A 47,034-nucleotide genomic window follows, 5' to 3' on the forward strand; every position below is an offset into this window, starting at 1 on the left:
AGAGATTTTGCGCGGATGACTCACTTAAATTTTATAGCGGCCGGGCTTGCTGCTCTGGGAATTGCGGCGAATTTACTGCAAGTTTTTATTAATATCCCGTTTATAAATTATGCTGCTTTGATAGATATTATAAATTTAATTCTTAATGGCGAAATGCTTTCACAGTTGACGGGAGATTTTGACATGATAGCGGGATTTATTTTCCTTGTGAGCATTCCCGTTATTGCTTTAGCCGGGCTTATAATGTCATTAATCAAGAAAAAAGGTTATATATTTCTCGCAGTAAGTGCGATTTTGAGCGCGTCATTTGCTTTGTATCTAAAATTTGTCGTGTCAGGCCTTGAAATAAAACTAGCGACTGAAGCTGAAATTATCCCGAATACTATAATAATTTATTGGCTGGCTCCGTGTTTATGGGCAGTGATTTATTTTCTTGCTTGTGTGTGCAGTTATGTATCATGCAAAAATTTAAATATTATTCCCGGTAAAATTTTTAATAGACATTCAAGAATTCCCGAAAAGAAGACGCAAAATATACAGCCTGTTACGCAAAAGAGTCAAGCAAGTACTATAAATTATGAAGCTCTCTCACTTAAAGAAATGCTCACAGAAGGATTTAACGCCCTGAAACTTTCAGATTTTAACAAGGCAGACGAATATTTTACACACGCACTTATACGCAAGCCAAATAGCTCGAATGCTTTAATCGGGAAGTTAATGGCAAAATATAAAGCTCGCACGGCAAATGAATTAGTTAGTGCTCCTGTATTGCTTGAGACTGAAGAGTTTTTCCAGAAGGCTTTATTATCAGCAAGTCCCATGATGAAAGATGCTCTAAATAAATATATTCGCGTTAATAGAGCTAAAAGGGGTTAATTTATGGCAGAAAATAGCGTAAACTTGCAAGATCTATTAATGAACGCTCAAAGGGGAGATCCAAGCTCACAATACCGGCTGGGAGTTATATTCAATGACGGGAAATTTTTAGAGCGCGATTACACTCAGGCCGCGAAATGGTACGCACTCGCAGCAAATCAGGGACATGTTAAGGCACAATTATATTTGGGCTTATTATTTCAGAACGGGCAGGGGGTCAAGCAAAATTTTGAGAAGGCCGCAAAATGTTATTCACGAGCAGCAGAAGGGGGAGACTCTAAGGCACAATATTATTTAGGCTTGCTATATCTAGCAGGTAAGGGAGTCAAGCAAGACAATGACGAGGCACAAAAATTTTTCAAGTTATCAGCAATGCAGGGCAATCAAGACGCTATAAAGATTTTAGGGAGATTCATTCAGATTGACGAGCCGGAGAATTTATTAAACTATGAAGAAGATTTTACAGATGATGATGACTATAATGATATTTTTATTGATGATGTCAGCGATTTATTAAGAATTTCAGAAGAAGAGCAGCTAATAAGAGAATCACACAAGAAAGTACGAGCCATTAACACGAAAACTAAATCAAGACGAGTCAAAATTTTTGCAGCAAGTTTATTTATAGCCCTAATTGCCGGAGCTTTGTTAATATTCATGAACTCAAGCGAAAATAATAATCAAGAAATTTTTACGGGTTTACAAGAAATCTCACAGGGTAATAATATAATTCCGCCTCATACAGAAATCACGATTGATGAACCTCTTGCGCCCCCTGTTAATGTTAATCCGCCTATTTCTCAAGATAATATAATAATTTCGCGTGATAATAATAAGAATGAAAAATTTACTATCAAGACAGTACAGCAGGCCGTAAAAGATAAAAAAATTCCCGGCTATATTTTCGAACGGGGGAGATTCACAATTAATCCATACGCAAAAAAAATTATGATTACCGGCGACGGAGTTAGATTCAGGTCAGAGCCAAGCACTCAATCAAGAATATTATCGAAAATGTCAAAAGGTTTCATTACTGAATATTGCGGTGAATGGGTCAGTCCTAAAAATGAACGTTGGATATTAAGCATTCAGGACAAGAAAAAAAATATTTATGGATGGATATTTGCTAAATACACGCAGTTAATGAAAGACTGAATCATGATATAATCTCATGCAAATAATTAATAAATACTTAATAAGGAGGTTGACAGAATTGCAAAAATGCGCGTATAAGTTCGCAGTTCGCTAATTTTATTCTCTTAACACAGACAACTCTAATATTATCCCGTAATAAAATATTCTTTCATGATTATAGTCATGCACTGAAGGGAGCCGCTTATAATGAAGCAGCGTAATTATTTCTGGGAGATTTCAGCGGCTTTTCTTGTATGTGCTGCTATACATGTTATACTTCATTTCACAATTTTTAACTTTCCGCGGGCTATAAGAATTTCACCTGATGAGTTGAGATATTATGATATTGCCCGGACTTTATTTCATGGTCAGGGTTTGGAGCTTCGGGGACTTCCTACAACTTTTCAAAAGATAGGTTATTCTTTAGTAATTGCTCCGTTTTTTGCGATTAGTGATGCAGTGTTGAGGCTCAAAATTATCGGTGTTGCAAATATATTTATTATGAGTCTCTCTGTTATATTTGCCGGATTAATTGCCAGGGAGTTAAAACTTGGCCGCAAATCAAGTATATTTCTTGTGATTATTACAGCGATATGGCCTGATATGATGTATGCAATGACTTACATGAGTGAGACTCTTTACTGGCCGCTATATTTATTGTTTATTTATTTATGGATGGTCAATGAGCGCAAGAAATCTTATACACTAGCAATTTTTGAGGGTATATTATGCTATTTTGCTTATCTCACAAAGGAAATCGCGCTGGCCTTTATTCTTGCATGTATAGCATATGAGATAATTTACCCGGTTATAAATAAATTTGTGATGAAGGTCAAAATTTTTTACGAGAGAAAGCGAATTTATTTATTGCTGGCGTTTATAGCTGCGTTTGGGATTTGTTTTATTGCTATGAAGTTGACACTTTTCAGGGGACTCGGGAATTCTTATAATCAAATGGGAATCAGTGCGGTTTTATCAGCGTATAATTTTGCTTATATGATTTATGCTGTATTTTATTATATTGCTGCGGTTCTTGTCGGAGCTTTAATAATTCCGGTTATATGGCCGTTGATAAATTTTCGAGAAATGAATGAGACTGCGAGAAAACTTTTTGTATATATGATCTTGCTTGCTTTGATTACTATTATGACAATAGCTTATACAGTGTCTATTCGGTGTGATTTAGGAGAAATAACACCTTCGATTCATTATAGATATTGCGGGGCGTTATTTATTATATTTCTTGCGTTATTCTTGAGTTCTTTGCAAGCGGTTAGACTTGATAAAAAATTTGCTTGTCTAATAAATTTTATAGCTGTGATTTATGCATGTTTCATGTTTAGGGGACTAGTCAGCATGACAAGCGCAGACCAGTATTTATTATTATGGTATATGGCGATAGAAAAATTTACGGGAATTTTGCTGCCTCCTGCTGGTAAATATCAAGTTATATATCCTGCGGCAATTATAGCGGGTTTATTATTAATAATTCTTGCTGCAATATTTTATTATATTTACACGAGAAAAAGCGCGACTCAGGCCAAGAAATTTTTTGCTTGCGTAATGCTCATTATGTGCGTCGGGTTGAATTTAGCAGCCGGAAAAGTTATCGATTATGCGTATCACGTAGACTCTGAGTCAGTAAATCAAATTGTCAGGATAAATAATTTTTTAGCAAGCCAGCCGGACTCAAAGACTCTATATATAACACAGGGCGACTCTTCAAAACGTTATGACAGATTCGGACGCTATGCAGATACTTATATAGAGAACAGGAGAAATTTTTATTTTGTGCAAGATACTAGCCTTCCGGATTCAGATAATATTAATCTCGCAGGAATAAATCTCAAGTCAGAACTTGCTAACGGAGATTATTATATTAACGGCGTGAATTATATAATGCTTGAGAGTGTTACAGATTTTGGGACAAAGAAATTATCAAATATTGAACTCGTCCCGGACATGCAAGGCGAACACTTTGTATTATATAAAAATTTGAGTCCTGATATTCTCATGTTCACGAGTAAATAATTTTCCGTTGCGGCGTAGTAAAAATTATCTTGGGCGGGCGGGTGGGCGGGACGAACTTTGCGCGGACGATAAATTTATAATGCGTATTATAATATAAGCAATTTTTGAGCTCATAAAGGAGTCAATATGTCCGAAATTAAAGCATTGCCCGAAAGTATTTGGCTAAGAATAGCGGCCGGTGAAGTTGTAGAACGTCCCGCTTCAGCAGTTAAGGAACTTGTCGAGAATTCACTAGATGCAGGGGCGAGTCAAATTCGCGTGAAATTATTTGACGGCGGCAGATTGAGAATCATAGTTGAAGACAACGGGAAGGGAATAGAATTTCAAGATTTGCCGTTAGCTTTGCAGTATCATGCAACAAGTAAAATTAACTCGCTCGAAGATTTAGAAGCAATTAATACTCTGGGTTATAGAGGTGAGGCACTCGCGAGTCTCTCTGCGGCTGCTGATGTTGAAATCAGAAGTAAATACAAGAATTCAGATTCAGGCGGCTTGATTCGGACTCATGACGCAAAAATTATCGAACACGTTAAAATCAATTGCCCATATGGGACTCGCGTTCAGATTGAAAATTTATTTTCCGGACTCCCTGCTCGGCGTAAATTTTTGAAGAGTGCTTCAGGAGAATTGCGGCGTGCTGCTGTTTTCCTGCGTGAATATTCCGTGTGTCATCCCGAAATAGCTTTTACACTCGAACATGACGGCAAAGAAATTTTTAATACAGACGGATCGGGCAGCAAAAAAAGAGTCCTCGCTAAAATCTGGGACAATTGCGCAGAAATACAAAATATTGAAGTCTCAGCAGGTCATGTAAAATTAGAATGCTGGTATCAAGCAAGACCGGGCCGAATTGATATAATTTCTTTTGTGAATGGCCGTACAGTTAGCGATCCCGTTATAAAATCTGCTGTGAATTCGAACGCGCGCGACTTAATGGGTAATTTCGCATTATTCTTTACTCTTGAGCCGTCATTAATTGATGTAAATATTCACCCCGCAAAATCTGAAGTCAGATTCAGATACCCGGCAGAAATTTATCAAGCGGTAAAAATGGCCGTAAATAATTTAGGGAGTCCGATTATCGAGTCAAGTTTTATAGAGTCAAAGCCTGTAATAAATTATTCATTCAACCCAGCTCAAGAATCACGGGAATCACGCGTAAATTACTCAAGAATGCCCGCCCCTCCGCTCAAAATCCCGGAATTAAATCCTGAATCACAACAGGACTCGCAAATCTTTCTTGATGATTTCAATTTACAGCCGGAAATTTCACAGCCTGAAATTATTTACATGGGTCAGACTTCAGGGGGCTATTTGATTTATGACACGAGCGGGAAAATTATAATAATGGATCCTCACGCAGCCCACGAACGAATCAATTACGAGAAAATAAAATCTCTTGCTGATGAGTCAAAAAATGTGCAGAAATTATTAATTCCCGTTTTATTGCACCCGACTTTAGCACTTGAAGCCAACGAATATAATAAAGAATTACAGGCAAACGGCTTTGAACTTGCTGACACGATAAAAGGCGTAGAATTACGGGCGATTCCTGCTCTTCCTGACTGCGAATTTGAGCCTGAAACTTTATTGCGTGCCTCACTGGGAGCTTTAAAGAATAATCATGACGGGAATCCTCAAAATATTTTATGGCGGACATGGGCGACAATGGCCTGTAAAGCGTCGATAAAATTAACAAATAAAATCACTCGTGAAGAGGCCTTAACTTTATGGGCGAATCTCCACGAATGCAAGCAGCCTTTTGTGTGTCCTCATGGGCGGCCGGTAATGATAGAAATCTCTAATCAGGATTTAACAAAACAATTCGGGCGCGAGTAAATTTTTTATTGCCTGATATATCCCCATTTGCCATTTTGCTTTACTGCTGCGAGTCCTTCACTGAATGGCCGGGCGTCGTCAAATTGAGGCGCGATCTCCCAGTCCCCCCGAACGTTTATATATCCCCAGCGTGAATCTGCTGCAACAGGCGCGAGTCCTTCACTGAAATTTTTTGCGTTATTATAGCGTCTTGGAATCGCGAATCTATTTCTAGGACTGATAAAGCCCCAGCCCCGATAAGTCGTGCGTGTTCTGACAGGTGCAAGCCCGAACGAGAAATCACCGGCCTCAAAATATTTATTGCGTATCACTATATCGCCGGAAGTGTTTATAAAGCCTCGTCTGCCATTGAGATTAACGCTTGCTTTGCCCTCGTTAAATCTTCCTGCTTTGATAAATTTATGCGGAATTATTAATTTTCCGTGTAAATCTATATAGCCCCAGTGCCCGTTTTTCCTGACAGCCGCGAGTCCTTCACTGTATGAGTCTGCACGTTCAAATCTCGGAGCAATCGCAAAATTTCCGGATAAATCAATGAAGCCCCATTCGCCTCCCATTTGAATAGCCGCGAGTCCCTGCGAGAATGGCAGCCCGTTCGCAAAAAATCTTTCTTGAGTCAATCCCGTATCAGGATCGACTCGTGAAAATGCCGCGTTGCCCTGCGTGTCTATATAGTGATCTCCTACAAATGCAAAACCTTCGGAGAAATCCCCCGCTTCTGGAGTCCTATATACAAACGGAATCGCAACCCGGCCAAGATTATCTATATAGCCCCATCTGTCATCTTTCTTGACGGCCGCGAGTCCCTCGTGAAAGTCTTTAGCTTCCTGATATTCGTACTCAATCGCTACATAAACGGGATTAGTCAATGCTCCATAAGAAATAGAAATATTATTTATTAACGCGAGCAAAAATATTACACATGCAAAAATTTTCGCCCTCTTCATAATTTATGCCTCCTGCGGTGTTCGTCTTTGTGCTTTGCGCCGTTCGAGTTCGTCAAGAATTGCTTTTCTGAGTCTTATAGACTGCGGAGTAACTTCTACAAGCTCATCTACTTCTATCCATTCCATAGCTTTCTCTAATGACATTCTGCGGGGAACGTCTAATTTTGTCGTTAATTCTTTCGTTGCTGAACGGTGATTCGTCTGCTGTTTCTTTTTCGTGGGATTGCAGGGAATATCGCCCGGTCTTGAATTCTCGCCTATGATCATGCCGTTATAAACAGGTTCCAACGGTGAAATAAATAACACGCCTCTATCTTGCAAATTTTCGAGCTGATATGCTGTAGCTTCTCCCGTGTCAACGCTGACAAGTGAGCCCCTGTTACGAGTAATTAAATCTCCCGCCCATTCTTTATAACCGCTGAAACAATTTGACATAATGCCGAGTCCCCTCGTATCAGTCAAGAATTCACCGCGATAACCTATTAAGCCGCGAGTCGGGATTTCTATTTCAATGCGTAATAACCCCCTGTCAGGATTATCAATATTTAAGACTTTTCCTTTACGCCTTGACATTTTCTCGAAAACTATTCCCTGATATTCTTCGGGAACATCAATAGTAACGAGTTCATAAGGTTCGCATTTGACGCCGTCCTTATATTCGATAATTACTTCAGGTTTAGAGATGCAGAATTCCATACCTTCACGGCGCATTTCTTCAATTAAGATTCCTAGCTGTAACTCGCCCCGCCCTGAAACTTTCACACCGTCCGGCCTTCCTAAATCTTCCATTCTGAGAGAGACATTTACATGCATTTCTCGCTGCAGCCGAGCTTTTAACTGCCTTAACGTAACTGCCTGACCCTCACGACCTGCAAACGGTCCCGAATTCACAAGAAAGAACATTGACACTGTAGGCTCCTCAATTGAAAGAGGCTTCAAAGGTTTATCGGCTATTAATTCATTCGCAAAAGTGTCGCCTATATCTATTTCACTTGGCCCGGTAAGCCAAACAATATCGCCCGCGCTGACCTCGTTAACTTCTACTCTTTCAAGCCCGCGAGTTACCCATAATTGAGCGACTTTCGCATTCTCCCGGCCCGTTATCTGCCAGTCATCGCCAGTGTGATCCGTTGAGTTCCATTTAGTAGAAACTCTTGTGAAAGACTCACCCTTTTTTATATGACCTTGCAAAATTTTGCCGCAGCCTATTCTCCCTACGTATTCATTCCAAGCGAGTGTGCTTACCTGCATTAAGAAAGGCTTTGACGGGTCAACATCAGGAGCAGGGACGTAATCAATTATAGCCTGAAATAAATCGTCCATGTTATCGCGTCTTGTATCGCTCAAATCTTTAACAGCCCAGCCGTTAAGTCCTGAGCCGTAAAGAACGGGAAAATCTGCCTGTTCATCACTTGCTCCGAGTTCAAAGAATAGATCAAAAGTTTGATTTAATGCGCGGTTAGGGTCTGCTCCTTCTCTGTCGACTTTATTAATGAAAACTAGCGGCTTCATTCCGATTGAGAGTGCGTGCTGTAAGACATAACGAGTCTGAGGCATGGGCCCTTCATTAGCGTCAACTATTAATATTACGGAGTCGACAGTTGATAAAATTCGCTCGACTTCTCCGGAAAAATCAGCGTGTCCGGGCGTGTCAATTATATTAATTAGATAGCCTTTCCACTCGACTGTGCAGGGCTTAGATCTTATTGTGATACCTCTTTCGCGTTCTAATGGGTTATTGTCCATAACTCTTTCAGCAACTTGAGTGTGTGCTGCAAAAGTCTGTGCGGCCCTAAAAATTGAATCTATTAGAGTCGTCTTGCCGTGATCTATGTGTGCTACGATTGCGAGATTGCGAATATTTTTTGCGTCTTGCATAAATTATAATCATTCCTGTTAAAAAAATTTTCATGAGAGATTTTAACATATATTACAATAACTAAAAAAGGGAGACTCGAAAACTCGAATCCCCCCGTGTAAATCTAAATCAATAAATACTATTTCAAGAACTCCGACGCGATTTTAACGAATATTGCCGAGCCCTTCCATAAAACGTCCTCGTCGATATTAAATACTGGGTTATGATGAGGGTAATCTGATTTCTTTTCCGGGTTCGCTGAACTCAAGAACATAAACGCACCGGGAGCTTCAGCAAGATAGAACGCAAAATCTTCTCCGCCCATGTTAGGAGCCTTCACACGAGTTATAACATTTTCCTCGCCTAAGACTTCAATAGCGCATTTGCCGGCAAAGTCCGCCATCTCGTTATTATTCACAACAGGAGGCGCGCCCCAGTCCATAAAGAAATCTGCATCTCCACCGAACGCCTTAGCAGTAAATTTCGCAACTTCTTCTATACGCTTGGCCATTTTCTGGCGATTCTCTTCTTTGAATGCTCGAGTCGTGCCTTCAATTACGACTGTTCCGGGAATGATATTATATTGAGCTCCGCCCTGAATTTTGCCGATAGTTATTACAACGGGTTCATTTGCGTTAAATTCGCGCGCTACGATTCCCTCAAGCCCTAATACAACGTGAGCGGCTATATTAATCGGGTCTACTCCTTTTTCAGGCGTTGAACCGTGGCAGCCAGTGCCGTTAATAGTTACTACGAATCTATCAAATGAAGCCATAACAGGGCCGGGACAAACAATAAATGTTCCTGCGGGGATTGTCCTGTCTAAAATTGTCCCGATGTGAGTCCCGAATACCGCATTAACTCCCTCCATAGCCTTATTCTTAATCATGACAGGAGCGCCTTTTGCAAGCTCTTCACCGGTTTGGAAAATTAAACGCACTTCACCTTTTAATTCGTCCTTATGCTCATTAAGAATCTTTGCCGTTCCCAGTAACATAGAAGTATGGGCATCATGTCCGCAAGCGTGCATTTTACCGTCATGAGTCGAGCAGTATTCTACGCCGGTTTCTTCTTTTATGGGCAATGCGTCCATGTCAGCACGTAATGCTATAACCTTCCCCGGTTTGCCCTTATTGATATAAGCGATTATTCCCGAGTCGCCCTCGTTATCGCGGTATTCAATGCCGTATTCTTTGAGCTTGTCAGTTACGTATTTATGAGTCAAAGGCAGGTCGAGTCCTAACTCCGGAATCTTATGCAAATCCCTGCGCATTCTTACAAGTTCAGCTTGTAAATCCTTGCATTTCTTGTACATTTTCCGAGCCTCCTAATTATTTATTCTCTGCTTTATAGAATAAACGGGCAATAAATACAGTCCCGAAAACTGACAGCACGATAATCAGCCACGCCTGAAGCCCGATATAACTCTGCATAACTTTACAAATTAACGGAATTCCCAAGCCAAATACTGCGAGTTTAGGCTGCTTTAATGCGAAATTCCCGAATGTTGCCCCGAAAATTGCCGCCGATGCATAAGTCTGCAAGCCCACTTTTACCATTTGAGGCAGAACTGAAACAATAGCAGTCCCTATAAATGCCGCTAAAGTTGTCGCGATTAAATTTGTTACGATTGATCCGCAAATTGCCATAGTTGACACGACTTCGGCCTGAATTGTACCGGGCTGACTCTCTGTAACGTCAAGAGCTAATGCAGCACAGGGGACTCTCATATTTCCTATATTGCCCGATAAAAAACTTAAATAAGTTCCTGACATTCCCAGTGAAGCATAATAAGAAAGCGGCTCAACAACATAGAAAGCTCCGAAACTTATAACTGTAAGCAGCCAAGCCGACGCAATCAAAGAGAGACTCGGCCAGCAATCATAAGTCATGCATAAATACACAACGGGAATAAACGCCGTAGCAGCCGCTAAAAGATTCGTGGGTGCTCCGATTTTGATACATGATTTTTTCCATGCGTCCATTGATTGTTTTTCGTTCATGGTCAAGACCTCCTTAATATCTTAAAACATAGTGTCGTGAACTATTCCGGCAATAATTCCGATTATCATAGCGATTCCAAGTGAATATTCAGCGAGTTTAGGATGTTTAGGAACTACAAACTTCCCTAGTGCCATCATTCCTATAGCACCGCCTAATACTGCACAAGTTACTCCGGTGTTAATAGTCGGGCCCTTAGCTATCATTGAATTTGCGTTCAAATATCCAAATATACCAATTGAACACGCCGCAGACATTACACCGAGCCACTTAATATCGCCGCCGGAAACTTTTGCGCGTAAATCTTCGAGTAATGGCGTAAATAATCCCGTCGAAACAAGCCAGCCCGCTCCGTTTAGTGCCATTGCGAACCATGAGACAGCAAGAATCGTTAACGTATAGCCCTCACCGCCGAATTTTACGCCCGCAGCAGTAGCTCCGTTTGTAGCCGCAGCAAGTTCTGTAGCAGCAGCTCCGATAATTGAAAGCCTCAGCCAGCTCATAGGACTCCCGATCGCAGCCATTAATCCCACCATTACAATAAATACTCCGAGTGCAGGGCCTATTGCGGTAATCAAACCGATTCGGAACGCCTTTCGTGGTATAGCGGGGTCAAGGTTTACTGAGTCTGAAGTTCTCCGAGCTAAACGAATGAAAAAATATGCTTGGATCGCGGCAATAAAAACTGTGATACCGCAAAGCCACCATATTATAGGTTGGTTGGAAATCTGTAGATAATCCATAATGGGCCTCCTTGTAATATGAGATAATACAAAAAAGTATTTCACGATAATAATATAAATTATAAATTTGAGCTACTTTTTTGAATGTAAAGATTATATCATGCAATAAATTTTTAATGCCTCGTAATAAATTCTGATATTGCGATAAAATAATAAAAATTTATATTCATACACGGAGTCAAATATAAACATGAACGAAAATATTTTGAATTATGAAACTGTCTCGCTTGATGATAAAGAGTCCGTGCTGGTAATTCTTGATCAAACGAGATTACCAAATGAGATAAAAATTTTGCACCTGAAGACTCAATCTGAAATTTGGCAGGCCATCTATAAATTACAAGTAAGGGGAGCTCCTGCAATCGGAGTCGCCGCTGGATTCGGGTTATATCTTGCTGCAAAAAATATTAACACAAATAATTACGACTCATTCATTAAGCAGCTTCACGAGGCTAAAGAATATCTAAACTCTTCACGGCCTACTGCTGTTAATTTATCATGGGCGTTAAACAGGCTCGAAAAAATTGCACTCAACAACGCAAATAAAAGCATTCCCGAAATAAAAAATTTATTGCTTGCTGAATCAATTGCTATCAAAAATGAAGATATTGACACTTGCAAGAAAATCGGCGAATACGGGCTATCACTCTTGAAAGGCGGCGAGGGAATTTTGACTCACTGTAACGCGGGGCAACTCGCGACTTCAAAATATGGGACTGCCCTAGCTCCTATACATTTAGGACGTGAAAGAGGCTTAAATTTTCGAGTCTTTTGCGACGAGACAAGGCCGTTATTACAGGGTGCGAGACTCTCAACTTTTGAATTACTTGCTGACGGAGTAGATACGATCCTAATATGCGATAATATGGCCTCTCAAGTAATGAAAAACGGATGGATCGATTTTATTTTTACCGGCTGTGATAGAGTCGCTGCGAACGGGGACTCATGCAACAAAATCGGGACTTCAGGACTCGCAATTCTAGCAAAACATTACGGGATTCCATTTTATATACTTGGCCCGACTTCTACTATAGACATGAATATTAAAACGGGACGAGATATTATTATAGAAGAACGCCCCGAATCAGAAATCACAGAATTATGGTATCAAAAGCGCATGGCACCTGAAGACGTAAAAGTTTATAATCCTGCTTTTGACGTTACCGACAATGAATTAATCACAGGAATAATTACGGAATTCGGGATCGCACGACCGCCCTATAATGAGAGTTTACAGAAAATTTTTGAGCAGAAAAATGCAGGTCTCTCACGCTAAAATAAGAAACCTGCACGAAATTTTTTATAGATTCACATTCGGAATCGTCGCAAAGCCCTTCGCTAAATCGTCATCAGTGGGAATATAGTCCGTCATTGTGTGATTATTATATTGCTCGTAAGCTGTCATATCAAAATATCCCGTGCCTGTGAGTCCAAATATAATAGTCTTCTCCTCTCCTGTTTCCTTGCATTTAAGAGCCTCATCAATTGCTGCTCTTATTGCGTGGCTTGACTCAGGAGCCGGCAGAATTCCTTCAACTCTTGCGAACATCTCGGCGGCCTCAAAAACTTTTGTCTGCTCAACTGAACAGGCTTCCATTAATTTATCGTGATATAACTGCGATAAAATGCTGCTCATTCCGTGATAACGCAAACCTCCGGCGTGATTTGCACTCGGTATAAAATCATGTCCAAGCGTGTACATTTTTGCCATAGGGCAGACTTTTCCAGTGTCGCAGAAGTCATAAGCAAATTTTCCGCGAGTAAAACTCGGACAGCTCGCAGGCTCAACGGCTATAATTTTGTAGTCAGCTTCACCGCGCAATTTTTCACCCATGAAAGGAGAAATTAACCCGCCTAAATTCGAACCTCCGCCAGCACAACCGATTATAATATCAGGCTTAATATTATATTTGTCGCATGCTGCCTTTGTCTCAAGTCCTATTATAGATTGATGCAGTAAAACTTGATTCAACACGCTGCCGAGCACATATCTATAACCTTCTGTAGTTACTGCTGCCTCGACTGCTTCAGAAATTGCACAGCCTAATGATCCAGTCGTTCCGGGGTGAGCTGCGTTAATTTTCCGTCCTGCTTCAGTGTCCATTGAGGGCGAGGGAGTTACACTTGCTCCATAAGTCCGCATTACTTCACGTCTAAAAGGTTTCTGCTCGTAAGAAACTTTAACCATGAAGACTTTGCAGTCAAGATCAAAGAATGAACACGCCATAGCTAAGGCCGTCCCCCATTGTCCTGCTCCTGTCTCTGTAGTAACGCCCTTGAGTCCTTGTTTCTTTGCGTAATAGGCTTGAGCGATTGCAGAATTTAATTTGTGAGAACCTGAAGTATTATTACCCTCAAATTTATAGAAAATATGCGCCGGAGTCTCTAATAAATTTTCAAGAAATACTGCGTGAACGAGCGGCGAGGGTCTATACATCTTGTAGAAATTATAAATCTCGTCAGGAATCTTAATATATGCTGTGTCGTTGTCGAGTTCCTGCTTAATTAATTCTTCGCAGAAAACAGGGCGCATGTCGTCTAATGTCATGGGCTTGAGTGTTTCCGGGTGGATTAAGGGCGCGGGCTTTGTCTTCATGTCTGCTCTTACATTGTACCAAGATGAGGGGATTTCCTTCTCGTCAAGATAAATTTTATAGGGCACGTCAAATTTTTTGCTCATAAATAAATCACTCCTTCTAAAACTTGCAGATATTATAATGCAGAGTAAAAATTTATTAGCGTACATTTTTGATATATATTAAATTTTTTCAGGGAATCAGGCGTGAAAGAGTTATAATTTATTTGCAAATTTCAGCTAGTAAACAAAAGTATATAGATACAATTTTTACTAATACTTTTACTAATACAAGAATATAATATAATCATAGTAATATAAAATATTTATAACGCAATAAATAAAAGTTTCATGCAAAAATTTTTACGCGGATTTTTTCGGGAATAAAGCACAAAAAGATTTCTCGCACTTGATAGGCGAATCATTAGGCAATAATAAAATTTTCACGCGGACTCTTTCACGATAAATAATAAAAAATTTCACGCATTGAATAAGTGAATCATTAAAAAATTTCTCGTAAAATCCTGCCCGTTTTGCTATAAATTTTTGCATTCATGATAAAGTCCCGCATAATTCGCCCTGTGAATCATTAAAAATTTTGCCCGTAAAGTCCGCCCGTTTTGAAATAAATTTTTGCGTTCATGATAAAGTCCCGCATAATTCGCCCTGTAATCATCAAAAAATTTTCTCGTAAAGTCCCGCCCGTTTTGCGATAAAAATATTTCATGATAAAGTCCCGCGTGATTCGTCCTGTAATCGTTAAAAAATTTTCCCGTCAAGCCCTGCCTGTTTTGCTATAAATTTTTGCCTTAATGATAAAGTCCCGCATAATTCGCCCTGTGAATCATTAAAAATTTTCTCGTCAAATCCCGCTTATTATTGCGATAAATCATATAAATTTTTGCGCTGAAAATGTTTTGTGATAAAATCTCACGTAATTACGCCCTGTAATAGTTCAGGGCAATTTTGCAATTTTCACAAAGGAGTCCTGAATATATAATGAGAACAGAATTGCTGGGACAAGAAAAAAATATCGTCAAAATCAAGCTAGAAATCGAGGCCAGCGAGTTCACTAAAGCACTTAACCGAGCACTTAACGAATTGGCTATGCAGATCAATATTCCCGGATTCAGAAAAGGCAAGGCACCTCGCAAAGTCCTTGAAATGAGATTCGGACGCGACGCAATTTATAATGAAGCACTCGAAAAATTAATGCCCGATGAGATTCGCAAAATCGTTGAAGATTACGAGCTTGAACCCATTGAAGCACCTTCACTCAATTTAACTGAGAAAATAGAAGAGGGCAAGAATGTATTTTGTGAATTAGTCTTTGAGGTCCGCCCTGAAGTCGAATTACCGGAAATTGACGGCCTAGAAATCGAAAAAGTTACCGGCGAAGTAACTGATGAGGCAGTTGACAATCTCGCAAAACGAATCAGAATCCAGCTCGCTGACATTAAGCCCGCCGAACGAGCTATACAAGACGGCGATTTAGTTGACCTCGAACTCACAATCAAAGTAATTAACCCCGACGGTACAGAAGCAGCCGAACAGCCCAAGCCCGAACCCTCACACGAAAAAATTAATTTATCCGATGAGACTATCAGGCCGCAGGTTAGAGAGGCTTTAATAGGCAAGTCAAAAGGTGATGAAGTATCAGCAGAGTTTGACGTTGAAGAGAATCACTCTGACAGACCTTTAGCGGGCAAACATGTTAAATACTTAATGAAAATTGAGGGCGTTTCTGAGTATATTTTGCCGGAACTCAACGAACAATTTTATAAGGACGTTTTCGGGCAGAATACGGAAATTAAAGACGAGTCAGCATTTAGAGCAAAACTCCGCGAAGATATTACAAATGAAGTAAACGAGACAAGCAAGACGGATTTACAAAATCGCGCAGTAGAATTAATTGCAAGTAAATCTAAAGTAGAGATTCCGGAAAAATTTATAGCTCGTCAAGTTCATTCAATGAGGCATGATGACGAACACTGGGCAAAAGATAACGGGCTCGAATTAAAACAGGTTTACGCGCTTGACACTGAAGAGGGCCGCAAAGGTTACGAGAAACTTTTAAGGGATCGCGCAGAAATTGCCGTGAAAAATGTTCTTGTTATGGACGAATGCGCTAAAAAGTATGATGTCCGCTTAGAACAGGAAGATCTCAACGCAGAATTTGAACGCCGGGCCAAGCAATTAAACGTAAGCAAGGCATTTATCGCAAAATTCTTTAACGAGAATCAACAGCAGTTAGACAGACTCACTGACGAATTACGCTGGAACAAAATTGCCGATGTCCTTATTTCTCATATGAACGTAAAGGAAGTAAAGGAACTCTCAAAGCCTGAAGCTAATCAAGAAAATCAATCTCAATCACAGGAGAATTAATTAATGTCGTATTATATTCCATATGTAATAGAACAAACCGGGCGCGGTGAAAGAAGTTACGATATTTATAGCCGGCTCTTGAAAGATAGAATTATTTTTCTGGGCTCTGAAATAGTTGACGACGTAGCAAATTCAATCGTTGCGCAATTATTATTTCTTGAGAGTGAAGACCCTGACAAGGATATTAATATTTATATAAACAGTCCCGGCGGAAGTGTAAGCGCAGGACTCGCAATCTATGACACTATGCAGTATATAAAGCCTCAAGTTTCTACGATTTGCGTGGGACTCGCTGCAAGTATGGCCGCAGTGTTGTTAGCCGGCGGGGCAAAAGATAAACGATTCGCACTTCCTAATGCTGAAATGATGATTCACCAGCCTTTAGGGGGCGCAAGAGGTCAGGCAAGCGATATAGAGATTCAGGCGCGCAATATTTTACGCACAAAAGAACGCATGAATAAAATTTTAGCCTCTCACACTGGTCAAAATATAAAAACTATCGCTAAAGACACTGACAGGGATAATTACATGACAGCCGATGAAGCTTTAAAATATGGCCTTATCGATAAAATAATTGAGGCAAGATAAGATTATGCCCGACATTTTTAAGACAAAACATGACAGGTGCTCATTTTGCGGGAAGTCTCGCGCCGAAGTTGAAAACATGTTCGACGGCCCTAATGGTAATGTCAGAATTTGCGATCAATGTATTGCAGTATGTAATTTAATGATTGCTACTGACAACAACGGAGAAGATAAGCCGAAACCTAAATTAAATATTTTTGACGAGATGGCAATTTCTGAAGCTAAGGCCAAGAAAACAAGCAAAGTAGACGTAACACACGCTTATAGAACGAGCACTAAAATCGGCGATGAGATTAAACCAAAGGATTTAAGCAGCTTTCTTGATCAATACGTAATAGGCCAAGCCCGCGCAAAAAAAGTCGTCTCCGTTGCTGTTCATAATCATTATCAGAGAGTCCGCAATAATCTTGAAGGCAGGACAGATCCCGACGTTGAACTGCAAAAAAGTAACGTGCTTTTACTCGGACCGACGGGTTCGGGCAAAACTTTAATTGCTCAGACAATCGCGAAAAAATTAAATGTTCCCTTTGCTATTGCAGACGCTACAACTTTGACAGAAGCGGGCTATGTCGGTGAGGACGTAGAAAATATTTTAGTGCGTTTATTGCAGGCAGCTGACGGAGATTTACAAGCGGCAGAAAGAGGCATTATTTATCTTGATGAGGTTGACAAGATTGCGCGAAAATCTGAATCTGTCTCTATCACCCGCGATGTATCAGGAGAAGGAGTCCAGCAGGCATTATTAAAGATTCTTGAGGGTACACTCTCAAATATTCCCCCTAAAGGCGGCCGTAAACACCCGCAGCAGGAATTTGTACAGATTAATACGCAGAATATTTTATTTATCTGCGGCGGAGCATTTGACGGACTAGAACCCATTATAGCGCGCAGAGAATTACAGAAATCTATGGGATTCGGGAGCGAATTGGCGCAAAAATCAGGCTCTCATGAAATTCTAAGCAAAGTACAGCCTGAAGATTTAGTAACTTATGGATTTATTCCGGAACTGGTCGGACGTATTCCCGTTTTAGTCGCTCTTGATGACTTAGACAAGGAAGCATTTATTAAAATTTTGCAGGAACCTAAAAACGCACTCGTCAAGCAATATACAAAAATTTTAGAGATGGACGGAGTCAATCTTGAATTTACGCCGGAAGCTCTTGAGTTAATTGCAGAACTCGCAGTAAATAAGAAAACCGGCGCGCGCGGTCTACGTTCAATCATGGAAAATTTAATGCTTGATTTAGAGTACGAGCTCCCATCAATGCCAGAATCACAAAAACGAGGCAAGAAATTAATTATCACGCCTGAATTTGTGAGAAATAATCACATCCCATTAGATAATTTATTACATGAATAATAATATCTTCACAAAATCCCGGCTTGAGGCTGCATGTTTCACGCCGGGACAGCTTTTACAGCAAGAAAAAAATTTACCGGAAATTGCCATAGCCGGCCGCTCAAACGTGGGCAAGTCGTCATTAATTAATGCATTACTCGGCACAAGACTCGCTAAAACGGGTCAGACTCCGGGCAAAACTCGCAGTATAAATTTTTATAGAGTCGAGACAAGAGAAAATTTTGTGTTAAGACTCGTAGATTTACCCGGTTACGGCTATGCAGCAAGAAGCAAGACCGAGCGCAATGACTGGCAAAAACTCGTCTCAGCTTACATGAATAATAGAGAAACTCTAAAACTTGTCTGTCATTTGGTAGACTTTAGGCACGGGCTGTTAAATAACGATAAAGAATTACAGGAATATATTAATTTATCGGGGCAAAATATTTTTGTAGTCTTCACTAAGGCCGACAAGATAGCGCGCGGCAAATGGAAATCTACACGAGATAATTATATACGTGAGGGCTTATACTCTGTTGACGTTCCCGCAATAACTTCATCGGAAAAGGGAGCAGGCATTAATGAATTAATAAACTTTCTTGTAAATTTCTTGAGTAAATAGCAAAAATTTTTATTGAAGGAGTGCGGTATTTTGCGAAAATTTTATACAGGCTTGTTATTGCTGCTCGTATTATGCTCGTCTTGTCATGCAAATATTAATCGAGTCTCTAATATTCCTAATTATCAGTGGCAAAAAGTTGCGAACTTCCCGGACTGGCTTGGGCGGGTTGATGACACTTTAGCAATAAATAATATGACGGGATTTTATTTCTATCATGGGCAGGGACAAATTTATATGACGGTCTCAAAGCAGGTCAAAAATTTTAATTTATTCATTAACGGAGTCAGATTCAACACTTCAGAATGCAATAACGGCGGAAATTTCTTAATAGATTTCTCGAATACAGCGCGCGACGGAGTCAATAATATACAAGTTTCTAATATAGTCCCGTCTGATTTAAAGAATGCCGTAAAAATTTTTGTGCCTTATCCTGTGATACTTGACGGGAATATTAACGAGTCCGGCATAAATCCCAAAACTTTAGAGCTAATATCTGATATTATTTCCTGTGATGTTGCGCACGGATTCCCAAGTGCCCAGCTCGCAATAATACGAAATGGGCGGCTAGTTTATGCTAATTCATGGGGCAAAATTAACTCATACAATCAGGACGGCACCCGGAAAAACAGCCCTGACACAAATATAAATACTCTTTACGATTTAGCTTCAGTTACAAAAATGTTCACGATAAATTATGCCGTTCAAAAATTAGTCAGCGAGGGCAAATTAAATATTGATTCAAGAATTATAGATATACTTGGCCGGGATTTTGCAGATAAAACTATCAGAATAAATTACGCAGGCTATAATATTCCCGATATTAACACTCTCAAAAAATGGAAGTCTTTAATCACAGTGAGGGATGTATTATGTCATCAAGCCGGATTTCCTGCAGATACTCAATATCACAATAAAAATTTTGACGCAGCTAAACAAGAATATAACCCTAATGCGAATAATATTTTATATGCAGGCGACCGCGAGTCAGGACTCAAAGCAATTTACAAGACTCCTTTAATGTATAAGCCCGGAAGTAAGACTCTATATTCAGACGTCGATTATATTTTGATGACGTTCATAATCGAGAAAATCACGGGGACAAAATTAGATATTTACTTACAAAAAAATTTCTGGCGGCCCATGGGACTCACTCGAATAGCTTACAATCCGTTAAAAAATGGCTTTAATGCGAATGACTGCGCAGCGACTGAATTAATAGGCAACACTTACGGAAATAATATAAATTTTCCGGGAATCCGCAAATATACTTTACAGGGAGAAGTCCACGACGGCAAAGCATTTTACGTAATGGCAGGAGTCGCAGGCCACGCGGGATTATTTGCAAATGCTGTCGATATAGCAAAATTAGCTTCTGTTATGTTGACCGGGGGATATGGCAGTAATAAATTTTTTCCGCGCAATATAATAGACTCCTTCACAGCTCCTAAAAATTTTAATGATTCACACTGGGGAATAGGCTGGTACAGACAAGGCGAGGACAAAAGAGTTTATTATTTCGGGAGCGACTCGCAAACTAACACAATCGGCCATCAAGGGTGGACGGGGACTCTCGTAATGATTGACCCAGTCAAAAATTTAGTAATTGCTTATCTCACAAATAAAATAAATTCGCCCGTTCTGAAACCTTTTAACAAGCGCAAAATTTTCACCGGAAATTATTTTACAGCCGCGACTCTGGGATTTGTCCCGCAGTTAATTTATATGGGACTCGACAACGATAATAATAATATTTCTGAAAGATTAGCACTGACTCTTGCTGACATGGCTCAAGAAAGCATTAAATTAATCCCTCAAAATGCAGCCTCAAATCATCCATATATAATAAACGCTAAAAGCAAAATATTTTTACTGAGAGATTATAACAATCGCGGCAAGACGGGAATAATAAATCAATATTTGCCCATAATCGAGAAAAGTTTTACAGAGAAATTATCACGCAAGAAATAAAAAAATTTCCGGGAGACTCTCTATATAGAATCTTCCGGGAATAAAAATTTTAGCCTCTTATGACTTCTAATGCGCTGTTCCACATATCGCGGCCGGTTGTAACAACGCTCAAATTTGCCTCATATGCCCGGCTTGCTACTAACATATCAGTCATTTCACGAACTAAATTTACATTTGGATATGCGACATAACCCTGTTCGTTTGCGTCAGGGTGATCTGGCTGATAGGTCATTCTCGGAGCGTTATTGTCTTCAGTTATGCCTATGACTCTGACTCCGCCTATATCGTGATAACCGTCAAGAGTCTCGTCAAGCATTTCCGCAAAAACCGGCACGCGGCGTTTATAGGGCCCTCCTGCTTTAGTTCGTGTTGTATTGATATTCGCTAAATTCGATGAAATTGTATCCATCCAAAGTCTATGAGCAGTTAAAGAACTTCCGGCGATTTCCATACTGTCAAAAATTTTCATGATTTATTACTCCTTTTATCTGCCAGCTATGACACTTCTTAAAGTAGCGTTTTTCGTTGCTGCAATTCTCATAAAAGCACTATACATCATGCGTGTTTCTGCTAATATAGCCATTTCTCTTTCAGGGTCGACGTTATTCAAATCGAGTCTATATTGTTCGTCCATGATTTTAAAGTCTGCCGCGTGAACGTCGCTGATCTTTAACGGTGCTGAAGGTATATGAGCCTCATCTGTTACTGTCATGTGTAAATGTTTATCCTGCTCCATAACTTTGCGGAGTTGATCCTCAAATGAGACATTATGACGCGCATAACCGGGTGTATTAGCGTTTGCTATATTTTTTGTTACAGCGTTGAATCTTTTCGCGAGGGATTCAGACTCTTTTGATATTACGTCCCATGTGTAATCGCTCAACATGATTTAATTCTCACTCCCTGAATTTGAATTTATACGAGTAATTATACACTATATCGGCGAGTCATAGACTTTCAATAAATTATTTATGTAATCATGTGTCGAGGACTCATCAAAATTTTTGTAAATCTCGATTGAAATTTGCTTTATGTCCTGAGAGTTTACGCGCCTGATTAAATTTTCGAGTTCATTCAATGAGTGATAAAGAAATGTGCTGTTGTCGCTTGCTGCCGTACAGTCTGAGGCAATAACGGGGATTCCATAGGCCTGAACTTCCAGCGGAGCAAGTCCGAGCGTTTCATACCATACAGACGGGAAAATCAGACATCATCTTGAAATTTTTAGCCATTCTCTAATTTGAGATTTATCAAGCCAGCCGGTAAATTTTATATTGTTATATTGCGTCTGTAGTTCGTCTTTAATATCTCCGTCGCCGATGACAACGCCCTAAACGCCCGTATTATTAACAGCTCTGCAGAAATTTCTGACTCCCTTTTCTTCAGATAAGCGGCCTATATACAAGAATATTTTATTATTCTCGGCTTCAATTCTGAATCTGTCAGCAAAATAAATCGGATTCTGCACTAAAAATTGATTCTTAGGAGCTGGCATTCTCCGTAAAAGCTGCTTTCTTGAGAACTCGGAGATAAATATATAGCCGATTTTATCAAAATTTTTGAATATCACTCTATTCTGCACGAAATTTCTAATAACGCGCCAAATTTTATGGTAATAATTTCTCTTGTCGCAATTACATAAAATACACTTCAGGGATAACGGCTGTCTCTCACAAATATGATTCTCTACAAAGTCATAGAAGCCTCCATTTGGACAAGACAAGAAATAATCATGAACTGTTACAAAAATTTTTATGCCGGACTCAAATGCTGCCTTGAAAATCGAACTTGATAAAACTTTTGTCCATGAATGAATATGTATAATAGTTTCGTCTTTATTGAGAGTGCTTAAGAGTTTAGCGAATTCCCTGCGTGCCTTGAAATTATAAATCCCCTGAAAAGCTGCCACTAACTTATTAGGATTATGTATTAAATCATATTGATTCAAGTTAGTTATAAATATATTGCTGTGAATTAATTTTTTGTCAGGTTCTCCGCCCCCGGCAAAGAAATAAATTTTATAGCCCCTTTCAGCAAGCATTGAGGCCGTATTAACTGCAACATCAGCAGCTCCTCCGTTAATGTCTGCATTGTCAGATACTATTACGATATTTTTTAGCATGAATCGCACTCCCCGAAAAATTTTATAATTAATTATACATGCTAATAAATAAAAAAATTTCCCGATCCTGAAAAATTTTCATTCAAGACCGAGAAAAATTTATTATTTAATTCACGTTATGCCTTTATTGCTTCAATTCGTCCGGGATATGCTGCGATTGCCTGTTTAAGAATATTTAAGGCCTTCTCCAAATCTTCTTTCTTGAGGACATAAGCGATTCTCATTTCGTTAATGCCTTGTTCGGGGTTCGCGTAAAATCCATTGCCCGGAGCTGCCATAGTTGTTTCGCCGTTAATGTCGAAATTCTGAAGCATCCAGATAATAAATTTCTCTGAACTGTCTAACATCGGGAATTTTACCATTGTGTAAAACGCGCCTTCAGGTTCGTGGCAAATAGTCCCGTCAATTGCCTTGAGTCCCTGATACAAGACATCGCGCCTAGTTTTATATTCTTTGTTGACTTCTTCAAGATAAGATTTAGGAGTCTTATATAATTCAGTAGCTGCAACTTGTTCGACTGATGAGACACTCAAACGCCCCTGACATAATTTCATGGCCTCAGCAAGAAAATCTTTATTCTTAATTGCAATACAGCCAATTCTCGCACCGCACGCGCTGTAACGTTTAGAAACTGAATCGACCATTATGACTCTGTCTTGAGCGTCCTTAATTGAGCCGAAACTCACAAAATCGCCGTCATTATATCTGAATTCGCGGTAAACCTCGTCGGCAATGATAAAAATATCGTGCTTTTTCGCGAGCCTGCAAATCATTCCTATTTCGTCAGGAGTATACATTACTCCGGTCGGGTTGCAAGGGTGAGACATCCATATAGCGCGGGTCTTTGACGTGATTAAATTCTCGATTACATTTTCGGGCGGTAAGTGATAGCCGTTTTCTGCATTTGTAGGAATCGGCCTTAATTTAGCGAGCGCACAATTTGCGAAAGTATTATAATTCGCGTAAAAAGGTTCGGGAACAAGAATCTCATCGCCTGCGTCACATAAAATCATTACAGCGAAAGAAAGTGCCTCACTCCCTCCGCAAGTTACGTAAATATCGTTTCTATCATATGGAACTCCTATACCGTGATAATATGCGCTCATTGCGTCGCGTAATTCGGGGATTCCCTGTGAAGTTGCATAGGCGACCGTTGCCGGGTGATAATTTTGTAACGCCTTGAAATATCCATCAGGAGTCTTTATATCGGGCTGGCCTATATTCAAGTGATAAACTTTTTTGCCCTGTGCTTTGACCTCGTCAGAATATGGAATTAATCTCCTGATGGGTGAGAATCTCAAAGCCTTTATTCTGTCTGAGAAATGCATAAATTTACGCCTCCTTAAAAAATTTTATTTTGCCTTGCCCTGATTAGCGACTGCTGCCTGAGCCTTTGCTATAGCCTCAGCATCTCCCAAATATCTGTGTGATTTCGGGGTCATGTCGTCATTAAGTTCGTAAAGCAGGGGGACTCCGGTCGGTATATTTAGCTCAAGAATATCTTTTTCTGAAACGTTATCGAGATATTTAACTAGTGCCCTTAATGAATTACCATGAGCAGCAATAATTATTTTTTTGCCCGATTTAATTTCAGGAACGATTGAATCCTGCCAGAAAGGAACGACTCTCGCTACTGTATCAGCAAGGCATTCAGTCAAAGGCAATTCTGACTCGCTCAAGCCCTTATATCTGGGATCATGGCCGGGGTATCTCTCGTCTGACTTCTCAAGAACAGGCGGCGGAACATCATAACTTCTGCGCCAAATTTTAACTTGAGCATCACCGAATTTTGCGGCCGTGTCTGCTTTATTGAGTCCCTGTAATGCTCCGTAGTGACGCTCGTTTAATTTCCATGAGTGCTGAATCGGAATCCACATTAAATCCATCTCTTCAAGAACTAGCCAAAGAGTCTTAATCGCCCTCTTTAACACTGAAGTAAACGCGTAATCAAATTTGAATCCTTCAGCTTTTAACAATTTACCGGCCTCGCGAGCTTCATTAATGCCCTTCTCTGACAAGGGGACATCTGTCCAGCCCGTGAATCTGTTTTCTTTATTCCATGCGCTTTCACCGTGTCGAATTAATACGATCTGATACATGAAAAAATTTTCCTCCTTCTCATAAATAATAATTCTTGTGCGCTAGATTATCAGAAAGTTTAAAATTTTTAAAGCCCCGTGCTATATATTATCTTGAAAATGTTGACTTAATGAAGGCAGAACGCAATAAAAGCAGGTTATACCGCATTCATAATAACAACAAAGCCCCCGACTATATAAATCAGGAGCTTTTACTGCATGGGCCTACTTGGACTCGAACCAAGAACCTTCCGGTTATGAGCCGGTGGCTCTGACCACTTGAGCTATAGGCCCTCTTGAATGACTAATGAATTTTACACGACGAAATATTTTGCGTCAAGAGAAAATTTTATAAATCAGTGCGAAATTTTGAGATTCTATATTATAATTTGCTGTAACACCATTAAAATTTTACTCAGTACGAAAGGAAGTAACACGCTATGAAAGAATTTAAGTATGTTATCACTGATCCAGTAGGTATTCACGCACGCCCCGCAGGTTTACTTGTGAAGGAAGCAAAGAATTTCAAGAGCACAGCTACATTCATTAAAGGCGACAAGAGCGCAAAAGCAACTTCCCTGATGAAATTAATGGGAATGGGAATCGTTCAGGGCGATGAAGTTACAGTAAGAGTCGAGGGTGAAGACGAGGAAACATGCGCCGCCGCAATCGAGAAATTCCTTAAGGAGAACTTCTAATTATGCAAGTCTTCAAAGGCATAAAAATTGTAAACGGTATCGCAATAGGAAAAATAAAGATTTACAAGGTACCAGTTTACGAGATTAACGAGGGTGCGCCCGCTGATGTTAATGCAGAGTTAGAGAAATTTGAGTCAGCCCGCGTTAAAGTTCAGGAACAGCAAAACGCCCTATACGACAAGGAAATCAAAGAAGGCCATAAAGACACAGCAGGAATCTTTGAAGCTCATGCGTTAATGCTTGATGATGATGATTTAATTGACTCGTGCAAAGAAATTATCTCGGACGGACACACAGCAGAGTTCGCAGTTAGAGACGGATTCGAGGCAGCCGCTGAAATGTTCAGAAATATGGACGATCCCTATTTTCAAGCAAGAAGCGCGGACGTTATTGATCTAAAAAATTCTATGCTTGATGTCTTATTCGGCAATGATTCAGAAAGTTTACAGGGTACAGAGCCTTCTATATTAGTCGCTGAAGATATGGCACCTTCTGAAACTGTAAAACTTGATAAATCTTTATTGCTCGGTCTTGTAACTCGTCAGGGAAGTTCTAACAGTCATACGGCAATCTTAGCACGCAGCATGAATTTACCCACTTTGATTCAATGTAAAGAGATTGCGGACGACTGGGACGGAAAATTTGCGATTCTTGACGGCTATAATGCTTGTATCTATATCGAGCCCGAACAGAAAATTATCGACGAGTTATCAGCAAAACAGGCCGAAGACAGAAAGAAAGAAGCCGAGTTGCAGGAACTCAAAGGCAAGCCCAGCCAGACAAAAGACGGCCAAAAAGTTAGAGTTTACGCTAATATAGGCGGCCCTAAAGATATTGACTCAGTTATCGAGAATGACGCAGAGGGAGTCGGACTGTTCAGATCTGAATTTGTTTATCTCAACAGCAAGACAGACCCGACAGAAGACGAACAATTTGCGGCTTATAAAAAAGTTCTTGAAGCACTTGCTCCCCGTCTAGTAATAATCAGAACTTGCGATATAGGAGCGGACAAGACTATTGATTATATGAATCTCGACAAGGAAGACAACCCCGCATTAGGTTTCAGGGCTGTACGTATTTGTCTCAAGAGGCCGGAATTTTTCAAGCGTCAATTACGTGCTTTATTACGGGCTTCAGCATTCGGCAATCTCGGAATAATGTTCCCTATGATTATAAGCCGCTGGGAGGTCTTGAGCTGCAAAAAACTTTTGGAAGAGTGCAGGAAAGAACTCGAATACGAGGGAGTCAAAGTCGGTAATTATGAAATCGGCATAATGATAGAGACTCCGGCTGCTGCTCTGTGTGCTGATGATTTAGCCCCTGAAGTTGACTTTTTCTCGCTCGGAACTAATGACTTGACTCAATATACCTGCGCAATTGACAGACAAAGCGCGAATCTTGAAGATTTTGCAGATACCCATCACCCGGCAGTATTGAGACTGATACGCGAGACAATAGAGGCCGGCCATCGTCATAATACATGGGTAGGAATTTGCGGCGAACTCGGAGCAGACCCGACTTTAACAGAAGAATTCTTAAAAATGGGAGTCGATGAGCTTTCAGTGAATCCCAAGAGCGTTTTACCCTTAAGAGGCAACATCAGAAATACTGATTTGTCAGAATTCAGGAAAGAACAAGCAAAAGAATCTATGGCACAAGATCCAAGACAGCAAGTGCCGGGATTCTGGGGGAGGTTATTCAAATAATGTTATATGGAGCATTAGAGACCGGCGGCAGTAGAACAATTTGTGCAGTCGGCGACGAAAGCGGGCAGGTACTGGAGAAAGAAGTAATTATAACAAGTACACCCGATGAGACTATGGCAAAAGTTTTAGAATATTTCCGGGCAAAATTAGAAGTCCCAGAAGGTGAAGAGGCAATTTGCGCGCTCGGTGTAGGAAGTTTCGGCCCCGTTGATGTAAGAAAGCACTCAAAAACTTATGGAAATGTCTTAAACACGCCTAAAATCGCATGGAGAAATTATCCAATTGTGCAGACTCTTAAGGACGCTTTAAATATTCCCGTCGGACTTGATACGGACGTAAACGCTGCTCTTCTCGGTGAAGTCGTCTGGGGAGCTGCAAAGGGTTTATCTGACGCAGTATATATCAAAATCGGCGCAGGTATAGGAATGGGCGCAATGAGCGGCGGGCATTTGATTCACGGAATGCTGCACCCTGAAATCGGCCATATTAAAATGGTAAGAGTCGAGGGCGATACTTATAAAGGCCATTGTCCAAATCACGGCGCATGTTTTGAGGGTATGGCTTGCGGTCCTGCAATTCATGACCGATGGGGGAAGTCTCCGAAAGAATTAGCGGATAATGCCCAAGTCTGGGAATTTGAAGCGCGTTATATCTCTCAGGCTCTCACAGCAGTAACGTTAATGCTCAGTCCGCAAAAAATTATTCTCGGCGGAGGAGTCATGCATCAGGCCAAATTATTCCCGTTAATCCGCAAATATCTGCTTGAAGAAATTAATAATTATATCGACACGAAAGAATTGCGCAATATTGACAGCTATGTAGTCCCGGCTGCGTTAAATGACAATCAAGGCATTATGGGAGCTTTGAAACTCGCAGAAATAGCCGCCACTGACGCAGCAAAATAGAATATAATAATATCTGCCTCGTTAAAATGAGTGATATATAATAGCGGGGCAGATTAATTTACGAGAAAAAACGGAAAAAGAGGTAGAATTTTTTGGCAGAGATTCAAACATTAGACGCTCAACGTAAAGCAGTAGATCAAGATTTCAGAGATTTAGACGTTGAAGCACTCGGAGAAGAACATATAAATCTAGTCTTCACACTTGGCCGGGAGAATTTCGGCGTTGATGTTAATTTAGTACGTGAAATAGTTAGAGTTCCTTCATTCATTACAAGAGTTCCAAATGCACCGGCTTATATTCGCGGAGTCATAAATTTGCGCGGTACTATTGTGCCGGTTTTCGATATGCACCTGAAAATCGGAATGGCCGGGCAGCCTCTCACTGACGAAGCAAGAATAGTTGTTATTACAATAAATGATGTAACATTCGGAATGATTGTAAATTCAGTGCGTGAAGTCCTGACTATTTATGACTCGCAATTAGAAGTCGCTACAAAATTATCGTCTTCGATTGATAGGCGTTATGTCTTATGGGTGGCAAAACCTGCGGACGATCGGCTTATATTGCTGCTTGATGTCTCTAGTCTGTTCGAACTTGATCAGATTTTAGAAGATAGCGAATAATTTTATGCGCAAGTTTTTATTATTTGCGTTATTTATCGTGTTGATATTTGCTTCTCTTGCATGGGGCGACGCTTCATTGTACAGGGGGGCAATTTCTATCGGAGCAGTAAGGACTATTGAATCGGGCTCAAATTTTCTAGTTTCTGTTCAGGATGTTGCGAGATTATTCGGCTTTACATGGACGAAAAGGGGCGACGAGTTAATTTTGACTCGCAGCAACACGCAATTAAGAGTCATAGCAAATTCTGCCGCAGCTTGGAGAGGCTTTACACTTGTTCCCTTATCGTCTTCACCGGTTGACAGGGACGGAAGTTTTTGGGTCGATACACAAAGCGCAATCGCAATATTTCAACCTTCAGCAGGTCAGGGCGCAAATAATAGACTCAGATTCAGCCGTTCAACAGGGAATTATATGGCCTCGACTATTGCGAATCCTTCAAGACGTGATTTAGAGTTCGGAAAATTTGACGAGCCTGCACCACCCCCGCCGCCTCCTGCTCCTGTTCAAGTTCCTAGACAAGCCCCGGCTCCGAGTCCAGTTCCGAGTCCCGCGCCTGTTCGTGAAAATAAACAGGAATTTATTACGATTCCAGAGCCAGAGCCTATATTTATTCCGCCTGTACCTGTAAAGCCTGCAACGCCTGTAACTCCTGCTCAGAATCAGAATCCCGCGCCAGTCATACAACCTGCGAATATTCCAGCAAAACCGGCAAAATATGAAACTTTCAGACCTGAAGACTCAGAGAGGCCAAGAGGTGAATTTTATCACGGTGCAATAAAGTCAATTCGTTGGAGCGGTCATAAGACTTCTAAGAGAATCCGCGCAGTCATTGACACTGAAGAAGGCTCAACACCTCAAGTTTATTTATTAAGCGGGACTATACACGCATTATTTGAGTCAGCTCCTGAAAATATCGAGGGCATAAATTCGCCGTATTCAAATATTCAGGTGAAAATTTCGCGAGTCGCTCAGGGAGTTGATTTGATGTTCACTGCTCCGGGATTTATCAAGATTGATAGATTATTTCTTGACAAGCCGCGCAGATTAGTATTTGATTTCTTCTTCCCTGAACAAATGCAGCTGGTCAGAAATACACCGGAAAATTTAATAACTCAGACTCCGAGTCCGAGTCCAGCTCCTATTATTACAACGCCTGCAAAACCTGTTACGCCTCAACCCGTTAAAATTCCCGATCCCGTTATAAATGACAGGCCGCAGCAAAAATTAATAATTCCCACGACTCCAGCTCCGAGTCCTGTTATACCAGTTATGCCGACTCCGACTCCCAGAAAAATAACGGGCAAGAAAACTATAGTAATAGATCCCGGTCATGGCGGAAAAGATCCCGGCGCGTCAGATAATGGAGTAGTTGAGAAAAATGTAAATCTCTCTGTAGGTCTTGAACTTGAGAAGGCACTACTTGCAAGAGGCTTTAATGTGATAATGACTCGCCGCACCGATGTATATTTGAAATTACAGGAACGCACCGACATAGCAAATGCAGTAAACGCCGATTTATTTGTGAGTATTCACGTCAACGCACTCCCGCAAAAAAAATCAATGACGGGATTTGAGATTTATATAATGGCTCTTCCCACTGATAAAGACGCTATGAATCTCGCAAAAGTCGAAAATCGCGAATATGTCGAGGGCAAGGGAGTCGATACTGCTAATGTTGATAAACGAACAGAAATGTTATTAAGAATTCTAGGAGATATGCAGCAAAATAATAAAATTAGTGAAAGCACCGATTTTGCCTCAGCCTTACACCGCGCAGGAGTCAGAAGCGGACTCCCTATGAGAAGAGTCGCACAAGCCCCGTTTTTCGTGTTGAGAGGTGCAGGAATGCCGGCCGTATTGCTTGAATTAGGATTTGTTACGAATGCAATCGAGTCTCAATTATTGACAAGAAAGGACTATCAACAGAAAATAGCTCAGGCAATGACAGAAGGAATTACTAATTATTTGCGATAATATAAATAATGAAGGAAGGAGAATAACAAATTGCCGCCAGTTAGACGCACTTATAATACAAATGACAGAATGCCGTCACGTCCTGCAGCACGAAGAAGGCCGCCGGTTCGGACAACTCCACGCGCAAGACCTGAAGAGAAAAGCACGCCGCTATTACTGCGAATATTATCGTGGCTGGGAATATTATTATTATTCTTTGTGCTGGGCTATCTCGGTACATCATGGGTAGTGAATATCTTAGACAGAAAATTATTCTTGAAACCTGAAAATAGAGTCGAGAATCAGGAAGATTTATCACACTTGCAAGAGTCAAGGCGTTCACAGGCCGCAAATATCCCGTCAAGTAACGCGCCTCAAATTTCGTTAAATCTTTATCACGTAATGAATGACTCAATAGCTCAGACGACCCGAAATTTTTCAAAGAAGGTTACAGAAGATAATATTTCAGATGTTATCAACGCAATTATTTCATTAAGTGATCTTAAGAACTCGAATAAAATCAAGCTGCTTCACGTGTTTAGAGATGCTGATACTGCATTTCTTGACATGTCGGGGCAGTTTGCTTCGTCTTTAGCAAGTGCAGGAAAACGCAAGACTCTATTATTATTAACTGGTATAGTACGCACAATGACTGAAAATTTTCCGCCGGTTACACAAGTAAGATTCTTGATTGACTCAAAGACTCCAGCTCCTAAGGCAGCCGGTGAAGTGGATCTCGGAGTCGCTTGGAAGATGCCGAAATGATAAATAAATTAGTGATAGCAACAGGGAATCCGGGCAAATTTCAAGAATTCAAGAAAATGGCTCAAAATTTTGCGAGTGAAATAATATACGCTCCCGAAATAGCAAAATTAATCGTAGAAGAGACCGGCCGGACTTATTCAGAAAATGCTATGTTGAAGGCTCAAGCATGGGCAGGAAAAGTAAAATTGCCTTGTTTAGCTGATGACAGCGGACTTGAAGTTGACGCGCTTGACGGAGCACCGGGCATTTATTCAGCAAGAGTCGTTAATGGCTCAGACAATAAAAAAATTTCTTGGCTGTTATCGAGTCTCAAGGGCGAAAATAATCGTAATGCGAGATTTGCGGCGGCTTTGGCTTTGTGCGTTCCTGAAGATTATATTTTTATAGGGATGGGCTATTGTTACGGAAAAATTGCGGACTCCCCTGCAGGTTCTAACGGATTCGGCTATGACCCTGTATTTATTCCCGACGGGTATAATTTGACATTTGCGGAACTTGACTCGAGCGTAAAGAATTCAATTTCACACAGATATAACGCCTTCAAAAAAATAAATTCATGTCTCATGACGAAATAATAAATAGTGAAATAACTTGCGACGAAATTTTTAGCGGTAATTTAAGAATATTTCAGCCTGTGAACGGCCCTCGCGTAAATCTTGATACTATTTTATTAGCAAACTGGGTGAAATATAGAGCCGGCAAAAATAAATTTCTTGAGGCCGGGTGTGCTTCCGGTGCGATCTCGTTAATTCTCGCTTTGAGATTCAAGAATGTAAATATAACGGGACTCGATATTCAGGAAAATTTGATAGAACTCGCAAAATTAAACGCAGCAAATAATAATTTAGACTCACGGGTTAAATTTATCGCGGGAGATTTGAGGGACAAGAATTTATTAATGCGTGAATCTTATGACTCAGTAATTATTAATCCGCCTTATGAATCACTCACACGAGGCCGGACGAGTAAAATTTTATCGCGTTCAGTAGCAAGACTCGAATTATCCTGCAGTCCTGAAGATGTCGCCGAAATGTCATCGCGTGTCTTAAAGAGTAAAGGCCGGTTATTTGCTATATTCACAAGTGAGAGGCTGCCAATTTTTATAAATTCCATGCTCGCACATAAATTAATGCCTAAAAGATTGAGACCTGTTTACCCGTCAATAAATAATAATTCGGGCGTTTTCCTGATAGAATGCATAAAGGACGGCGGAGAAGGTTTGAATCTTTTGCCCCCGTTGATAGTTCGTGATGAGTCAGGAAATTATACACCTGAAATTCTGCGGGCTTATGAGCTTTAAAATATTAGGAGAGCGAAAAATTTTGTCATTAGCTTTATGGTTTATATCTATATTTCTTGAATATTATATTTATAAGAAATTGACTCAGGCGGGAATAAGTTTATTTGCTAGAAATTTATTCATGTGCTGGGCTGTGATTTGCTTTTATGAATTTCTTTATGCGGGATATATTGCGAAATTATTTGCTTCTCGCCGGCTGGGTGAAATTCTCGGCGGACTGGGAATAACATGGATAATTATAGTATTGCTTGCGTTTCTTGCTTTCATGATTGTGAATATTTTAACGGGATTTAAGCCTTTCACAAAAAATAAAGTTTATTGCGCTGTGATTCTTGCATTCATGGGCGTTATATATTGCTTGTGCGAGGCCTATTTTGTGCAGGAAAGAAATATAATTATTAAGACTCGCAAATTACCCGAAAATATAAATAAAATCCGAATCACTTATTTAACAGATTTGCATTTAGGCGGAATTTATACGACGGCACATTTTAATCGAGTCATGAAAATAGTAGAAGACTCTAGTCCTGATATATTTATTTTGTGCGGAGATATTTTTGACGGCGATATGTCGTACTGGACTGAAGAAATTTCGCGGCTATCTAAGGCAGCTAAACGGGCACCACTGGGAGCTTTTGCAGTAAACGGAAATCATGAATATAATCACTGGTACACGGACGATTATGATACACTCACGAGGGAATCAGGCTTTAATTTATTAAATGACGAACGGGCGGAGACAGCCGGACTCGTTATACTGGGAATCGATGACAGAAAAAATGAATTTCACAGCTGGCTGAATTTCCTGCGAAAACCTGAAGACTCAAATAAATTCGTGTTAATCATAAAGCACCGGCCATATCTAGCGCAGGACTCACAGGGAAATTTTGACCTGCAATTATCCGGACACACTCACGGCGGGCAGTACTGGCCATTGAGATATTTTAAGACTTGGCAGGAAGGCGGAATCCCTCAAGGACTTTCACAGCAAGCGGGCGGACTTGTTTACGTCAGCAACGGAGCAGGATATAACGGACCTTGTATGAGATTATTTGCACCTCCTGAAGTTACAGTAATTGATTTAGTGAGGGAATAAATAAATGCCTTTAACACTTGTGCCGACCCCGATCGGAAATCTTGAAGATATAACACTTAGGGCGTTAAAAGTTTTGCGTGAGGCTGATTTGATAGCTTGCGAAGATACACGAACATCAAGTATATTATTAAAGCATTATGATATTCACAAAAATTTGACTTCTTTTCACTTGCATAATGAGAACGAAAAATTACCGGTATTGCTGCAAAAATTACGGGAGGGCGCAAAAATTGCCGTTATATCAGACGCGGGGACTCCGGGAATATCTGATCCGGGATTTATTTTATTAAAACGTGCCATTGAAGAAAATATACGAGTTGATGTTTTGCCCGGTGCGAGTGCCTTATTACCTGCTCTATTATTATCGGGACTCCAGCCTCAGCCGTTTATATTTTTAGGATTCCCGCCGGAAAAATCAGGAGAACGCGCTAAATTATTTGACTCGATTAATGAACTCGATATGACTCTATGCTTTTATTTGTCGCCTCATAAAGCAGTCAAGCAATTAACGGACATGATTAATATTTTAGGTGATAGGAGCGCGGCACTAGTTCGAGAGATCAGCAAAATTTTCCAGGAAGTAATACGCGGCAATTTGAGCGAGATTTTAGAACGAGTCAAGAATGGCATTAAGGGCGAACTTGTATTAATTATAGAAGGCAATAAATTAAATAATAATAAATGGCAGTCTGAAGCACTCTCAATGAAAGCAAACGGCGCAAGTGTAAGAGATATAGTAAATGAGATTTCAGCAAAATATAATGTCTCAAGGAATGCAATCAAGCAGGAAATAATTTCATGATACAACATGATAAAATAATGCACGGAGGGGCGTTCTAGTTTTCGTTTTCTCAAGAGAGCTGGACGAGACTCGCCGGGGATACTCCTTGTGCGGTCTATATTGGCCGAAAGGAGGTGAAGCCAGAGTGAAGGATCTTCTCGACAGAATCATAGAACTGCTACAGTACATTTCTATATCCGCAACAGTTCTAGAATTAATTCTTAGGGTGATTCGATGGCTTTTCACCCACTAAAGATAAAGCGTCTTTTACTTAAGATGTAAGTCCTGAGTGGGGTTGCAGTCCCCGCTTAGGCAGTCTTTGTTTTCCGCAATTTGTCCGACCCTTCCCGGCCAGATTGCAATTATTATACATCATTCAAGATTTTATTCAGTCAGGAATTTAGCGCAAATAATATTTACAGGTTATAATAAATATAATTATTTATGACGGAGGATTAATATTTTGTCTCTGAGAAAAGGCCTAATAATATTTATATTGCTTGCGTTCGGAGTGTCTGCAATAATAATTTTCAAGAGCGTTGATGATCAGACTATACACTCATTATTACATGCGAATAAATTTAAATTATTGCTTGCTTTATGTGTCGTCTTTCTTGCTTGGATATGTGACGCGGGGCGATTTTGTTCACTTGCATTTGCTGCTCAAGAAAAAGTCTCTTTCTCGCTGGGAATTGTCTTAACATGGCTAAATTATTTCGGCAGTGCTGTAACTCCCATGCAGAGCGGCGGCGGCCCCTTTCAAGTTTACGCGTTATACAAAAAGGGAATCCCTATGGGTAAGGGCATCGCAATAACTCTTATAAGAACTATGCTGACTGTTTTAATATTGACTCTAGCTGTTCCCGGAGTCTTAATGCTTGATCCTGAAATTTTAGAAGGCAGCCCATTTCTTAAAGGTTTAGTATTTTATGTTTTCGCCGTGATATTAGCAACATGGGCATTTATAGCGTTTACTATTATTAAGCCTGAGATTGTCAAGAAATTAATACGAGTCTTTATCATGTGGCTTAGAAGATTTAATTTCATGCGCTCAAATCGTACAGTTATAAAAATTATTCAATGGCTTGATAAGGAAGTAGATAATTACATAATAAATTTTAGACTCACGTTTAAAACTGGTAAATTATGGCTCGTTCTCGCAGTGATTTTATCAGTCTTGCATTTGCTTGCTTTATTCAGTGTTTTGCCCGTCTTAATGAGTGCGGTGGGATTGCCTTTCAGATATACTCAAACAATAGCAGTTCAGGCCGTATTCATGTTTATATTATATTTTGTGCCTACTCCGGGGGCCAGCGGAGTCGCTGAAGGGGGCGGGGCGTTGCTTTATTCTGTCTTAATGCCTGAAAATATGGCCGGGGTAATGTCGATTATATGCAGATTCTTCACGGATTATATTTCGATTTTTATGGGAGTCGTAGTAGTTATTAGAATGCTCGGCTGGGGAGTCACTGAAAATTTACACAAGGGAGCAGCAATTGATGAGGCCGATAATAAATAACGTGCGGGAATAAAATTTTTTGTAAATATATATAGTGATGACAATGGAAAAATTTAGCGAATTTATATTTAGAATGCGCGGGGGACTTTGGACTCTTTTATTTGTGCTGATATTAATAACTGCATACGGGAATGAATCAAGCTCAATGCAAATATATATCTCGCTTGTAATTATAATATCCGGTCAAATTTGGCGGTGCTGGGCGGCCGGCTTTATAGGCTTATACAGGGGCGAAAACGTGAAAGCTCAAAAACTTGCACAGACTGGGCCGTATGCTTTAATGCGCAACCCTTTATATTTCGGAAATTTCTTAATCGGTCTCGGCTGGAGCATAATAGCAGGCTTTTATGCAGTGATTATATTTATAGCTAGCTTTTATTTATTGTATATTCTCGTGATAATTCCGCATGAAGAAAATTTTTTACTCGGCAAATTCGGCGATGAGTATATTAATTATTGCGGACGTGTTAAAAGATTCCGGCCGGTCTTGAAAAAATTTAAATTTAGCGATTTAACCGGAGATTTTGACTCAAAAATTTTATTGCGCAGTGAAATTCATACTATAATAACGACTGTAATAGGCACACTAATAATTATTGCTGTAACGTGTTATACTTAATTGCTTTATTTAAAGGAGGCGGAATTAATGCCCAGAAAATATATGATAAATAATGAGCCGGTAACAGAACGCAAAATTATAACAACGCAGGAACTTTTAGACGCAATCACAGAAACTGAATATCCCGATTATGTGCTTGAAATTGTCGCGATTTTCCGGGAATGGATGCATGACTCAATTGAAGCTCCTGACACAGTTTATAACGGACAGAATGTTTTTGACGCTATGTTGAGCCAATTTTTTGACGAGGAAGCAGTAGGAGTTATGAATCTTTATGAGAGTTTAAGCAAATTTGAAGATATTGCCGATCTCATACCCGGACACAAGAAACCTGAGGGCAAACCTGATACTATAGTTGTGAGTGTGAATCCTCCTGACTGTGAAAACGGACTCCACGCGGCTATAGATTACGCAGCAGTCTTTAACAGGCCGGAATGTAAAAGAATCTGGATAATCTCGAATACTTATATATATGACGACATGATGAGATATGCGAATCATATTGATGCACTGGCAAAACAGGGCATAAAGACAAGATTTATTCTAGTAAACGCGTGGGGATGGGTTGAGCTTCCATTAAGTTCAGCTAATGCAACAAAGCAGCAATTTATATTAAACACTGACACGCCAAAACATACACGCACAATAAGACGAAAGAAGACAATATAAAATTTTAACAGGTCTCATGAGGGTGTGAGGCCTGTTTTTTTTGCGCAATTATAGCATTAAGAAAGCAATCACGAATAAAAGCCCGACGGCAAATGTCATTAAACCGTATGCAAGACTTGACGGCAAAAGAGTCCCTACTGTCTCATTTTTTGACTCGTCGTGATAGAATCCGAAATCTGTATCTTCAGGCGGCTTAATAAATTTAATTCTCGACATGTTAGACAATGCCAAAGTAACCGGCCCCGCTGTGAATAAATCTAAAATTTTCGCAAATAATGACCCGATAAACGGCAATATTACACCGATTACTGGTCTAAATAAGAAATTTTCTATATTGAGCCATGCAGGCCACTTGTCATAATAATCGTAATTTTCGCGGCTGATTAAGAATTTTTTTATGAACAAGAAATATACTATTATCCCGATTGAGATAGAAATTATTGAGCCTTCAAGATTTGCAAAGGTGAAATAATTTATAATATGATGATGTTCGGGGGCATTCATGAAAGCCGAGCCGAGTACGCTGATTTTATCGCCGGTGTCATATGGCAGCATTCCTATTAATGGCAGCAGCAAAGCCGAGAAAGTCAATAATGCCGCGTTTACTCCTGAAATATATTTTTCTTTAACGTGCATATTTTTATCAGGCCGGGCAATAAATAACGCTACAAATAATTTTATTACATAAGCAGTAGTTAAGCCGCCGGAAATCAAGAAAAGCCATTCACATATATTAAATAAAAATTTTTCACTTGACAGGCTCATAAATGCAAGAGTCCCCGCCGTGTGATGTATATGTTCTACAATGCTTTCATGTATTAAAGTCTTGCCTAAATATCCATTCCATAAAGGCGCACCCATGAGTCCGAGTCCTCCCATTATGAAAGCAAACATAAAAATTTTTCGCCCGCGTCCGAACCCTTTTATGTCATTCAAGTTTAATTTATGAGTATTCATGTGAACTACACCGGCGCAAAGAAATAATACCAGTTTTATTAACGAGTGCCCGACCATATATAAAATAGTCCCTCTTACTGCTAGATCATTTTCTTGACCTAGAAAGCACTGCATTGCGATACCCGTTAAAATAAATCCTAATTGCGACATTGACGAACATGCAAGAGTCCGCTTAATATTCACGGAAAATACAGCGAGAACAGCTCCGAGTGTCATTGTTATAATTGCGAGTATCAAGAGCAGAAATCCCCATATAGAATCATGCAAGAATACTCCGGCGGATAATATAATAATCCCGAATAGTCCCGATTTAGTGAGCAGTCCCGACAATAAAGCACTTGAGGGAGCAGGTGCAGCAGTATGAGCAGTGGGCAGCCATATATGAGACGGAAATATAGCAGCCTTTGCAGCAAATCCCGTAAAAATTAACACGCCTGAAATATATAGCTCGCTCTTGTCCATTTTGAGCCGTGATAGTGAGTCAATATCAAGAGTCCCCGTTTTCGCGTAAAATAAAATTAGTCCCGTCAAAGTTACAAGCCCGCCTATAATTGCAATTGCTAAATAAGTCTGTGCTGCCCTTTGTGCGTCCCTTGTCTCGTCCTGAACTACCATTACATAAGAAAATAGCGACATCATCTCGAAAAATATAAATGTAGTGTATAAATCGCCCGACAAAAATACTCCCATAATCGAGCCCAGAGTCATTAACACGTACAAATAATAGCGATTTCTATTTCTGTGATGAGTCAAATATTCGCGTGAAAATATCGTAGTTACTGCCCACATGAAAGCAATTATTACAGCATAAATATATCTGAAGCCGTCAAGACAAAATTTTATGCCCAGTCCGCAGACTCCGGGAGCTTTGAACTCAGACCCGATAAATTTATAAGCGTAAAGAGTTACAGCAAGCTCAATTAAGCAGACAAGATCAGCCGTATAATCGCGGAATTTCCTATCTTTCTTGCCGACAAAGTAAGACACAAGCCCGCCTATCATTGGCCATAACACTAAGAATAATAATAAAAAATTGCCTTCCATCTATAAATTACCCCTTTTTTGAGAACGCCGAGATTCAAATTTTTGTAATTGTGAAAATATGATTTTGCTTTGATTATAGCATGAGTGAAGATTTATAGAATCCGTAAAATTTCATGTGATAGAATAATAGACAGTTTGTGAAGTTCTGCAAATTAGGAGGACCCTAGCTTGAGAAACCCAGTTCGCTGGGCGGCAATTCAGGCGGGGGGTTGCCGCTAAAGGAAATTTGTTTCTTGTTCTCTTCCCGCCCGCAGAGGAAAGGAGGGAGTGCTGTGAAGACCCTCGTGGAATTCTTGAAAGCTCTTGCATCAGTATTTAAATACTTTGCTGAAGCGATCAAAGCACTAACGGAATTTCTCCGTTTGATCCGAAATAAATAACGCGCCTTTAACCATTCTTGTTATTACTCTTGTCGGTTAAGGTGGCAGCCTTAGCCGGCATTCAAGTTTTTTGTCCGTTGTCCTCCCGGACGTTCTTATTATAACACGGAGGATTCATAATAGTATGATTAAATCTTTTAAGGTCTTAGAGGCTTATTCGGGCGACGCTATGAAGGGACTTGCAAGGATTCACCCTGATGATATGAAAGAATTAAATTTGTCAGAAGGTGATTTAATAGAGTTAACCGGCCGGACTGTTACACCAGCAAGAATCAGAGCAGGCGACAAAGAAACAGGCACGGGAATAATTCAGATTGACGGGCTTATACGAGAAAACGCCGGAGTCTCACTTGACGATAATATAAATCTTGAGACAAGCATAATTTATCACTTTGCAGGCAGTATAACTCTTCAGCCGCTGGGAGACGTAAAATTATCTGATAGAGAGAAGGACGAGCATTATATACTTTCACTCTTAGAAGGCCAAGCAGTCAGGGCCGGTGATAGAATCCGAGTTAATTTATTCGGGACTCGTATCTGCGACTTTCAAGTTACAGCAGCAACCCCCGATGGCACTGTCATAATTAATAAATCTACATATTTAAATTTGCTTAAGCCTTTAGAAATAAAGCACTCTCACAAAATTTCTTATGAAGATATAGGCGGTCTTAGTTCACAAATTCGCAAAGTCCGTGAAATGATAGAGCTTCCCTTGAGATTTCCGCAAGTTTTTGAGCGTCTAGGAATTCAGCCCCCGCGCGGAGTGTTGTTATACGGCCCTCCCGGAACTGGTAAAACAGTAATCGCCCGTGCTGTAGCAAATGAGACTGACGCATGGTTTACGCATATATCAGGCCCGGAAATAATCGGCAAATTCTACGGTGAAAGCGAAGAGAGACTCCGCAAAATTTTTGAAGAGGCTCAAGACCGCGCACCCTCGATTATATTTATAGACGAGATTGACGCAATTGCACCTAAACGCGCAGAAATGGGCGGAGAAAAACAGGTAGAACGCCGAGTAGTTGCCCAGTTATTAGCACTAATGGACGGCCTAAAATCACGCGGACAGTTAATAGTAATAGCAGCTACAAATATTCCCAATTCTTTAGATCCTGCTTTGAGAAGGCCGGGAAGATTTGACCGTGAAATTTCGATTCCTATTCCTGACAGAAACGGGCGGCTTGAAATCTTAAAGATTCATACTCGCGGAATGCCTTTATCTCAAGACGTTGATTTAATGAAAATTGCTGATTTATCACACGGTTATGTCGGTGCAGACTTGGAAGAACTTGCGAAAGAGGCCGCTATGTCATGCGTTAGAGATATTTTGCCGATGATTAATTTTACCACTCAAGAGATCCCATATGAGAAAATTTCAAAACTTGAAGTTACTCAGCAGCATTTTATTAACGCATTACTTGAGACAAACCCCTCGGCTACACGTGAATTCTTTGTTGAAGTCCCTGATACTAAATTCAGCGATATAGCAGGACTTGACGACATAAAGCAGCAACTAATTAACGCAGTAAGACAGCCATTAGAACACGCAGATTTATTCACGAAATATAAATTAACTCCCATTAAGAGCATATTATTATATGGAGCACAGGGAACCGGCAAGACTTCACTAGCTAAGGCACTGGCTCATGAAAGCGGCCTAAATTTTATAAACGTTCAGAGCGCAAATTTATTATTACGTTATCAGGGAGATTCTGAACGCGCCCTAAAAAATATCTTCCGTGCAGCAAAACAGGCGGCACCCTCAATTATATTCTTTGACGGAATTGACTCGATATTCCCCGATAAAAATCCTCCGTCACAAACTTTGCGGGGACAATTTTTTGCGGAACTCAACGGGATCGAAGAACTCAACGGCGTTACTGTCTTGGCCGCAACTGATAACCCGCGGGGCTTGGACAAGGCTTTATTTTCTCCGACAGTCTTTAATTTGCGCGTCAAAATGCCCATCCCTGAAGAGAATGACCGAGCAGAAATTTTTAAACTTGAACTCGCTGATAAACCTTTAGATAATAATATTGATTTTACCGAACTAGCACAATCAACTGAAGGACTTAACGGCGGAGATATAAATTTTATTTGCAGGAGTGCCATAATGCAGGCTTTAAACGAGAACACAGAAAATTTTATTATAAAGCGTGAAAATTTTGACGAGGCTATAGACTCATTCAGTGAATTAATAGCAAAGAGACAAGAGTCAAACGAGCAGGAAAAATTACAGGAAAATGCAATAGAGATTACAGCAGAAGCAAGTTATTCAAGGCTTGATGTTTTCTTAGCTGAAAAGTTAAATATAACCCGCTCGCAAATTCAGAGAATGCTCAAAACCGGCCTAGTGTCAATAAACGGAGTCAAGCATTTAAAGCAGGCTCAAAAAGTGAATAAGGGCGATAAAATTATTGCGATAGTCCCAGAGTCAGAAAATATAACGGCTCTTGTCGGTGAAGATGATGTACCATTTGACGTAATTTATGAAGACGATCATTTAATCGTAGTAAACAAGCCCGCCGGAATAATCGTTCACCCCGCCCCCGGTAAAATGCACGGGACATTGATTCAAGGGCTCGTTCAGCGTTACCCGGAATTAAAGGAAATGGACGGATTTATGCGCCCCGGTATAGTCAGCCGCTTAGATATGGGAACATCGGGACTCTTAGTTGTTGCTAGAAATCAAGAGTCTTATAATTTATTACAAAAAATGTTCGCTTCTCGTGAAATCAATAAATATTATTTAGCACTGGTACACGGTCATTTGCCTCAGCCTGAAGGAATCTTATCCGGTCCGATTGATAAAGACCCTAAAGACTCGACTCACTCTATAATAGTCGAAGGTGGCAAGCCATCAATAACCGGCTACAAAGTCATAAAAGAAAGCGCAAAATATTCACTTGTTGAGTGCAAATTATATACTGGGAGGACTCATCAAATTAGAGTTCACATGTCGGCGGCCGGGTGTCCATTATACGGGGATTATGCTTATGGAGCGCCGGAAAAATTTATGAATCGAGTATTTTTGCATTCGTGGAAGTTGTCATTTATTCACCCTATAACGGGCAAAGAATTATCATTCAGGCAATTTATACCGGAAGAGTTTACTAATTTGTTATATGTCTTGAATCACGAGAATTAATTTATCACAAAAATATGCGGTGCTGCCATATAACACAACACCGCGCAAAATTTTTTTATTTCCTGCCCGCTGAAGTAGTTATGACTCTTTGAATGCAGATAAATACAAGCAATAATAACCCCGTCGCAATCTTGCCCCACCATGATAATAAATTGCCGTTGAATGTAATCAGAGCCGGAATTATTGATTTTAACAGAACCCCGAAAAGAGTCCCCGCCATATAGCCGACTCCGCCGGTTAAAAGAGTCCCGCCTATTACTGCGCAGGTTATTACTTCGAGTTCTCCGCCCTGTAGTGATAAATTCCAGCCGCTTTTTACGTAGAGTGCGTAACTTATTCCAGCTAAGACCGAGCATAACCCGTTAAAGCCGTAAACTAAAATTTTAGTCCGTCCGACCGGGAGTCCCATTAAGGCCGCTGATTGTTCATTGCCTCCGATTGCGTAAATATTCCGCCCGAATCGTGTTCGCTGTAAAATAAACGCCCCGATTAATATCACGATTAAGAATAATATCACGTTGAAATTTATAAATGCTATGGGCTTGATTCTTACCCACTTACCATCAGCGAATTTCATTAAATAAATTTTCCAGCCTGCCAACGAGTCAATCATGGGATGATGTATATCAATTGATTCACGGCTTATCAGTGAACACACCCCGCGAGCTAAAAACATTCCTGTCAAAGTCGTTATAAACGGCGGGACGTTCAAATAATGAATTACCCAGCCCATTATAAGGCCAAGCCCGACTCCCATGACTACAGCCGCCGCAATGCAAATTAACGGGTGAAGATTCAAAACTGTAGTCCCATATGCTATAAACATTCCAGTAAGAGACGCTACAGCACCGACTGATAAGTCAATTCCGCCCGTGATTAATACCATAGTCATTCCGACTGCTGAAATTCCGAAATATGCATTGTCTATAAATAAATTTACAAATGTTCTCACAGTTAAGAAACCCTTATCCCCGTAAAGTGCCGCGCCGATTGCATAAATAACAAGAAATATTCCGATTGTTGCATAGACCATTATATATTTAGGATTCGTTATTCTAGTAAAAAATGTCTGTCTATTTCTCATTATTTAGCACCTCCCTGACGCTTTGCCGCACGTTTAGCGAAATATTTTCTTACCGGTTCAGACTGTAAAACTATAACAACAGCGATAATTAACGCCTTAAATGCCATAGTCGCCTCTGCAACAATCCCGAAATAATATACAAATGTTACGATTGTGCGAATTATTAACGAGCCTACTACAGTCCCCGCAAGACTGAATCTCCCGCCCGACATGTTTGTCCCGCCTATTACTACAGCTAAAATCGCGTCCATCTCAAAATTTAGTCCGGCATTATTTGAGTCATTTGACATTATGCGGCTCGAATAAATTAATCCCGCTATTCCTGATAATAAGCCAGTAATCATAAAGACTAATAAAATTACTTGGCCGGCCTTGATTCCTGAAAGTCTGCTGGCACTGGGATTAACTCCGACTGACTCGACAAATGCCCCGAACGCTGTTTTACGGGTAAATAAGGCAACTGCAGCGACTACTATAATAGTTATTATTATTGGCATGGGTAAACACAAAAAACTCCCCTGTCCTATAACTCTAAAAGGCGAATATCCAGTTGTAAATTGCTTCCCGTCCGTCAAAATTTGAGCGATCCCACGCCCGCAGACCATTAATATTAAAGTCGCGATAATCGGCTGCATTCCGCCTTTAGCAACAAGAAAACCGTTAAACAGTCCCATTAAAGCGCAGACTATCAAAGGCACTCCGAGAACTAAAATATACGGATAAACTGTATAATCTCCGGGAGTCGTATATGTCAGAACATCCCAGCGCAAAAATTTTAAAGCAATAGCCCCCGCAACTGCAACGAGCGCACCTACTGACAAATCAGTCCCGCCCAGTGCAATAACAAGAGTCATTCCCATTGAAATAATCGTAATTTCTGCCGAGCGATTTATAATATCTATCAAGCTCCCGTAAAGCATTCCAGTTGAAGGCTGATAACTTATGCTGAAGAAGTCAGGCCGAATCACAAAGCAGACCAGCAAAATTAACGCCTCAGCAATTACTGCCCATGTTACTTTTGACTGCATGAGTCCGGAAATATCAAATTTTTTCGCTGACATTTAAGCCGCCCCCTCCGCTATGATTCTTAATATATCATGTTGAGTGCATGAAGAGCCTTCAACTTCCGCAACTTTTTCACGATCCCGCATTATTATAATCCTGTTTGAGCAGCGTATAATCTCGTCAAGTTCGGAACTTATAAATATTAACGAGACTCCATCTTTGCACATTTCGAGCATTAATCTTTGAATCTCTGCTTTAGCTCCTATATCGATTCCACGTGTAGGCTCATCAAGAATTAAAATTTTTGGATTTGCTGCCATCCACCGAGCTAATATAACTTTCTGCTGATTGCCCCCTGATAGTTCACCGGCTTTTTTCTCGCAATCGGGCGTGGCTATTCCTAAAAGTTTTATATATTTATTAGCGAGTTCTTCCTGTTCCTGCCGAGTCATGGGCCGCATGAAACCTTTTCGGGACTGTACAGCTAACATTATATTTTCTCGAATGCTCAAATCTCCTATAATTCCGTCGCGCTTTCTATCTTCAGGACAAAAGGCAATTTCTGATTTTATTGCGTCAAATGGCTGCTTGATTTCTACTTTTTCGCCGTCAATAAAAATATTGCCCCGTGAAATTTTTTCAGCTCCGAATAACATTTCTGCTGTCTCAGTCCGTCCGCTGCCTAAGAGTCCAGCAAAACCGATTAATTCACCTTTTCGCAACTCTAAAGAAATATCATTTATTTGCGAGTCCCCGATGTGTTCAGCCTTTAATATTATATCCGCGCCGTCCTGAACTTCCGCACGTTTCAAGCTGAATATCACGTCCATATCCTTCCCGACCATTTTTGTAACAAGCTCAAATTTTCCGAGTTCGTTAATTTCATAAGTCCCGATTAAATGACCATTGCGCAAAATTGTCATTCTGTCTGATACGGCGTAAATTTGATCGAGAAAGTGCGTTATAAATATTATTCCCATTCCTGAAGATTTTAACTCGCGCATGACACTGAATAATAATTGTACTTCGTTCTCGTCTAGTGAGCTTGTAGGCTCGTCAAGAATCAAAATTTTTGCTTGAATATCAACGGCTCGTGCTATAGAAGTCATTTGCTGTATTGCTGTCGAATAATAAGAAAGCGGGCGGGTTACGTCAATATCCAAGTGAAAGCGGGACATTAAATTTTCTGCTCTCTTGTTAATTTCTGCCCAGTCGATTTGGCCGTGCTTCATGGGCTGGCGGCCTACGAAAATATTTTCAGCGACGCTCAGATTTGGACATAAATTTATTTCCTGAAAGACTGCCGATATACCTAATTCTATAGCATTGCCCGGCCCGGTCGGGTGAATCTCTTGACCGTCGAGAATAATTTGTCCTGAATCCATTTGATTAACGCCTGTTAGACATTTTATGAGAGTCGACTTTCCTGCGCCGTTCTCGCCTAAGAGTGAATGAATCTCGCCAGCTCTCAACGAGAAATTAACGCCGTCAAGTGCCTTGACTCCCGGAAATTGCATAGTGATTCCCTTCATCTCAAGAATATTTTTTCCTGACAAATTGAGTCCCTCCTTATTGAATAATATATATGCTCACAAAAAATTTTTATGCGTGAATGCGGGAGCACCCCGTACCCGTTCGGCCTTGTCCTCTGGTGTGGCGTCGTTCTGCCGGTAGA

Annotated in this window: 42 protein-coding genes and 1 tRNA gene; 24 read left to right on the forward strand and 19 right to left on the reverse strand. The window is 40.3% G+C overall.

Annotated features, from left to right (window positions below):
* The 4 genes from IJS99_10650 to IJS99_10665 all read left to right on the forward strand — a co-directional run.
* Positions 1–876 (forward strand): hypothetical protein (locus IJS99_10650; protein ID MBQ7562267.1); only part of this gene is annotated, 876 nt, incomplete at its 5' end.
* 3 nt (positions 877–879) lie between these two features.
* Positions 880–2,031, forward strand: a complete 1,152-nt coding sequence (locus IJS99_10655; protein MBQ7562268.1) for an SEL1-like repeat protein — start codon at positions 880–882, stop codon at positions 2,029–2,031.
* Positions 2,032–2,217: 186 nt separating this feature from the next.
* Positions 2,218–4,041, forward strand: coding sequence for a hypothetical protein (locus IJS99_10660; GenBank protein MBQ7562269.1), 1,824 nt, complete (start codon positions 2,218–2,220; stop codon positions 4,039–4,041).
* Positions 4,042–4,167: 126 nt separating this feature from the next.
* Complete coding sequence (locus tag IJS99_10665) at positions 4,168–5,880, forward strand: ATP-binding protein (GenBank protein MBQ7562270.1); 1,713 nt, start codon at positions 4,168–4,170, stop codon at positions 5,878–5,880.
* A 5-nt stretch (positions 5,881–5,885) separates the two neighbouring features.
* Here the strand turns inward: IJS99_10665 and IJS99_10670 are convergent, their stop codons facing one another.
* From IJS99_10670 to IJS99_10690, 5 genes are all read right to left on the reverse strand, one after another.
* Complete coding sequence (locus tag IJS99_10670) at positions 5,886–6,827, reverse strand: WG repeat-containing protein (protein MBQ7562271.1); 942 nt, start codon at positions 6,825–6,827, stop codon at positions 5,886–5,888.
* Between the two features lie 3 nt (positions 6,828–6,830).
* On the reverse strand, positions 6,831–8,705 hold the full coding sequence (gene typA / locus IJS99_10675) for a translational GTPase TypA (protein MBQ7562272.1): 1,875 nt from the start codon (positions 8,703–8,705) through the stop codon (positions 6,831–6,833).
* 119 nt (positions 8,706–8,824) lie between these two features.
* Positions 8,825–10,000, reverse strand: coding sequence for an amidohydrolase (locus IJS99_10680; protein ID MBQ7562273.1), 1,176 nt, complete (start codon positions 9,998–10,000; stop codon positions 8,825–8,827).
* Between the two features lie 16 nt (positions 10,001–10,016).
* Positions 10,017–10,688, reverse strand: coding sequence for a hypothetical protein (locus IJS99_10685; protein ID MBQ7562274.1), 672 nt, complete (start codon positions 10,686–10,688; stop codon positions 10,017–10,019).
* Between the two features lie 21 nt (positions 10,689–10,709).
* Positions 10,710–11,429 carry a DUF5058 family protein gene (locus tag IJS99_10690; GenBank protein MBQ7562275.1) on the reverse strand — a complete coding sequence of 240 codons (720 nt, stop codon included), beginning with the start codon at positions 11,427–11,429 and terminating at the stop codon, positions 10,710–10,712.
* Between the two features lie 190 nt (positions 11,430–11,619).
* Between IJS99_10690 and mtnA the strand changes: the two genes are divergently transcribed.
* Positions 11,620–12,705 (forward strand): S-methyl-5-thioribose-1-phosphate isomerase, encoded by a 1,086-nt coding sequence (gene mtnA, locus IJS99_10695; GenBank protein ID MBQ7562276.1) that lies wholly within the window; start codon positions 11,620–11,622, stop codon positions 12,703–12,705.
* 24 nt (positions 12,706–12,729) lie between these two features.
* Here mtnA and IJS99_10700 read toward each other — a convergent pair whose 3' ends face one another.
* The 3 genes from IJS99_10700 to IJS99_10710 all read right to left on the reverse strand — a co-directional run bounded on the left by IJS99_10700 (position 12,730) and on the right by IJS99_10710 (position 14,783).
* Positions 12,730–14,109, reverse strand: coding sequence for a TrpB-like pyridoxal phosphate-dependent enzyme (locus tag IJS99_10700; protein ID MBQ7562277.1), 1,380 nt, complete (start codon positions 14,107–14,109; stop codon positions 12,730–12,732).
* Between the two features lie 258 nt (positions 14,110–14,367).
* The gene (locus IJS99_10705; GenBank protein MBQ7562278.1) at positions 14,368–14,556 is read right to left on the reverse strand and encodes a hypothetical protein; all 189 of its coding nucleotides are present in this window, start codon (positions 14,554–14,556) and stop codon (positions 14,368–14,370) included.
* The gene (locus IJS99_10710; protein ID MBQ7562279.1) at positions 14,541–14,783 is read right to left on the reverse strand and encodes a hypothetical protein; all 243 of its coding nucleotides are present in this window, start codon (positions 14,781–14,783) and stop codon (positions 14,541–14,543) included. Before IJS99_10710 ends, IJS99_10705 begins: the two co-directional genes overlap by 16 nt.
* Positions 14,784–15,003: 220 nt before the next feature.
* Between IJS99_10710 and tig the strand changes: the two genes are divergently transcribed.
* Genes tig through pbp4b form a run of 5 tightly spaced genes read left to right on the forward strand, consistent with a single transcriptional unit; the run spans position 15,004 to position 20,906 of the window.
* Positions 15,004–16,392, forward strand: coding sequence for a trigger factor (gene tig / locus IJS99_10715; GenBank protein MBQ7562280.1), 1,389 nt, complete (start codon positions 15,004–15,006; stop codon positions 16,390–16,392).
* Positions 16,393–16,395: 3 nt separating this feature from the next.
* A complete protein-coding gene (clpP, locus tag IJS99_10720; GenBank protein ID MBQ7562281.1) occupies positions 16,396–16,980 on the forward strand; it encodes an ATP-dependent Clp endopeptidase proteolytic subunit ClpP in 585 nt (194 codons plus the stop codon).
* Positions 16,981–16,984: 4 nt separating this feature from the next.
* A complete protein-coding gene (gene clpX / locus IJS99_10725; GenBank protein ID MBQ7562282.1) occupies positions 16,985–18,337 on the forward strand; it encodes an ATP-dependent Clp protease ATP-binding subunit ClpX in 1,353 nt (450 codons plus the stop codon).
* On the forward strand, positions 18,330–18,938 hold the full coding sequence (locus tag IJS99_10730) for a YihA family ribosome biogenesis GTP-binding protein (protein MBQ7562283.1): 609 nt from the start codon (positions 18,330–18,332) through the stop codon (positions 18,936–18,938). Before clpX ends, IJS99_10730 begins: the two co-directional genes overlap by 8 nt.
* Before the next feature lie 30 nt (positions 18,939–18,968).
* Positions 18,969–20,906, forward strand: coding sequence for a penicillin binding protein PBP4B (pbp4b, locus tag IJS99_10735; GenBank protein ID MBQ7562284.1), 1,938 nt, complete (start codon positions 18,969–18,971; stop codon positions 20,904–20,906).
* A 49-nt stretch (positions 20,907–20,955) separates the two neighbouring features.
* Here pbp4b and flgC read toward each other — a convergent pair whose 3' ends face one another.
* The 7 genes from flgC to IJS99_10770 all read right to left on the reverse strand — a co-directional run bounded on the left by flgC (position 20,956) and on the right by IJS99_10770 (position 25,400).
* Positions 20,956–21,375: a flagellar basal body rod protein FlgC gene (gene flgC, locus IJS99_10740; protein MBQ7562285.1), complete on the reverse strand. Its 420-nt coding sequence runs from the start codon at positions 21,373–21,375 to the stop codon at positions 20,956–20,958.
* 15 nt (positions 21,376–21,390) lie between these two features.
* A complete protein-coding gene (gene flgB / locus IJS99_10745; GenBank protein MBQ7562286.1) occupies positions 21,391–21,792 on the reverse strand; it encodes a flagellar basal body rod protein FlgB in 402 nt (133 codons plus the stop codon).
* Positions 21,793–21,840: 48 nt separating this feature from the next.
* Positions 21,841–21,984, reverse strand: coding sequence for a hypothetical protein (locus tag IJS99_10750; protein MBQ7562287.1), 144 nt, complete (start codon positions 21,982–21,984; stop codon positions 21,841–21,843).
* 252 nt (positions 21,985–22,236) lie between these two features.
* Positions 22,237–23,028, reverse strand: coding sequence for a glycosyltransferase (locus IJS99_10755; GenBank protein MBQ7562288.1), 792 nt, complete (start codon positions 23,026–23,028; stop codon positions 22,237–22,239).
* A gap of 116 nt (positions 23,029–23,144) precedes the next feature.
* Positions 23,145–24,356 (reverse strand): pyridoxal phosphate-dependent aminotransferase, encoded by a 1,212-nt coding sequence (locus IJS99_10760; GenBank protein ID MBQ7562289.1) that lies wholly within the window; start codon positions 24,354–24,356, stop codon positions 23,145–23,147.
* A gap of 24 nt (positions 24,357–24,380) precedes the next feature.
* A complete protein-coding gene (gene gpmA, locus IJS99_10765; GenBank protein MBQ7562290.1) occupies positions 24,381–25,127 on the reverse strand; it encodes a 2,3-diphosphoglycerate-dependent phosphoglycerate mutase in 747 nt (248 codons plus the stop codon).
* 199 nt (positions 25,128–25,326) lie between these two features.
* Positions 25,327–25,400 (reverse strand) — tRNA-Ile (locus IJS99_10770).
* Positions 25,401–25,546: 146 nt separating this feature from the next.
* On the opposite strand from IJS99_10770, the gene IJS99_10775 reads away from it, so the two are divergent.
* The 13 genes from IJS99_10775 (at position 25,547) to IJS99_10835 (ending at position 37,741) form a co-directional block, all read left to right on the forward strand.
* On the forward strand, positions 25,547–25,804 hold the full coding sequence (locus IJS99_10775; protein ID MBQ7562291.1) for an HPr family phosphocarrier protein: 258 nt from the start codon (positions 25,547–25,549) through the stop codon (positions 25,802–25,804).
* 2 nt (positions 25,805–25,806) lie between these two features.
* Positions 25,807–27,510, forward strand: a complete 1,704-nt coding sequence (gene ptsP / locus IJS99_10780; protein MBQ7562292.1) for a phosphoenolpyruvate--protein phosphotransferase — start codon at positions 25,807–25,809, stop codon at positions 27,508–27,510.
* Positions 27,510–28,415 carry an ROK family protein gene (locus IJS99_10785; GenBank protein ID MBQ7562293.1) on the forward strand — a complete coding sequence of 302 codons (906 nt, stop codon included), beginning with the start codon at positions 27,510–27,512 and terminating at the stop codon, positions 28,413–28,415. Before ptsP ends, IJS99_10785 begins: the two co-directional genes overlap by 1 nt.
* A gap of 92 nt (positions 28,416–28,507) precedes the next feature.
* Entirely contained in the window at positions 28,508–29,038 is a 531-nt protein-coding gene (locus IJS99_10790; GenBank protein ID MBQ7562294.1) for a purine-binding chemotaxis protein CheW, read from the forward strand.
* Positions 29,039–29,042: 4 nt separating this feature from the next.
* Positions 29,043–31,013 carry an N-acetylmuramoyl-L-alanine amidase gene (locus tag IJS99_10795; GenBank protein MBQ7562295.1) on the forward strand — a complete coding sequence of 657 codons (1,971 nt, stop codon included), beginning with the start codon at positions 29,043–29,045 and terminating at the stop codon, positions 31,011–31,013.
* A 30-nt stretch (positions 31,014–31,043) separates the two neighbouring features.
* Entirely contained in the window at positions 31,044–31,757 is a 714-nt protein-coding gene (locus IJS99_10800) for a GerMN domain-containing protein (protein MBQ7562296.1), read from the forward strand.
* Positions 31,754–32,332, forward strand: a complete 579-nt coding sequence (rdgB, locus tag IJS99_10805) for an RdgB/HAM1 family non-canonical purine NTP pyrophosphatase (GenBank protein MBQ7562297.1) — start codon at positions 31,754–31,756, stop codon at positions 32,330–32,332. Before IJS99_10800 ends, rdgB begins: the two co-directional genes overlap by 4 nt.
* A complete protein-coding gene (locus IJS99_10810; protein ID MBQ7562298.1) occupies positions 32,314–33,057 on the forward strand; it encodes a methyltransferase domain-containing protein in 744 nt (247 codons plus the stop codon). The genes rdgB and IJS99_10810 overlap by 19 nt, the downstream gene beginning before the upstream one ends.
* A 22-nt stretch (positions 33,058–33,079) precedes the next feature.
* A complete protein-coding gene (locus tag IJS99_10815; protein MBQ7562299.1) occupies positions 33,080–34,153 on the forward strand; it encodes a metallophosphoesterase in 1,074 nt (357 codons plus the stop codon).
* 4 nt (positions 34,154–34,157) lie between these two features.
* On the forward strand, positions 34,158–34,955 hold the full coding sequence (gene rsmI, locus IJS99_10820; GenBank protein ID MBQ7562300.1) for a 16S rRNA (cytidine(1402)-2'-O)-methyltransferase: 798 nt from the start codon (positions 34,158–34,160) through the stop codon (positions 34,953–34,955).
* 442 nt (positions 34,956–35,397) lie between these two features.
* Positions 35,398–36,453: a flippase-like domain-containing protein gene (locus tag IJS99_10825; GenBank protein MBQ7562301.1), complete on the forward strand. Its 1,056-nt coding sequence runs from the start codon at positions 35,398–35,400 to the stop codon at positions 36,451–36,453.
* Positions 36,454–36,496: 43 nt separating this feature from the next.
* Positions 36,497–37,072: an isoprenylcysteine carboxylmethyltransferase family protein gene (locus tag IJS99_10830; GenBank protein ID MBQ7562302.1), complete on the forward strand. Its 576-nt coding sequence runs from the start codon at positions 36,497–36,499 to the stop codon at positions 37,070–37,072.
* A 27-nt stretch (positions 37,073–37,099) separates the two neighbouring features.
* A complete protein-coding gene (locus IJS99_10835) occupies positions 37,100–37,741 on the forward strand; it encodes a hypothetical protein (GenBank protein ID MBQ7562303.1) in 642 nt (213 codons plus the stop codon).
* Between the two features lie 48 nt (positions 37,742–37,789).
* Here IJS99_10835 and IJS99_10840 read toward each other — a convergent pair whose 3' ends face one another.
* Positions 37,790–39,742: a hypothetical protein gene (locus tag IJS99_10840; protein ID MBQ7562304.1), complete on the reverse strand. Its 1,953-nt coding sequence runs from the start codon at positions 39,740–39,742 to the stop codon at positions 37,790–37,792.
* Between the two features lie 504 nt (positions 39,743–40,246).
* Here IJS99_10840 and IJS99_10845 point away from each other — a divergent pair.
* Entirely contained in the window at positions 40,247–43,270 is a 3,024-nt protein-coding gene (locus tag IJS99_10845) for an RluA family pseudouridine synthase (GenBank protein ID MBQ7562305.1), read from the forward strand.
* 55 nt (positions 43,271–43,325) lie between these two features.
* On the opposite strand, the gene IJS99_10850 is transcribed toward IJS99_10845, so the two are convergent.
* Genes IJS99_10850 through IJS99_10860 form a run of 3 tightly spaced genes read right to left on the reverse strand, consistent with a single transcriptional unit; the run spans position 43,326 to position 46,915 of the window.
* Entirely contained in the window at positions 43,326–44,354 is a 1,029-nt protein-coding gene (locus IJS99_10850; GenBank protein MBQ7562306.1) for a hypothetical protein, read from the reverse strand.
* The gene (locus IJS99_10855) at positions 44,354–45,415 is read right to left on the reverse strand and encodes an ABC transporter permease (GenBank protein ID MBQ7562307.1); all 1,062 of its coding nucleotides are present in this window, start codon (positions 45,413–45,415) and stop codon (positions 44,354–44,356) included. Before IJS99_10855 ends, IJS99_10850 begins: the two co-directional genes overlap by 1 nt.
* Positions 45,416–46,915, reverse strand: a complete 1,500-nt coding sequence (locus IJS99_10860) for a sugar ABC transporter ATP-binding protein (GenBank protein MBQ7562308.1) — start codon at positions 46,913–46,915, stop codon at positions 45,416–45,418. It abuts the gene before it with no gap.
* Positions 46,916–47,034: the final 119 nt, after the last annotated feature.

Source organism: Synergistaceae bacterium, from assembly GCA_017444345.1.
In the GTDB taxonomy this organism is placed as follows: Bacteria; Synergistota; Synergistia; order Synergistales; family Aminobacteriaceae; genus JAFUXM01.

Coding starts and splice junctions, on each gene's coding strand:
- gpmA (MBQ7562290.1), bottom strand. CDS start 25,127: ATGTATCAGATCGTATTAATTCGACACGGTGAAAGCGCATGGAATAAA.
- mtnA (MBQ7562276.1), top strand. CDS start 11,620: ATGAACGAAAATATTTTGAATTATGAAACTGTCTCGCTTGATGATAAA.
- typA (MBQ7562272.1), bottom strand. CDS start 8,705: ATGCAAGACGCAAAAAATATTCGCAATCTCGCAATCGTAGCACACATA.
- IJS99_10850 (MBQ7562306.1), bottom strand. CDS start 44,354: ATGAGAAATAGACAGACATTTTTTACTAGAATAACGAATCCTAAATAT.
- IJS99_10760 (MBQ7562289.1), bottom strand. CDS start 24,356: ATGCATTTCTCAGACAGAATAAAGGCTTTGAGATTCTCACCCATCAGG.
- flgB (MBQ7562286.1), bottom strand. CDS start 21,792: ATGTTGAGCGATTACACATGGGACGTAATATCAAAAGAGTCTGAATCC.
- IJS99_10810 (MBQ7562298.1), top strand. CDS start 32,314: ATGTCTCATGACGAAATAATAAATAGTGAAATAACTTGCGACGAAATT.
- IJS99_10665 (MBQ7562270.1), top strand. CDS start 4,168: ATGTCCGAAATTAAAGCATTGCCCGAAAGTATTTGGCTAAGAATAGCG.
- tig (MBQ7562280.1), top strand. CDS start 15,004: ATGAGAACAGAATTGCTGGGACAAGAAAAAAATATCGTCAAAATCAAG.
- IJS99_10680 (MBQ7562273.1), bottom strand. CDS start 10,000: ATGTACAAGAAATGCAAGGATTTACAAGCTGAACTTGTAAGAATGCGC.
- IJS99_10830 (MBQ7562302.1), top strand. CDS start 36,497: ATGGAAAAATTTAGCGAATTTATATTTAGAATGCGCGGGGGACTTTGG.
- IJS99_10730 (MBQ7562283.1), top strand. CDS start 18,330: ATGAATAATAATATCTTCACAAAATCCCGGCTTGAGGCTGCATGTTTC.
- rdgB (MBQ7562297.1), top strand. CDS start 31,754: ATGATAAATAAATTAGTGATAGCAACAGGGAATCCGGGCAAATTTCAA.
- IJS99_10660 (MBQ7562269.1), top strand. CDS start 2,218: ATGAAGCAGCGTAATTATTTCTGGGAGATTTCAGCGGCTTTTCTTGTA.
- IJS99_10670 (MBQ7562271.1), bottom strand. CDS start 6,827: ATGAAGAGGGCGAAAATTTTTGCATGTGTAATATTTTTGCTCGCGTTA.
- IJS99_10655 (MBQ7562268.1), top strand. CDS start 880: ATGGCAGAAAATAGCGTAAACTTGCAAGATCTATTAATGAACGCTCAA.
- IJS99_10690 (MBQ7562275.1), bottom strand. CDS start 11,429: ATGGATTATCTACAGATTTCCAACCAACCTATAATATGGTGGCTTTGC.
- IJS99_10705 (MBQ7562278.1), bottom strand. CDS start 14,556: ATGCAAAAATTTATAGCAAAACGGGCAGGATTTTACGAGAAATTTTTT.
- IJS99_10775 (MBQ7562291.1), top strand. CDS start 25,547: ATGAAAGAATTTAAGTATGTTATCACTGATCCAGTAGGTATTCACGCA.
- clpP (MBQ7562281.1), top strand. CDS start 16,396: ATGTCGTATTATATTCCATATGTAATAGAACAAACCGGGCGCGGTGAA.
- flgC (MBQ7562285.1), bottom strand. CDS start 21,375: ATGAAAATTTTTGACAGTATGGAAATCGCCGGAAGTTCTTTAACTGCT.
- IJS99_10700 (MBQ7562277.1), bottom strand. CDS start 14,109: ATGAGCAAAAAATTTGACGTGCCCTATAAAATTTATCTTGACGAGAAG.
- clpX (MBQ7562282.1), top strand. CDS start 16,985: ATGCCCGACATTTTTAAGACAAAACATGACAGGTGCTCATTTTGCGGG.
- IJS99_10755 (MBQ7562288.1), bottom strand. CDS start 23,028: ATGCTAAAAAATATCGTAATAGTATCTGACAATGCAGACATTAACGGA.
- IJS99_10840 (MBQ7562304.1), bottom strand. CDS start 39,742: ATGGAAGGCAATTTTTTATTATTATTCTTAGTGTTATGGCCAATGATA.
- IJS99_10685 (MBQ7562274.1), bottom strand. CDS start 10,688: ATGAACGAAAAACAATCAATGGACGCATGGAAAAAATCATGTATCAAA.
- IJS99_10855 (MBQ7562307.1), bottom strand. CDS start 45,415: ATGTCAGCGAAAAAATTTGATATTTCCGGACTCATGCAGTCAAAAGTA.
- IJS99_10795 (MBQ7562295.1), top strand. CDS start 29,043: ATGCGCAAGTTTTTATTATTTGCGTTATTTATCGTGTTGATATTTGCT.
- IJS99_10845 (MBQ7562305.1), top strand. CDS start 40,247: ATGATTAAATCTTTTAAGGTCTTAGAGGCTTATTCGGGCGACGCTATG.
- IJS99_10785 (MBQ7562293.1), top strand. CDS start 27,510: ATGTTATATGGAGCATTAGAGACCGGCGGCAGTAGAACAATTTGTGCA.
- rsmI (MBQ7562300.1), top strand. CDS start 34,158: ATGCCTTTAACACTTGTGCCGACCCCGATCGGAAATCTTGAAGATATA.
- IJS99_10835 (MBQ7562303.1), top strand. CDS start 37,100: ATGCCCAGAAAATATATGATAAATAATGAGCCGGTAACAGAACGCAAA.
- ptsP (MBQ7562292.1), top strand. CDS start 25,807: ATGCAAGTCTTCAAAGGCATAAAAATTGTAAACGGTATCGCAATAGGA.